Here is a 57282-nt window from a genome sequence, read left to right as displayed (position 1 = left end):
AATAATTGAGGATGCTAAAAAATATTTTAGCGCGCTAACTGCAGGATTTATAATTGGATTTTTAACAAAGCTACCGCATTTTTGATTTTTGAAACGTGATTTCCATCACATTGAACTTGCTTTTTGTGATTGAGGTCATATTATATGCGCATTGAGACGTAACACCTGCATAACAAATCGCCGGAGTAACAGATGAAACTGCGTAAAATCCTGAAGCATATGTTTGAAACCTATTGCAAGACTTTCAAAGACGTACCGCCAGGCGCGATGTTCTGATAATAAAAAACCTGCCGCGAGCAGGTTTTTTTATGCCCGCAACACAGTGGCAGATGGGACAAAACTACTCTTGCCAGACGTTTCCCGCTACTATGACGCCCTTTAGTAAAGGAGCTTCATATGTCGCAAAATCTTTCTGCTGACCAGGAACTGGTCTCTGATGTCGTAGCCTGTCAGCTGGTTATTAAACAAATCCTCGATGTTATTGACGTTATCGCGCCGGTTGAAGTGCGTGAGAAAATGGCGAACCAGTTAAAAAGCATCGATTTTTCCACCCATCCGGCAGCCGCCGATCCGGTGACGCGCCGCGCTATCCAAAAAGCCATTGCCTTGATTGAACTGAAATTCACCCCGCAGGGCGAAGCGCACTGATTTTATTCTTGCTGTTTTACGCCTGCCGGTCTGTGACGCAGCGGGGATTTTGAAACGTTGTTTTGATCAACAATAACGCCACTGAATTCAACCAACCTTGCACAAAAGGAGTCGGGAATGAAAAAAGTGGCGGTGTTGTTAGCGCCCGGTTTTGAAGAAGCGGAAGCGATTATCACCATTGATATTTTGCGCCGCTTGCAGATTGAGGTCGAAACGCTGGCTTGTGCGGAATCTCGCGCAGTGGTCAGTTATCACAATATCCCCATGGTGGCAGACAGCACGCTAGCCGAGCGGCAGCAGACGCTGTATGACGCCATCGTGCTGCCCGGCGGTCCGCAGGGCAGTGTCAACCTCGCCGCCAACCCGGCGGTGCTGCAATTTGTTGAACATCATGACGCGGCGGGCAAATTCATTTGCCCAATCTGTTCGGCCGCCGCGCGCGTGCTGGGCGCGAACGGCTTACTGAAAGGCCGCCGCTATGTTTGCTCCGGTGATTTATATGAAAACGTACGCGACGGCGAATATGTTGATGCGCCGGTCGTGGAAGATGGCAACCTGATCAGCGGCAAAGGTCTGGGGCTGGCTTTTGATTTTGCCTTAACGATAGCCGCGCGCCTGCAAGGGAACGAAACTGCGGCGCGAGATCACGCCGAGCATATCTACTATAGCTGGTGATTTTTCCGCCCGGATGCGCCCTGTATCCGGGCACAAGGATAAGCTGGCTGATGTTATGGATTATCCTGCTTTTACCCTTCTTATTTGTCAGACAAAATCGGCTGATTTTATGTGATAAATCGCTGAATTTATGTACGGAATTACTGTAATTCTGCCGTGTGATGCCGCTCTCCTATGGAGAATCAATTTCCCGCTAAAACTATTTTCAGCACAGAGCTCCAGAGGCGTATGGACTCTAATGCCTTGTTTTATGAACTTTTAAAAAAACTTATGAGTTGTTTTCCCTACATAAAAGAATGCTAAAGCTGGAGTTTACCATGCACAAATTCACTAAAGCGTTGGCGGCCATCGGCCTGGCTGCCGTTATGTCACAATCCGCTATCGCTGAAACCATGAAGCTCGGATTTCTGGTTAAACAGCCGGAAGAACCATGGTTCCAGACCGAGTGGCGGTTCGCCGACAAGGCAGGCAAAGATTTAGGTTTTGAAGTGATCAAAATCGCCGTTCCCGACGGTGAGAAAACCCTGAACGCCATTGATAGCCTGGCGGCCAGCGGCGCGAAAGGCTTTGTTATCTGTACGCCTGACCCGAAACTGGGGTCGGCAATTGTTGCTAAAGCCCGTGGCTACGACATGAAAGTCATCACTGTCGATGACCAGTTCGTCAATGCGAAAGGCGAGCCGATGACCTCTGTGCCGCTGGTCATGATGGCGGCAAGCGAGATCGGTGCACGCCAGGGGCAAGAGCTTTATAAAGAGATGCAAAAACGCGGCTGGGATGTGAAACAGACCGGCGTGATGGCGATTACCGCTAACGAGCTGGATACCGCTCGCCGCCGTACCACGGGCTCCATGGATGCGCTGAAAAAAGCCGGTTTCCCGGAAAAACAGATCTATCAGGTGCCGACAAAATCGAACGATATCCCCGGTGCGTTTGATGCCGGTAACTCCCTGCTGGTACAGCATCCGGAAGTGAAACACTGGCTGGTGCTGGGCATGAATGACAACACCGTGCTTGGCGGCGTGCGTGCCACGGAAGGGCAGGGCTTTAAAGCGGCGGACGTTATCGGTATCGGCATTAACGGCGTAGATGCAGTAAGCGAGCTGTCCAAAGCGCAGGCTACAGGCTTCTTCGGTTCCCTGCTGCCAAGCCCGGACGTTCATGGCTATAAAACCAGTGAGATGCTGTACAACTGGGTGACCAAAGGCGCAGAACCGCCAAAATTCACCGCCGTTACGGATGTGGTGTTGATCACCCGCGATAACTTCAAAGAAGAGCTGGCGAAAAAAGGACTGTAATTCTCTGTTGGTTGCGCTCCCCGCATAAGCGGGGAGCCAGACGTACAATGAACTGTTTTGCGGAGACGTTATGCAACAGTCTACTCCTTACCTCTCGTTTCGCGGCATCGGCAAGACATTCCCCGGTGTGAAAGCGCTCAGCGAGATCAGTTTTGATTGTTACGCCGGGCAGGTTCACGCCTTGATGGGCGAGAACGGTGCCGGTAAATCAACGCTACTTAAAATCCTCAGCGGCAACTACGCGCCGACAACCGGTACGCTGGCAATAAAAGGAGAAGAGGTCTCCTTTGCCGATACGACCGCCGCGCTCAATGCCGGGGTGGCCATTATTTACCAGGAGCTGCATCTGGTGCCGGAAATGACCGTCGCCGAGAACATCTACCTGGGCCAGTTGCCGCATAAAAGCGGCATTGTGAACCGCTCCCTGCTCAACTATGAAGCGGGTTTGCAGCTTCAACATCTGGGGCTGGATATCGACCCACAAACGCCGCTGAAATACCTCTCCATTGGTCAATGGCAGATGGTGGAAATTGCCAAGGCGCTGGCGCGTAACGCCAAAATTATCGCCTTCGATGAGCCAACCAGTTCCCTTTCTGCGCGTGAGATCGACAACCTGTTTCGCGTGATCCGCGAGCTGCGTAAAGAGGGGCGTGTCATCCTTTATGTCTCGCATCGCATGGAAGAGATATTTGCCCTCAGCGACGCCATTACGGTGTTCAAAGATGGTCGCTATGTGCGCACCTTTACTGATATGCAGCAGGTCAATCATGACCAGCTAGTGCAGGCGATGGTAGGGCGCGAGCTGGGCGATATTTACGGCTGGCAGCCGCGCGAATATGGCGAGCAACGTCTGCGCCTGGAGCAGGTGAAAGCGCCGGGCGTACGTACGCCGATTAGCCTGAGTGTACGCAGCGGGGAAATTGTCGGCCTGTTTGGGTTGGTCGGTGCCGGTCGCAGCGAGTTGATGAAAGGGCTGTTTGGCGGAACACAGATCACCGAAGGGCAGGTGTTTATCGATGGCGAGCAGGTCGATATTCACAAACCTGCTCACGCTATTCGTGCTGGCATGATGTTGTGCCCGGAGGATCGCAAAGCCGAAGGCATTATTCCGGTGCATTCGGTGCAGGAGAACATCAACATCAGCGCCCGGCGCAAATACATTCGCGCAGGGTGTCTCATCAATAATGGCTGGGAGAGCGAAAACGCCGAGCACCACATTCGCTCGCTCAATATCAAAACGCCGAGTGCGGATCAGCTGATTATGAATCTTTCCGGCGGTAACCAGCAGAAAGCCATTCTTGGCCGCTGGTTGTCGGAAGAGATGAAGGTGATCCTGCTTGATGAGCCTACGCGTGGGATTGACGTCGGGGCGAAACACGAAATCTACAACGTGATTTATGCGCTGGCGGCACGTGGTGTGGCGGTGCTGTTTGCTTCCAGTGATTTGCCGGAAGTCCTCGGCGTCGCCGACCGTATTGTGGTGATGCGTGAAGGCGAAATAGCCGGTGAGTTGTTACACGGTCAGGGCGATGAACAGCAGGCGCTGAGCCTTGCGATGCCGAAAGTGAGTCAGGCTGTCGCCTGAGTGAGGAGAATACGATGTCATCTTTAACTACGTCCCGCGCGCCGAAGTCGGCGTTCAGCTTCGGGCGCATCTGGGATCAGTTCGGCATGCTGGTGGTGTTCGCCGTCCTGTTCATTGGTTGCGCTGTTTTCGTGCCGAACTTTGCCTCTTTCGTCAATATGAAAGGGCTGGGGCTGGCGATCTCCATGTCCGGCATGGTGGCCTGCGGCATGCTTTTTTGCCTGGCCTCCGGCGATTTCGACCTCTCTGTGGCGTCTGTGATTGCCTGCGCCGGGGTGACCACGGCGGTGGTGATCAACCTCAGCGAAAGCCTGTGGATCGGGGTATTTGCCGGGTTACTGCTCGGCGTGGTGAGCGGCTTTATTAACGGCTTTGTCATTGCACGTTTGAAAATCAACGCCCTGATCACCACGCTTGCGACCATGCAGATCGTGCGCGGTTTGGCCTATATCATCTCTGATGGTAAAGCGGTGGGGATCGAAGATGAGCGCTTCTTCACACTCGGTTATGCCAACTGGCTTGGCCTGCCTGCGCCTATCTGGCTGACGGTCGGCTGCCTGATTATTTTTGGCTTCCTGCTTAATAAAACCACCTTTGGTCGCAATACGCTGGCGATTGGCGGTAACGAAGAGGCGGCGAGGCTGGCGGGTGTGCCGGTAGTCAGAACCAAGATTATTATCTTTGTGCTCTCAGGCCTTGTGTCAGCGGCGGCGGGGATTATTCTTGCTTCACGTATGACCAGCGGCCAGCCAATGACCTCGATCGGTTATGAGCTGATTGTCATTTCAGCCTGTGTGCTGGGTGGCGTGTCGCTGAAGGGTGGCATCGGTAAAATTTCCTACGTTGTGGCCGGGATTTTGATTCTGGGGACCGTGGAAAACGCCATGAACCTGCTGAATATCTCTCCCTTCTCGCAATACGTTGTGCGCGGCTTGATCTTGCTGGCGGCGGTGATTTTCGACCGCTACAAACAAAAGGCCAAACGCACGGTTTGATGCTTTTTGCTTAAATTTTGCACACAACCTTATAGTGTAACTCCAGACCTTACCAGCCGCTAATCCGGCTGGTAAGTCATGTTAAAAATGGCGAGCAGCGTCACACTGTCTATACTTACATGGCTAATGATAATGAGACGTTAATGAAAAACGGCTCTCATCTGACACTGTAAGGAGGAAACCAGGGTGGAAGACGCACTAGCTATACCGCCTCTCATTTCCGGAAATTTTGCCTTTTTTTTCGATTTGGATGGCACCCTTGCGGATATCAAACCGCACCCGGATGATGTTTTTATCCCTGAAGATGTGCTGACCAGACTTTCATTGCTTGCTGAGCTAAATGACAGGGCGTTGGCATTGATTTCAGGGCGTTCAATTGCTGAGCTGGAACAGCTCGCCAAACCGTATCGTTTCCCGCTGGCCGGGGTACATGGGGCGGAGCGCCGCGATATCAATGGTCGAACCGAACGAATGACTTTACCGGAAGCGGTTTTGCAACCGCTGGAACGTGAACTCCGGCATGGTATTGCGCCGCTAACCGGCGTGGAACTTGAAACCAAAGGGATGGCATTTGCACTGCATTATCGCCAGGCGCCGCAGCATGAAGAGGCGGTTTTTGCCCTGGCAAAAACACTTGTCAAACACTACCCGCAGCTGGCAATGCAGCCGGGAAAATGTGTGGTCGAGCTGAAACCCTCTGGCATTCATAAAGGCGCCGCTATTGACGCGTTTATGCAAACGCCACCCTTTCTCGGCAAGAAACCGGTGTTTCTTGGCGACGATCTGACTGACGAACATGGGTTTAAAGCCGTTAACAAACTTGGCGGTATATCGATAAAAGTCGGCCCGGGCGCAACACAGGCAAAGTGGCGTCTGGCTGGCGTGAATGATGTCTATCAATGGCTTGAAAAACTTGTCGACCATCAACAACAAGAACAACGGGCGCTAACAAACAGGAGAGATGGCTATGAGTCGCTTAGTCGTAGTATCTAATCGTATTGCTCCGCCTGACGATAAAAAATCCAGCGCTGGCGGGCTGGCTGTAGGGATCCTTGGGGCGCTAAAAGCGACCGGTGGGCTGTGGTTTGGCTGGAGCGGGGAGATCGGGGACGAGGATCAACCGCTAAAAAAGGTCACCAAAGGGAATATAACCTGGGCCTCTTTTAACCTCAGCGAAGATCATTACGAGCAGTATTATTCGCAATTTTCTAACGCGGTGCTGTGGCCCGCTTTCCACTATCGTCTGGACCTGGTGAAGTTCCAGCGCGAGGCCTGGGAGGGTTACCAGGATGTCAACGCGCTGCTGGCAGATAAGCTGTTGCCGCTGATAAAAGACGACGATATTTTGTGGATCCATGATTACCACCTGTTGCCGTTCGCCAGCGAGCTGCGTAAGCGCGGCGTCAATAACCAGATCGGCTTCTTCCTGCATATTCCTTTCCCGACCCCGGAAATTTTCAACGCCTTGCCGCCGCACGCCGAGTTGCTTGAGCAGCTGTGTGATTACGACCTGCTGGGCTTCCAGACGGAAAGCGATCGTCTGGCCTTCCTTGATAGCTTGTCGATGCAAACAAGGCTCACTACGCGTGGTGGCAAAGAGCATATTGCCTGGGGCAAAAATTTCCGCACCGAAGTCTACCCCATCGGTATTGAGCCGCAAGAAATCGCGCAACAAGCCGCAGGGCCGCTGCCGCCTAAGCTGGCGCAGTTGAAAAATGAACTGAAGAATGTGAAAAACATTTTCTCGGTAGAGCGTCTGGATTACTCCAAAGGCTTGCCGGAACGCTTCCTGGCGTATGAAACGCTGCTTGAGAAGTTCCCTCAGCACCACGGTAAGATCCGTTATACGCAGATAGCGCCCACCTCGCGTGGCGAAGTGCAGGCCTACCAGGATATTCGTCATCAACTGGAAACTGAAGCCGGTCGTATTAACGGTAAATACGGTCAGCTCGGCTGGACGCCGCTGTATTACCTCAACCAGCATTTTGACCGTAAAGTATTGATGAAGGTGTTCCGCTATGCGGAAGTCGGGCTGGTGACGCCGCTGCGTGACGGGATGAACCTGGTGGCGAAAGAGTATGTGGCAGCCCAGGATCCCGAAAACCCCGGGGTGTTAATTCTTTCGCAGTTTGCCGGTGCGGCGAACGAGCTGACATCGGCGCTGATCGTTAACCCTTACGATCGCGATGATGTCGCGGCGGCGATGGACAAGGCATTAAGGATGCCGCTGGCGGAGCGTATTTCGCGTCATGCGGAGATGCTCAACGTCATCAAGGAGAATGATATCCATCGCTGGCAGCAGAGGTTTATCAGCGATTTAAAGCGCATCACGCCACGTAGCGCACAAAGCCAGCTACAAAACAAAGTGGCGACCTTTCAAAAGCTAGCCTGAGGTAACGAACGCTCCCGCTCTGGCGGGGGCGTTTTACGCGCTTAACGGCACTAACAGCACATCAACTTCACTGGCCTGGACAATGCTTTTCGCCGAGCAGACAGCGCGCGAGAAGAACGTCTGATTGTGATTACCACACACCACTAAATCGACATCCTGGGTGCGGCAAGTATGCAGGATATGCTTACTCAGTTCGCCAGAGGCGATCAGCGCCTGTTCGATGGGATAATTCGCGTTGCGCACCAGCTCATCCAAAAACTGTTGCGTCTCTTCCTGCAACACCTCACGGACATTTTCCATCATCGGTGCGGCAAGCTGGTTATACAGTTCCGGGTCAGCGGCTAAGGTAATCAATGTGATACGGGCACTGGAAGGGCGGGCGATATCAACCGCTTTTGCCAGCAACTGTTGGCTCTCTGGCGTAACGGCTACGGCGACCAAAAGATGTGCATAAGCCATTTTTACTCCCCGATTGAATCAAATTTTTTTCACCATTACTCCGATTCTTAAACCAGTGCAACCTGTGAATATGGCAGGGATGTGAAGGTTATCATAAATATTCATTAATTATTCTTACGTAACGATATGGTCGCGCTTTAATCACCTTAACCGATTTTAAAAGCTTAACTAAAATTAAGAGAATTTATGATCGAATTGTTAAATTATCAATCATAATGATTAACAAAAGTGCAATGGTTACTTCGGGTGATTAATTAAGATCGCTTAAAGCATAATTTATTGTTTTATATAACTTTTTATATTTGTTTCTTAAATAGATACATATTGTCAAATGTAAATAGGGCAGCATCCTAATCCTCCGACCAGTTAGCGTGGGTAAGAGCGCGTTTTGCATGCCTATTCGGACAATTGGAATAGAAAAGGGGGGTGATCGAGCAAAAAAACATCAATTCACAAGCGAGACTGATAGATTTATTGTCAATATTCGCGTAAATTATGTGACGTGGATCACAAAAATTTCAAATTTCCGCACTGGTCAGATTGTATGTGGCAGCACCTACGAGTACAGTTGCGTCGAATTAGGAAAAATCTTAGTTCTTTGTAAGAAATGATTAAGAACGTTGTAAGGCAATTAACATTTGAGCGAAGCGCCTTATCGCAAGATCCTAGTCAGTTATGCATTTAGCCTTTTCTTTTTTATACCGGGTTTTTCCCGGCGACATCACGGGGTGCGGCTCAGCCGCATAAGATACAAGTTGGTTATTCGGGATGGGAAAAATGCATACATCCGAGTTGCTGAAACATGTTTATGACATTAATTTGTCGTATTTACTTCTTGCTCAGCGTTTGATCAGCCAGGACAAAGCGTCCGCCATGTTCCGTCTTGGTATTAATGAAGAGATGGCGACCACACTGGTTGAGTTAACCCTTCCGCAAATGGTGAAGTTGGCTGAAACCAATCAGCTGATTTGCCAGTTCCGTTTTGACAATCATCAGACCATCACTCGTCTGACCCAAGAGTCACGCGTGGACGATTTACAGCAAGTTCACACCGGGATTTTACTTTCAACCCGCCTGCTGAATGAGTCTTCACAGACTGGCGACGCGGCCCGGAAGAAAAGGGCATAACGATGAGCGAAAAAAGCATTGTTCAGGAAGCACGCGATATTCAGTTAGCAATGGAACTGATTACGCTGGGTGCGCGTTTACAAATGTTGGAGAGTGAGACGCAGCTTAGCCGCGGTCGTCTTATCAAACTCTACAAAGAGTTGCGTGGTAGCCCGCCGCCGAAAGGTATGCTGCCATTCTCCACCGACTGGTTTATGACCTGGGAACAAAACATCCACGCGTCTATGTTCTGTAACGCATGGCAATTTTTGTTAAAAACAGGCCTTTGCAGTGGCGTTGACGCAGTCATCAAAGCATACCGACTTTACCTCGAACAATGCCCTCATGCTGAGGAAGGACCGCTACTGGCGCTGACCCGCGCCTGGACGCTGGTTCGTTTCGTGGAAAGCGGAATGCTGGAGTTGTCTCGCTGCAATTGCTGTGGTGGTAATTTTATTACGCACGCACATCAGCCTGTTGGTAGCTTTGCCTGCAGTTTATGCCAGCCGCCGTCTCGCGCGGTAAAAAGACGTAAACTTTCCCAGGAAGCTGCCGATATTATTCCACAACTGCTGGATGAACAGATCGATCAGGCTGTTTAACCGAATACAGGTGGAAACACTCCAGCAGCGGTGCAGTTATGCCGCTGCTTTTTTTTGCCTGTCACTCGCGTTAACCCTTTGAAATGTTTATCCCGAGCCTTAGTCATTAGCAGAAGGATGATGTCGTGCTTATCGTATTAGGTTACCTGGTTGTTCTTGGTGCAGTTTTAGGCGGTTATATGATGACCGGCGGTCACCTTGGGGCACTGTATCAACCCTCTGAACTGATTATCATCGGCGGGGCAGGTGTGGGTGCATTCATCGTGGGCAACAATGGGAAAGCTATCAAAGGCACCATGAAAGCGTTGCCGCTGCTGTTTCGCCGTTCTAAATACACCAAAAGTATGTATATGGACTTGCTGGCGCTGCTGTATCGCCTGATGGCGAAATCACGCCAGCAAGGGATGTTCTCGCTGGAACGGGATATCGAAAACCCGAAAGAGAGCGAGATTTTCGCCAGCTACCCGCGCATTCTCGCGGATGCGACGATGCTTGAATTTATCGTGGATTATCTGCGTCTTATCATCAGCGGCAACATGAACACCTTCGAGATTGAAGCGCTGATGGATGAAGAAATTGAAACCCACGAAAGTGAAGCGGAAGTGCCAGCCAACGCCCTCGCGGCGGTCGGTGACTCCCTGCCGGCGTTCGGTATCGTGGCGGCGGTAATGGGGGTGGTACATGCGCTGGCCTCGGCGGATCGTCCGGCGGCGGAGTTGGGTGCGCTGATTGCGCATGCGATGGTGGGAACTTTCCTCGGTATCTTGTTGGCATATGGTTTTATCTCTCCGCTGGCAAGCGTACTTCGCCAGAAGAGTGCGGAAACTGCCAAAATGATGCAGTGCGTGAAGATAACCCTGCTGTCGAACCTGAACGGTTACGCACCGCCAATCGCGGTTGAGTTTGGTCGTAAAACACTGTACTCCAGCGAGCGCCCGTCGTTTATCGAACTGGACGAACATGTTCGTGCGGTCAGAAACCCTAACCAACAGACGACGACTGAGGACGCATGAAAAACCAGTCCCATCCGATCGTCGTAGTTAGACGAAAAAAACATAAAGGCCATGGCGGCGGCGGACACGGCTCCTGGAAAATTGCCTATGCCGACTTTATGACGGCGATGATGGCGTTTTTCCTGGTGATGTGGCTTATCTCCATCTCCAGCCCGAAAGAGCTTATCCAGATTGCGGAGTATTTCCGCACGCCGCTGGCAACTGCGGTCACGGGTGGGCCGAGAATTTCGAATAGCGACAGCCCCATTCCGGGCGGTGGCGATGACTACACACAGCAACAGGGCGAAGTACAAAAACAGCCCAATATTGACGACCTGAAAAAACGCATGGAGCAGTCGCGCTTGAGTAAATTGCGCGGCGATCTGGACCAGTTAATTGAAGCCGATCCCAAATTGCGCGCCTTGCGCCCGCATTTGAAAATCGACCTGGTACAGGAAGGGTTGCGCATACAGATTATCGATAGCCAGAACCGGCCGATGTTTAAAACCGGCAGCGCGGAAGTCGAACCTTATATGCGCGATATTTTACGGGCGATTGCGCCAGTACTGAATGGTATCCCGAACAAAGTGAGCCTCTCCGGTCACACCGACGATGCCCCTTACGCTAACGGCGATAAAGGGTACAGCAACTGGGAGCTTTCCGCCGATCGCGCTAACGCGTCGCGCCGTGAGCTGGTTGCCGGTGGCCTGGATGATGGCAAGGTGATGCGCGTTGTTGGCATGGCGGCAACCATGCGCCTGGTCGACCGCGGCCCGGATGAAGCCATCAACCGCCGAATTAGTCTTTTGGTGCTGAACAAACAAGCAGAAGCGGCCATTCTGCATGAGAACGCCGAAAGTCAGAGTGCGCCAATAAGCGCGATTACACAGCCAGAGCCAGCGGCAGCGGCAGCACCCGCGCCAGCAGCCTCGTCTCCGGCAGCAGTTCCTACGTCGCCACAAGCCAATCCGAGGTGATAGCGTGAGCATGGATATTAGTGATTTTTACCAGACATTCTTTGATGAGGCCGACGAACTGTTGGCCGATATGGAACAACATTTATTGGACCTGGTGCCGGAAGCGCCGGATTCAGAACAGCTCAACGCCATCTTCCGTGCTGCACACTCTATTAAAGGCGGCGCGGGTACATTTGGCTTTACCATCTTGCAGGAAACAACCCACCTGATGGAGAACCTGCTTGATGAGGCTCGGCGTGGCGAGATGCAGCTCAACACCGACATTATCAACCTGTTTTTGGAAACCAAAGATATTATGCAGGAACAGCTCGATGCCTATAAAAGCTCGTCAGAGCCAGATGCCGCAAGCTTCGAATACATCTGCAATGCCCTGCGCCAGCTGGCGCTGGAAGCAAAAGGAGAGGTCGTTCCTGCCGCTGCGAATGGGGCAAAACTCTCTGTTGTAGAGACCGCACTGGCAGCTGATGTGACAGCGCCCGCCGCTGAAAACGACGGCAAACTGCGAATTGTCCTTTCTCGCCTGAAAGAGAGCGAAGTTGACTTACTCGAAGAAGAGCTGGGCAACCTCGGCACGCTGAGCGATGTCGTGAAGGGGAAAGATACCCTGAGCGTGACTATCGACGGCGGCGTGAGCGAAGACGACATTATCGCGGTGCTGTGCTTTGTTATCGAAGCGGATCAAATCGCTTTCGAAAAAGCGGCTCCAGCGCCCGCGGCAACAGACGCTGTGGTTGAAGCCCCGGCTGAAGTGGCTGAAGCGCCGGCAGCAGCGGCTGTCCCGGCGGTGCAGGCGGCTGCGGCACCTGCGCTGAAAGCGGTGGCGAAAGAGCAACCGGCAGGCCGTGAAAAACCGGCAGCCCGCGCCAGTGAATCGACCAGTATCCGTGTTGCGGTTGAAAAAGTTGACCAGTTGATCAACCTGGTAGGCGAACTGGTTATCACCCAGTCCATGCTGGCGCAGCGCTCTAACGAACTGGATCCGGTGACGCACGGTGACCTGATAACCAGTATGAGCCAGTTGCAACGTAACGCCCGCGACCTGCAGGAATCGGTGATGTCCATCCGTATGATGCCGATGGAATACGTCTTCAGCCGTTTCCCGCGCCTGGTTCGCGATCTGGCGAGCAAGCTGGATAAACAAGTGGAACTGACGCTGCAGGGCAGCTCGACCGAACTTGATAAGAGCTTGATCGAACGCATTATTGACCCGTTAACGCACCTGGTGCGTAACAGCCTCGACCACGGTATCGAAACGCCGGAAAAACGTGTGGAAGCAGGGAAGTCGCCTATCGGCAACCTGATCCTTTCGGCGGAACACCAGGGCGGGAACATCTGTATTGAAGTGACTGACGATGGTGCCGGCCTGAACCGTGAACGTATCCTGGCGAAAGCGATTTCGCAGGGGATGGCCGTGAACGAGAACATGACCGATGAAGAAGTGGGCATGCTGATTTTCGCGCCGGGCTTCTCCACCGCAGAGCAGGTGACCGACGTTTCCGGCCGTGGCGTGGGGATGGACGTGGTGAAACGTAACATCCAGGAGATGGGCGGCCACGTTGAAATCAAATCGAAGCAGGGCACCGGCACGACCATTCGTATCCTGCTGCCGCTGACGCTGGCGATCCTCGACGGCATGTCAGTAAAAGTGAACAACGAAGTCTTTATCCTGCCGTTGAACGCGGTAATGGAATCGCTGCAACCGCGTGAAGAAGATCTGCATCCGCTGGCTGGTGGTGAGCGCGTGCTGGAAGTGCGCGGTGAATACCTGCCGCTGGTTGAACTGTGGAAAGTCTTTGACGTTATGGGCGCGAAAACCGAGGCCACGCAGGGGATTGTCGTTATCCTGCAAAGCGCGGGTCGTCGCTATGCATTGCTGGTTGATCAACTGATTGGTCAGCATCAAGTGGTGGTGAAAAACCTGGAAAGCAACTATCGCAAAGTGCCGGGCATTTCTGCTGCCACTATCCTTGGGGATGGTAGCGTTGCGCTGATTGTTGACGTATCAGCGTTGCAGGGATTGAATCGTGAACATCGTATGGCGCACACAGCCGCCTGATTTAGTTAAGAAGGTATAAAACATGACCGGTATGAGTAATGTAGCAAAACTGGCGGGCGAGCCATCAGGTCAGGAGTTCCTGGTTTTCACTCTGGGCGATGAAGAATACGGAATCGATATTCTCAAAGTGCAGGAAATTCGTGGCTATGATCAGGTGACCCGAATCGCCAATACCCCAGACTTTATCAAAGGCGTCACCAACCTTCGCGGTGTGATTGTGCCGATTGTCGACCTGCGCGTGAAGTTCAGCCAGGGCGATGTCGAGTATGATGACAACACGGTTGTCATCGTGCTGAATCTCGGTCAGCGCGTGGTGGGCATTGTGGTTGATGGTGTTTCCGACGTCCTGTCGCTGGCATCTGACCAGATCCGCCCGGCACCGGAATTCGCGGTAACGCTGTCGACCGAATACCTGACCGGCCTCGGCGCGCTCGGCGACCGTATGCTGATTCTGGTAAACATTGAAAAACTGCTCAACAGCGAAGAAATGGCGTTGCTGGATATTGCTGCCACGCACGTAGCGTAATAATTACGCAAATCGATTAATAATAAAGGCAGGTGAAGTTACTTCATCTGCCTTTATTTTTGCCCATTTTCTTGTCGCTATAATATATATGCTTCACACCTGCTTAATTTCTACTTCATAAATTCTGCTTACTTTTCTTTACGACTCGTCACATATTGTGATGCTCATCACAAATTAAGGTATATATCTTTCAGAAAATTAATGAGTTAACCGTTTTTTATTCGTTAACTAAATGATTTACAGAGATAAAATTATTACCAGGTTATGGGGTGCGCGCCGTTACGTTTAAGTGGTTGAAGCGCGAAGCGTAAACTAAATTTCTGTTATTCCTGCTTTAATCGGTTGCGTGTTTTTCTTATTTCGATGGCTAATTCGTTGCGCGGTGAAATAAACAGCACGCGGTATTTTCGGAGGTGGAAACATGAACAGAAAATTACTTTATGTGCTGGTAAGTGGTGCGCTGGTGATGGTCGGGCAAAATGCGCGAGCGGTCACCAGTAGCGGGACAATTGGCGCAACCCTGACGTTGACTAATGGCTGCCTGATTAACGGCTCGCCAAGCCAGAACGGTATCAACTTTGGTTCGCTCGATTTTGGTACCCATCCGGCGACGTTTTCAGAGCTCACCACCCAACTCACCAACGCCGGCGGCGGTAAAAGCTTCGGTATTCAATGTACCACCACCGATTACACCGTACAGGTAACCGGCAACACCAACTCTACCGCGCCCGGCACCGTCGTCGGCACACCGGGAACGCCTGCCCGTTACCTGGTCAACGCGGCCAATACCACGCAAGGCGTTGCCTACAGCCTCTATAGTGATAGCGGCTTTAGCAACGTCATCACTAACAACACCAACATTCCTCGCGCGTCAACGACCGGTGGTGTCGATAACTACACGCTCTATGGGCGGATCTCCGGCGGCGGCAACAGCGTTAGCGTCGTACCGGGTACCTATACCGATACGATCAACGTGAGCGTGACGTACTAAACCTTCCCGCATGATGCCAGGCGGCATGCGTGTTTCCCTGCGGGGGAAGCGGGGATCTCTGCGCGTAATTTCTGGGCTGCTCCTGTTCGGGATGTGGGCGCCGCAGGTTGCGTTTGCGGTTACGACGCAAACCTTCACCGTGGGCGCAACCATCACTCCAGGCTGCTCGGTGGTGAGCGGCAGCGGCGGGGCGCTCGGCTCACTCAATTTTGGCACCCGCACCGGGGTGCAGAGCGGGCAGGTCACCGCCAGCTTCGTACCTGCCGCGTCACTCTCGCTGGGCTGCACGCCAGGCGTGGCGCTGAGTATGAGCATCAACGGCGGGCAGAACTATTCCACCGTGCGCAATCTGCAACGTAGCGGCGGTACAGATCGCGTGCCTTATCGCCTCTATACCAGCAGTACGCTGGCGGCAAATACCGAGATCGGCGTCAACCAGAGCGTCTCCGTCGCGTACAGCAATAGCAATAGTATTTCGCTGGCGATTTTCGGCGCGGCGCAGCTAACCGGGTTCAGCCCGGCGGGAACCTATACCGATCAACTCACTGTGACATTGTCATGGTAACAAGGGAGAAGGAGATGAAGGTCATTACGTCTGGCCGCGCGGCGGGCTTGCTGTGTACCTGTGCGCTGACACTTAGCGCGAGCCACGCATTTGCGGCGGCCACTATTCTGCTCTGGCCCATCGATCCGTGGCTAAGCGCCACCAGCAACGCCACCGAATTATGGATCCAGAACCAGGGCGAAGCGCCCACCACCATGCAGGTGCGCATTGTCCGCTGGCAGCAGGAAAAGGGACTTGAACGTTATCAGCAACAAAACGAAATCGTTGCCAGCCCACCGATTGTGAGAATCGAAAAAGAGAGCAAACAGCTGATCCGCCTGATTAAGCAGGCGTCAATTCCGGCGGGTGTCGAACAGGCTTACCGCATCATCGTTGATGAGATCCCGCAGCCGGAAAGCAGCGACAAACCACAAATTGGCCTCAAGCTGCAAATGCGCTACTCGATTCCGCTCTTTGTTTATGGCACCGGCATCGAAACCCACACCAGCGGCGCGCACCATGCGTTGGTGGATACCAAAGATTTACGCTGGCGGGTAAGCCGGGATAACGGCAAACCGGCGCTGGAAGTGCGTAACAATGGCGATGTCCATGTCCGGTTAAGCAAAGTCACCGTTCGGCAAGGCGGTCAAACGCGACAGGTTGCGGAAGGACTACTCGGTTATGTCCTGCCGCACAGCGTGCGAAGCTGGCCGCTACCTGCGGGCATCAACAATCCAGTGGAGATGAAGGCGACAATCAATGCCAGGGATAGCGAATGGCAGTCGTCCGCGGGCAACTGATTTTACCGCTCACGGCTATGCTGCTGGGCAGTACAGCATGGGCACAGCAGGGCGATGATATGCTCCCGCCGCCGCCCGATGCGCGCGCCATCAATGAGCACGCGGTTTTCCATTTAAGCCTGGTGATTAACCATTACGATACCCAGCGAGTGGTGCCCGTGACGCGGCGGCAGAATGATTTTTTTATCTCCAGCGCCGACCTCCTGCAGGCCGGGCTGCCTGCTGAGCATGTGCCACAAGGGGAGGTCAATGTATCGGCCCTGGCGAATGTGCGCGCCGAGTATGACAGTGCGGGTCAGCGTCTGCTGCTCTCGGTGCCCGGCGAGTGGGTGCCGGAGCGTGCTACGGCATTCAACTCGGGCCTGCGACGCACGACACCGAAATATGGCCAGGGCGCGTTACTCAATTACGATGTCTATACCAGCGCCAACGAACATATTGGCGGGCAGGCGGCGCTGTGGCATGAGTTTCGCTACTTCAACGGCAACGGCGTGCTCTCCTCAACCGGTTCACTGCGTAAGACACTTTCCGGCAACCTCAGGCAGCAGGAAGGGTATATGCGTTATGACACCACCCTTACGTTTACCGATGAAGATGACGCCACGCAGTGGAGCGTGGGCGATGTTATTTCCGATGCCTTAACCTGGAGCAGCAGTGTGCGTATTGGCGGCGTCAGTTACGGGCGCGACTTCTCTCTGCGCCCGGATCTGGTCACCTGGCCACTGCCCGCCTTCTCCGGCGAAGCGGCAGTGCCGACCTCGGTGGACGTGTTTATTAACGGCTATCGCGCCGGGAACACCCAGTTACAACCGGGCCCCTTTACGCTGACCAATATGCCCTATATCAACGGCGCGGGGGATGCCGTGCTGGTGACCACGGACGCGCTGGGGCGCCAGGTTAGCACCACCTTGCCTTTTTATGTCGCCAGCGATTTGCTCAAACCTGGCTTGAGCGACGGGGCGATTACCGTGGGTGCGCTGCGGCGCAATTATGGTATTGAGAATGTTGACTATGGGACGCTGGTGGGCAGCGGATCGTATCGCTATGGCCTGACCGATTATTTAACCCTCGAAGGGCACGGTGAAGCGGCGCAGTCGCTGACGCTCGGCGGTGCCGGCGCGGTGCTGAAGCTCGGACGGCTCGGCGTGCTCAATGGCGCATGGACGCAAAGCCGCATGTCTGGCGATAACGGCAGCCAGCTTGCCTGGGGTTATCAGTACAACACCCGCTTGTTTAGCGTTAACACGCAGCACAGCCGACGCGATCGCGACTTTGGCAATCTGGCGCTCTACGACCAGCGCAATTTCTACAACAACGAGCAACGCAACGGGCAACGGCCTGTCGCCAGCCTGAGCCGCAACACGGACCAATACGCGCTGACCTTTAATATGGGCGATTTCGGTAATGTGGGGGCGGCATGGATCGGTGTGCGCAGCTTTGATAATCAAAAGACGGAACTGCTCAACCTCTCCTGGAGCCGTAATCTGTGGGGAGGCAGTAGTCTTTATCTGGCGGCGAGCCGCGACAACCAGCAGGGGGACTGGAACTTTGCTTTATCGCTGCAAATCCCGATGAGCGACATGGATAGCGCGGCGGTGAGTATGGAGCGAACCCCCGACAACGGCTCCACTGAGCGTATCAACTATAACCACGCCATGCCGACCGATGGCGGTTTTAGCTGGAATATGGCTTTTGCGCACCAGTCGCAGGCGAAAAATTACCAGCAGGGCACGCTGGCCTGGCGTAATAACAATGTCGAGTTGCAGGGCGGCGGCTACGGCGAAAGCGACATGATGACATGGTGGGGCGAAGCGCTGGGTTCGCTGGTGTTGATGGATGGCCAGTTATTTGCCGCCAACCGCATTAATGACGCGTTTGCGGTGATCAGCACCGGCGGTCATGGCGGTGTGCCGGTGAATTATGAAAATCAGCCCGTCGGTGAAACCAACCGTGACGGCTATCTGCTGGTGAGCGGTGTATCTGCCTATTACCCGGCCAGTTACAGCATCAATACGCTGAATTTACCGGCGGATACGCAACTGAAAGATACTGAGCGCAAGATCTCGCTGCGTCGGCGCAGCGGCTATCTGGTGGAGTTTCCAATGGTGCAGGAGCGCGTCGCCAGCGTGATCCTGCATGATGAAAACGGCGAAGCCATTCCGCTTGCCAGCGAAGTTGACCGGGCGGGCAAAGCCACCGCGATTGTCGGCTATGACGGCATTGCGTGGCTGGAAAGCCTGGATGAGGCCAATGCGCTGCATGTCCGTTTGCCGGATGGCAAAACCTGTGACACCCGCTTCACGCTGATCGCCAATCCTGAACATAAATTGCAAACCTACGGACCACTGACCTGCCGGAGGAACCCTTAATGCGTCGGCTACTTCTTCTGTTATTACTCCTGAGCTGCGGGTCAGCGTGGTCGGCCTGTACGGTCAGCACGACCAGTGGTGCGTTCGGCACAGTGACGTCGTTTGTGCTTAATGCCTCGGCGCAAAACACCACCGCCAGCCTGATTGTGCGCTGCGATGCGGCGCTCAACCTGCTCACCAACGACTCGATTACCCTGACGCTGACCGGGGCGAGCGCCACCGCGTCGAACCGGGGCGCGATGAAACGTTCTGACAACGCCGCCGTGACGGATGCCATTCCGATCCGCGTCTGCGGCCAGGCCAACTGCGCCAATAACAGCGAAGCGACAATCAGCGGCAACAGCTACACCTGGAGCGGTTCAACCTTGCTGGCGTTATTGGGCACCCGAACCTACACCTTGCCGCTCTATTTCCTCACCGTTCCGGGGCAAAATGTGAGCGCCGGGCCTTATACAGTGACGCTCAATTTTAGCGTCGCGTATAACGTCTGTTCGGTAGGGGTTTTAGGGTTCTGTTCGACAGCACAAACGGGTACGGCGGCCACCAACCTGCAGGTCAACGGCACCGTCACCAATGACTGCACCACCATCAGCGCACCGAATGTCAATTTCGGCAGCGCGCCGCTGGTGCGCAACTTCCCGACCATTTCGCAATCTATTGCCATCACCTGTACGAAAGGCATGGTTTACACCGTCGGCATCAACAACGGCGGCTACTACAACGGCAGCGCGCGAAATATGGCCAGCGGCACTAACCGGCTCAGTTATGAGATTTACAAAGGGGCAACCAGCAACCGCTGGGGCAGCGCCGGTGCGGAGCGCTGGTCAAGCGGCGTCTCATCGCAAGTGAGCACCGATGGCCTACTGCGAACCTACAATTACACCGCGCAAATTTTGACGTCGCAGACCACGCCGCCGGGGGGAACTTATAGCGATACCTTAACTGTGGATATCGCGTTTTAAGTCATAATTTAATTCCCTTTCGCAAATGTAAAGTTCCGTGGCCGCATGCCGATAACACCGTTAAGAACTTATCAAGAAGGTGTTGCATGTTGAACCGTATCCGCGTCGTTACTCTGCTTATGAGCGTGCTGGTGGTCTTTGCCTTGTTACAGCTTGTCTCTGGTGGCCTGTTTTTTTCGTCGCTTAAGCAAAACCAGCAAAGTTTTGCGGTCTCCAATGACCTGCGCATGCAACAAACGGAATTAGGCAAAGCCTGGGAGTTGATGCTACAAACGCGTATCAACCTGAGCCGTTCTTCAGCGCGGATGTTGCTGGATCCGAGCAACCAGCAGAGCAGTGCGAAAACCGATTTGCTGAACAGCGCCAAAGCCTCACTTGCCGACGCGGCAAAACACTACGATGCCTTCCGTGCGTTGCCATCACTGCCGGAAACCGACACCGCGCGCCAGACGCTCGATGAAAAGTACCGCACTTATCACGATGCCTTAGCGGAGCTGGTGCAGTTCCTTGAAGGCGGCAACATTAACGGCTTTATGGCGCAGCCAACGCAGGGGATGCAAAACGCCCTTGGCGATGCGATGAAGAAATACGCGGAATTGAGTGAAGGCTTGTATCGCAATGCCTGGGAACAGAGCGTCAGTGATTACACCTTCGCCAAATGGCAGATGGCGATTCTGGCGCTGGCGCTGGTGATCGTGCTGGCCGGGGTCTGGTATGGCATTCGCCGTATTCTGCTGTCGCCGCTGTCGGCGGTCATTGCCCACATTCGTGAAATTGCCGGTGGCAACCTGACGCATTCGCTGACCATTGCGGGTCGCAGTGAAATGACGGAGCTGGCGCAAAGCGTTGACCATATGCAGAACGCCCTGATCGAAACGGTGACCAACGTTCGCCAGGGTTCAGATGCTATCTACTCCGGTACCAGCGAAATCGCCGCCGGCAACAACGATCTCTCGTCCCGTACCGAAGAGCAGGCGTCCGCCCTTGAGCAGACCGCCGCCAGTATGGAAGAGTTGACCGCCACGGTGAAACAGAACGCCGATAACGCCCGCCAGGCTTCATTACTGGCGCAGAGTGCGTCGGAAACGGCAGAGCGCGGCGGTAAAGTGGTTAACAGCGTGGTAAAAACCATGCACGAAATTGCGGGCAGTTCGCAAAAAATTGCCGATATTATTAGTGTGATTGACGGCATTGCCTTCCAGACCAATATTCTGGCGCTTAACGCCGCGGTGGAAGCCGCGCGAGCAGGCGAGCAGGGGCGTGGTTTCGCCGTGGTCGCCGGAGAGGTGCGCAATCTTGCCAGCCGCAGTGCGCAGGCGGCGAAAGAAATTAAAGGCTTAATTGAAGATTCTGTCTCCCGTGTCGATACCGGTTCTGTGCTGGTGGAGAGCGCAGGGGAGACGATGTCGGACATCGTTAACGCGGTAACACGGGTGAACGACATTATGGGTGAGATCGCCTCGGCTTCTGATGAACAGAGCCGCGGCATCGATCAGGTTGCGCTGGCGGTATCCGAAATGGATCGCGTCACGCAGCAAAACGCGTCACTGGTACAACAATCGGCAGCCGCAGCGGCCGCCTTAGAAGAACAAGCCAGTTTGTTGACGCAGGCGGTATCTGCTTTCCGCCTTTCTTCTGTATCCGGCAAATCGGCGTCGCGTGCTACAACTCCGGCAGCAGGCAGCGCTCAGACCCCGGCGCGGAGTCGCCAACTTGTAACCGGACAAGAAGATAACTGGGAAACATTTTAGCTGTTCTTAACCGCGGACTTTTTCCGCCAGATGGGGCGTTAATGTTAAATCGTATTCGCATCTCGACAACACTTTTTTTGATTTTGATCGTGTGTGGCATTTTACAGGTTGGCAGTAACGGGTTGTCTTTCTGGGCATTTAAAGAGAGCACTTCACATTTACAAGAAGTAGAAAACAGTAATCACCAGCGCAGCGCATTAATGCAGATGCGGGCCACCTTACTTCAGGCCAGCACCGCGTTGAACAAAGCCGGGACGTTAACGGCGCTCAGTTATCCGCCGGATGACATCAAAGCGCTGATGACCCAGGCGAAAGCCAGCCTCAAGCAGTCGGCTGAGGTAGAAAAAGAGTTTCTTGGCCTGAAGGTGATGACACCGGAAGGTAAAAAATTACAGGAAAATACGCAGGCCAGTTACACCGCCTGGCGTGGTGACCTGGAGCACCAGGCGACCTGGCTTGAGAATAACCAGTTGTCGGATTTTATGACCGCGCCGGTGCAGGAGTCGCAGGATAAGTTTGATGCCAGTTTCAGTGCGTGGGAAAAACACATTAACCACTTTACTGAACAGGCGAGAGCGGATGGTGAAAGCAACTATCATCGCTCGGCGGTTATTTTTGTCGTGGTGGTGATCCTTGCCGCGTTATTGACCAGCGCCGCGCTGTTCTGGTCGCGCAAGATGATTGTCCAGCCGCTGGCGGTTGTCAGCAGTCACTTTGACAGCATCGCCGAAGGCAATCTGGCGCGACCGATTGTCGTTGACGGGCGTAACGAGATCGCGGCGATTTTTACCAGCCTGAAAAAGATGCAAACGGCGTTACGCACCACGGTGAGCGATGTTCGTCAGGGCAGCTACGCGATGCATACCGGTATCTCGGAAATCGCGGCGGGTAACAATGATTTATCGTCGAGAACGGAGCAACAAGCGGCGTCGCTGGCGCAAACCGCTGCCAGCATGGAGCAGTTAACGTCGACGGTAAGCCAGAACGCCGATAACGCGCGTCAGGCTTCCGTACTGGCGCAGAGTGCGGCGGAAACGGCGAGAAAAGGTGGGCAGCAGACCACGAGCGTGGCAAGTACCATGCAGCAGATTGCCGGTAGCTCGCAGAAAATTGGTGACATCATTAGTGTGATTGATGGCATTGCGTTTCAGACCAACATTCTGGCGCTGAACGCCGCCGTTGAAGCGGCCCGCGCCGGTGAGCAGGGACGTGGTTTCGCGGTGGTGGCCGGTGAAGTGCGTAACCTGGCAAGTCGCAGCGCGCAGGCGGCAAAAGAGATTAAAGGCCTGATTGAAGAGTCGGTTTCCCGCGTTCAGCAGGGTTCCACGCTGGTGGATACCGCCGCGCAGACGATGACGGAAATCGTCCGCTCTGTCACTCAGGTCAACGATATCATGGGCGAGATCGCCTCCGCGTCCGATGAGCAACGGCGCGGGATAGAGCAAGTGGCTCAGGCAGTAACACAGATGGATCAGGTGACACAGCAGAACGCTGCGCTGGTAGAAGAGGCAGCTTCCGCCACCGACCAACTGGCTAACCAGGCAAATAACCTTACTGAGCTGGTGGCCGTATTTAAGATTGAAGAGCATGTCGCAATACCCGAAGTGGCACCGCCTAAGGCAGTGCCCGTTGCATCCTGAACCTAGTTGAGAAGGCGCTATGACATCATCCATGCCTAACGGGCAAACGTCATCAATATTGCAACAGATGACACAGCGCCTGGCGCTGTCCGACGCGCACTTTCGTCGGATATGTCAATTGATCTACCAGCGCGCGGGGATTGTCCTCGCGGATCATAAACGCGACATGGTTTACAACCGCCTTGTCCGCCGTTTACGCGCGCTGGGGTTAGACGATTTTGGCCGCTATCTGAGCATGCTGGAAGCGAACCAGAACAGCGCCGAGTGGCAAGCGTTTATTAACTCGCTGACCACCAATCTCACCGCGTTTTTCCGGGAAGCACACCACTTCCCGGTTCTCGCGGACCATGCGCGCAAGCGCACGGGGGAATACCGGGTATGGAGCGCGGCGGCGTCGACAGGCGAAGAGCCGTACTCTCTTGCCATTACCCTCGCTGATGCGCTGGGTATGGCACCGGGTCGCTGGAAAGTTTTCGCCAGCGACATTGATACCGAAGTGCTGGAAAAAGCACGTAGCGGCATCTACCGCCAGGACGAGTTGAAAACCCTCTCGCCCCAGCAGATGCAACGCTACTTTATGCGCGGTACTGGCCCGCATGCCGGGCTGGTGCGTGTACGGCAGGAACTGGCGAACTACGTCGATTTCACCACGGTCAATCTGCTGGATAAGCAGTACAACGTTCCGGGGCCTTTCGACGCAATTTTTTGCCGTAACGTAATGATTTATTTTGATAAAACGACGCAACAGGACATTCTGCATCGTTTCGCTCCGCTGCTTAAGCCGGACGGATTACTGTTTGCCGGGCATTCGGAGAACTTCAGCAACCTCGTGCGTGAGTTTACCCTTCGTGGGCAAACAGTTTATGCGCTGAGTAAGGATAAAGCATGAGTAAAATCAGGGTGTTGTCCGTCGATGATTCCGCATTGATGCGCCAGATCATGACAGAAATTATCAATAGCCACAGCGATATGGAAATGGTGGCGACGGCGCCAGACCCATTGGTTGCCCGGGATTTAATTAAAAAATTCAACCCGGACGTGTTAACGCTGGATGTGGAAATGCCGCGCATGGACGGGCTGGATTTCCTTGAAAAATTAATGCGTCTGCGCCCGATGCCGGTGGTGATGGTCTCTTCACTGACCGGAAAAGGCTCGGAAGTGACATTGCGCGCGCTGGAACTGGGGGCAATTGATTTTGTCACCAAACCGCAGATTGGCATTCGCGAAGGCATGCTGGCTTACAGCGAGATGATTGCCGATAAGGTACGCACTGCGTCACGCGCGCGTATCGCGGCACATAAACCGATGGAAGCGCCGACCATGCTGAAGGCCGGGCCGTTACTCAGCTCGGAAAAACTGCTGGTAATTGGCGCGTCAACCGGAGGAACAGAGGCAATTAGGCATGTACTCCAGCCATTGCCGCTCTCAAGTCCGGGTATTCTTATCACTCAGCATATGCCGCCGGGCTTTACCCGCTCATTTGCTGAGCGTTTGAATAAGCTCTGTCAGATCAGCGTCAAAGAAGCAGAAGATGGTGAGCGCGTATTACCCGGACACGCGTATATTGCACCAGGCGATCGGCATATGGAGCTGGCGCGTAGCGGGGCGAACTATCAAATTAAGATCCACGACGGACCGCCGGTTAACCGGCACCGACCGTCGGTGGACGTGCTGTTTAATTCGGTGGCGAAACACGCGGGGCGTAACGCCGTGGGGGTCATTCTCACGGGGATGGGCAACGATGGCGCGGCCGGAATGTTAGCAATGCACCAGGCTGGCGCCTGGACGATTGCGCAAAATGAAGCAAGTTGTGTGGTGTTCGGCATGCCGCGTGAGGCCATCAATATGGGTGGCGTCAGCGAAGTGGTCGATCTTAGCCAGGTAAGCCAGCAGATGCTGGCGAAAATCAGTGCCGGACAGGCAATACGTATTTGAACCAGGAGTAATTTTTTATGGCGGATAAAGAGCTTAAGTTTTTGGTTGTGGATGACTTTTCCACCATGCGTCGAATTGTACGTAACCTGCTAAAAGAGCTGGGATTTAACAACGTTGAAGAAGCAGAAGACGGTGTTGATGCGTTAAACAAATTGCAGACGGGTGGCTTCGGTTTTGTTATCTCCGACTGGAACATGCCAAACATGGACGGTCTGGAACTGCTGAAAACGATTCGTGCCGACAGCAATATGGCCTCCATGCCGGTGCTGATGGTTACAGCAGAAGCGAAAAAAGAGAACATCATCGCGGCGGCGCAGGCCGGTGCGAGCGGCTATGTGGTGAAACCGTTTACCGCGGCAACCCTGGAAGAGAAACTCGGTAAGATCTTCGAGAAACTTGGCATGTGAGGACTGGCTAATGATTCAACCTTCAATTAAACCAGCGGACGAACATTCACCCAGCGACATCATTGCCCGGATCGGCAGTCTGACGCGTATGTTGCGTGATAGCCTGCGCGAGTTAGGTCTTGACCAGGCGATTGCCGAAGCGGCGGAAGCCATTCCGGACGCGCGCGACCGTCTGGATTATGTAGTGCAGATGACCGCGCAAGCGGCAGAACGCGCGCTTAATAGCGTTGAAGCTTCTCAGCCGCACCAGGATGAGATGGAAAAGGGTTCGAAAGCGCTGAGCAAACGTTGGGACGAGTGGTTTGAAAACCCGATCGAACTGGCGGATGCGCGTGAACTGGTGACCGATACGCGCAAATTCCTTGGCGAAATTCCGGGGCACACCAGCTTCACCAACGCCCAGTTGCTGGACATCATGATGGCGCAGGATTTCCAGGACCTCACCGGTCAGGTTATCAAACGCATGATGGATGTTATCCAGGAGATCGAACGTCAGCTGCTGATGGTACTGCTGGAGAACATTCCGGAACAGTCCGCACGTCCGAAGCGTGAAAATGACAGCCTGCTCAATGGCCCACAACTCGACGCGACCAAAGCGGGCGTGGTGGCAAGCCAGGATCAGGTCGACGATCTGCTCGACAGTCTGGGCTTCTGATGTGTCTGCACATTCATCTTCAGTCCGCCTGACGGTGCGTGTCTGACCACAATGAAAAGGGAAGGGGAAACCTTCCCTTTTTTATTGCAGGAAAATATCCCCCAGCGCGAAGGTGTTCGCCAGCGCATGCAGCGCCATCGGGACAATCAGGCCGCCCGTACCGAGCCTGACCACACACAACACCGCAGAAAAAATAAAGAGCTGAATGAAGGTGACAGGCGCCTGATATTGCATATGGATGACGGCGAACAGCAATGACGTCAGTACAATCCCCACCTGTTGCGGCACTTTTCCCCATCCCAGGCTGGCATTGAGTAAAAAGCCGCGAAAGATAATCTCTTCACTTACGGGTGCCACCAGACACGCCGTTAATATCCACGCCCAGCGGGTCAACCCGGTGTAATCGCGCAGCGAATCGAGCCAGGGTTCAGGCTGCTGAAACAATTTCTCCATCACCAGCATCACCGCCAGCGCCAGCAGTGGCACGATAAAATTGCGCAGCGCCAGTGTGCCAACGGGTAACAGCCCCGCAAAATGGCGCGCGTAGCAGCGCCAGAGTAATAGCGAGCAAGGTAATAACAGCGCGGTGTAGAGAAACGGTCCGGCAAGGCCATTTCGATAAAGCGCCATAAAACCAGGAATGAAAAATTCCAAATAAAAGAGGCTGTAATAGATAACAAACGCCGCGATGCAAATAACCGTGTGCGAGATCCTGTCCAGGTGTCGTGGCATAAAAAATAACGTCCGTGCCGATAACGATGCGAAGCCGACCATTATAAAGGAGAGCGTTAGCATTTCTGTTATGCGATGACTGAACAGGATATGTCGATAAAAAATGGGCTTTAGGCAGGATTTTCCCGATGACGTTGCCGTTTGGTTTGCGTTTCAGCATGCGAGGTTGAACGTGAAGCGACAACTCAAATGGCGAAAACCCTCTGTTTTTATGCCTTACTCTGCCCATTGGACAGGCTTGACTCTGGCAATATGTCATCAAACCTGTAACCCGTGGATGTGTTGACCGTGGCCTCTGAAGACAACGACGACAAAACAGAAGCCCCCACAGCGCACCGACTAGAGAAAGCGCGCGAAGAAGGGCAAATCCCCCGATCCAAAGAACTGACATCGCTACTGATCATGTTGGTCGGTATCGGCATTCTGTGGTTTGGCGGCGAAGCGTTTGGTCACAGGTTATCGATGGCGCTCTCATCCGGGCTGCGTTTTGACCACAAGATTATCAGTGACCAGAACCTGATCCTCGGGCAGATCATCGTGATGCTGAAAAACGTGCTGATTGGCATGTTGCCGCTGCTGACAGGCGTAGTGATTGTCGCCATGATCGCCCCGGTAATGCTGGGCGGGCTGGTGTTCAGCACCAAATCGCTGGAGTTTAAATTTTCCAAACTCAACCCGCTGAGCGGGTTGGGGCGCTTGTTCTCCGCGCAAGTGGGCGCGGAGCTGGTGAAAGCGTTGATGAAAGCACTGCTGATGGGCAGCGTGGCGGGCTTTTTTTTATGGCATCACTGGCCGGAAATGATGCGCCTGATGAGCGAATCGCCGCTGACCGCAATGGCGAGCGCCCTCAATCTGGCCGGGTTGTGCGCCATGCTGGTGGCGCTGAGCATTATCCCGATGGTGGGCTTTGACGTTTTCTGGCAGATCTACAGCCATATGAAAAAACTGCGCATGTCCCGCCAGGACATCCGCGACGAATTTAAACAGAGCGAAGGCGACCCGCACATTAAAGGCCGTATCCGGCAGATGCAGCGTGCCGCGGCGCGCCGTCGCATGATGGCCGATGTGCCAAAAGCCGATGTGATTGTCACCAACCCGACGCACTACTCTGTCGCGCTGCAATATGACGAGAATAAGATGAGTGCACCGAAAGTGGTGGCAAAAGGCGCGGGAATGATTGCGCTGCGTATTCGTGAGCTGGGGACGGAGAACCGTGTGCCGATCCTCGAAGCGCCGCCGCTGGCGCGTGCGCTCTATCGCCATTCTGAAATTGGTCAGCAAATCCCGGGCCAGCTGTATGCGGCAGTTGCCGAAGTGCTGGCGTGGGTATGGCAGTTGAAACGCTGGCGTCTGTCCGGCGGGCAACGACCTGTTAAACCTGAGAATCTCCCGGTGCCTGAGGCGCTGGACTTTTTGAACGAGAAGGACACTGATGGCTAATCTGGTAGCAATGCTGCGTCTACCCAGCAATCTGAAATCGACCCAATGGCAGGTTCTCGCCGGGCCGGTGCTCATTTTGCTTATTTTGTCGATGATGGTGCTGCCGCTACCGGCGTTTGTCCTCGACCTGTTGTTTACCTTTAACATCGCCCTTTCCATCATGGTGCTGTTGGTGGCGATGTTCACCCAGCGCACGCTGGAGTTCGCCGCCTTCCCGACCATTCTGCTGTTTACCACCTTGCTGCGCCTGGCGCTGAACGTGGCCTCGACGCGTATTATCCTGATGGAAGGGCATACGGGATCGGCGGCGGCAGGGCGGGTGGTTGAAGCCTTCGGTCACTTCCTCGTCGGCGGCAACTTCGCCATCGGTATCGTGGTGTTCGTCATCCTCGTTATCATCAACTTTATGGTTATCACCAAAGGTGCGGGGCGTATCGCCGAAGTGGGCGCGCGTTTCGTACTCGATGGGATGCCCGGTAAACAGATGGCGATTGACGCCGACCTTAACGCCGGGATCATCGGCGAAGACGAAGCGAAACGCCGCCGTTCTGAAGTAACGCAAGAAGCGGACTTCTACGGTTCGATGGACGGTGCGAGTAAGTTCGTTCGCGGCGACGCCATCGCCGGTATTCTGATCATGGTTATCAACGTCATCGGCGGCTTGCTGGTGGGCGTTCTGCAACATGGCCTGTCGATGGGCGATGCGGCATCAAGTTACACCTTGCTGACCATCGGTGACGGTCTGGTTGCGCAGATCCCGGCGCTGGTTATCTCTACCGCGGCGGGTGTTATCGTCACACGCGTCAGTACCGATCAGGATGTTGGCCAGCAGATGGTTGGCCAGCTGTTCAGCAACCCGCGCGTGATGATGCTCAGCGCCGGCGTACTCGGCCTGCTGGGGCTGGTGCCGGGTATGCCGAACTTTGTCTTCCTGCTGTTTACCGCCGCGCTGCTGGGGCTTGCCTGGTGGCTGCGTGGTAAAGACCAGGCTGCGCCTGCTGAAGCCGCGCCGATGAAGCTGCCGGAAAATACCCAGGCGGTGGAAGCCACCTGGAACGATGTACAGCTTGAAGATTCCCTCGGTATGGAAGTGGGTTATCGCCTGATCCCGATGGTGGACTTCCAGCAGGATGGCGAGTTGTTAGGCCGTATCCGCAGTATTCGTAAGAAATTCGCGCAGGATATGGGCTTCCTGCCGCCTGTTGTCCACATCCGCGACAATATGGATCTGCCGCCAGCGCGTTATCGCATCCTGATGAAAGGGGTGGAAATTGGCAGCGGCGAGGCTTATCCAGGCCGCTGGCTGGCGATTAACCCGGGCACGGCGGCGGGTTCGCTACCGGGCGAGCAAACCGTGGATCCGGCCTTTGGCCTGGCTGCTATCTGGATTGAGAGCGCGTTGAAAGAACAGGCGCAGATCCAGGGTTACACCGTTGTGGAAGCCAGTACCGTGGTGGCAACACACCTTAACCACCTGATTGGTCAATTCTCGGCGGAGCTGTTTGGTCGCCAGGAAGCGCAGCAATTGCTTGACCGGGTAAGCCAGGAGATGCCGAAACTGACCGAAGATTTGGTGCCGGGAGTCGTCACGCTGACCACGCTGCACAAAGTGTTGCAAAACCTGCTGGCCGAGAAAGTACCCATCCGCGATATGCGTACCATTCTGGAAACGCTGGCCGAGCATGCGCCGCTGCAAACCGATCCGCACGAACTCACCGCGGTGGTACGCGTCGCCCTGGGCCGCGCCATTACCCAGCAATGGTTCCCGGGTAATGATGAAGTGCAGGTGATTGGTCTTGATACGCCGCTTGAACGTTTGCTGTTGCAGGCGTTGCAGGGCGGTGGGGGGCTGGAACCGGGTCTTGCCGATCGCTTACTGGAACAAACACAGGAAGCGTTGACGCGCCAGGAAATGTTGGGTGCGCCGCCGGTGTTGCTGGTGAACCACGCACTGCGTCCATTACTGGCGCGCTTCCTGCGCCGCAGCCTACCGCAACTGGTGGTGCTGTCGAATATGGAAATGTCGGATAACCGCAGCATCCGTATGACTGCGACCATCGGAGGCAAATAATGCGTTATCTGGCCTGGTTGGTGGTTTTGCCGTTGTTTGCTCACGCGGCCGGAAACGGCATTGGCGAGGGCATGTGGCAGGCCAGCAGTATCGGTATCCGGCTGGACAACCGTGGCGTGGTCGCTTCATCGCGCCCGCTGGGCCCGTCGCAGCCGGTAAACGGGCTGATGACGGATGTCTCCTGGCGCTATGAATTAAATGGCCCGACGCCTGCCGGGTTAGTGGTTCGACTCTGCTCGCAGGCGCGCTGTGTCGAGCTGGATGGGCAGAGCGGCACCACGCGCGGCTTTACCGATGTCCCGGCGCTCGAATCGCTGCGTTTTGTCTGGGAAGTGCCCGGCGGTGGACGCTTATGGCCGCCGCTGGACGTGCGTAGTAATAAAGTGCTGGTCAATTACCGCCAGCCAGCTCAGCGAAACTAACCGCTGCGCTTCAAGTAGTTAGCTCGTTTTCCGCCCGAAAATCCCGCCGCACTGGCGGGATTTTGCTATCCGCCCCGCATTTTTGGCCGCTCCTTTTGATGCAAAAGAAACGCTGTTTTATAAATCAGTGAAGCGCGTATCGGCACTCTTTGCATTTTTGCCAGCCGCGTAATTTTGATGGCAGAAACAGAAAGGTTTCCCGCTGCACATCCTCTTACTTTAGCCGTGTAAGAAATTCCTTTGGCTAAGCCGGATCGTCAAAGGTCCCCCAAAATAAACAGGGTTGACGGCAATGAAAACACGAAAAATTGGATTGGCTAATTATCTCGCCTATGGCTCGGGCGATTTTCTGGGTGCGGGCACAACCGCGTTAACCGCAGCATGGTTGCTCTATTTCTATACGACCTTTTGCGGCCTGACGCCGATTGAAGCGACATTTATCTTCGCGACAGCAAGGGTGCTGGACGCGGTGGTCAGCCCGCTGATGGGCTTTTTAACCGATAACTTCGGTTCTACCTGGCTTGGTAAACGCTTCGGTCGGCGTAAGTTCTTTATTCTGCTGGGTATTCCGTGCGTGTTCAGCTACTCGATAATGTGGGTAGGGGACATGAGTTTCTGGTATTACCTGCTGACCTATCTGCTGTTTGATGTGGTCTACACCATGATTCTGGTGCCGTACGAAACGCTGGTGCCGGAAATGACTGACGACTTTAAACAGAAAACCAAATTCTCCGGCGCGCGTATCTCCATGGCGCAGATGTCGGCGATTCTGGCCTCGTTCCTGCCGGGTGTTCTGCTGTCACACTTTGGTAAAGACAACCCGGTCTCCTTTTTCTATGCAAGCCTGGTGTTCTCGGTGCTCTGTGCGCTGATGCTGACGTTTGTCTGGTGCTTTACCTGGGAGCGTCCGCGCGAAGAGTGGACCGAAGCGGCGCTGCGCGCGGAGGAAGAGAAAAAGAGCCTCACGCTTGGGCAAAGTTTGCGTCGCCTGTTTGTTGAACTCAGCTCTACGCTGCGTATCAAGATTTTCCGCCAGCACCTGGGAATGTACCTCGGCGGCTATATCGCGCAGGACGTGTTTAACGCGGTATTCACCTATTACGTGGTGTTCGTGCTGATGCAGGAAGCTTCGCTGGCCTCCAACTTGCTGGGCACGATGGCGATTTTCCAGTTCATCGCGGTGATTGCCATGATCCCGTTGTGCATCCGCTTCGGACCTGCGCCGTCCTACCGTATGGTGGTGGTGCTGTTCGGCCTGAGCGCAGCCTCTTATGCCGTGCTCTACTACGCCGGTTTAAGCGATGTTTATTCGCTGCTGTTGCTGGTTTCCGCCGTTGCCGGTCTGGGACGTGGTGGTATCAACTACGTACCGTGGAACACCTACACCTACATTGCGGATATTGACGAAGTGGTCACCGGTCAGCGCCGGGAAGGGATTTTCGCCGGGATCATGACGCTGACCCGTAAAGCCTCGCAGGCGGGTGCGGTGATGCTGGTAGGGATCGTGATGCAGGCGTCTGGCTTTGTCTCCGGGCAGAAAACCCAGGTGCCAGAAGTGAGCCACACCATTTTGATGATCATGTGTTTTGGCACCATTGCGGTGCTGTGCTGCGGCTTCCTTGTCTCTTTGCGCTTCAAGCTGAACCTGAAAACCCACAGCGTGCTGCGTGAAGAAACCGCCAAAATGCGCCAGAGCGGTCGCGCGATGCCAGAAAGTATTACCCCGCAGGCGCGTGAAACCGTCGAAATGCTGGCGGGCATGCCTTATGAATCCCTGTGGGGAAATAACAATATCGGTTATCTGAATCGCAATAAACCTGCCGCGCCATCGCTGAAAAACGCGTCACTGAAATCGACTTACAACTGAGGTTAAGAATATGAAGGTTTGGCCTGTCAAACACAGCCCGTTACTGCGTCAGCCAGAGCGTTTTATCGCCCGTGATGAACTGAAAGCGTTGATCCGCAAGGTGACGCATAACCTGGTCAATATTCACGACAACACCGGTGAGTTTTTACTCCGTCTCGACGATGGGCGCGTGATTGATACCAAAGGCTGGGCTGGCTGGGAGTGGACGCACGGCGTCGGTCTGTACGGGATGTATCAGTATTATCGTCAGACCGGGGAAGAGGGTGTGCGCGAGGTGATTGATAACTGGTTTGCCGACCGCTTTGCAGAAGGGGCGACCACGAAAAACGTCAACACCATGGCGCCGTTCCTGACGCTGGCATATCGCTACGAAGAGACAGGTAATCCGGCCTGGCTGCCGTGGCTGGAAAGCTGGGCTGAATGGGCGATGAACGAGATGCCGCGCACCGACTGCGGCGGGATGCAGCACATCACGCTGGCGGAGGAGAACCACCAGCAGATGTGGGACGACACGCTGATGATGACTGTGCTGCCGCTGGCGAAAATTGGCAAACTGCTCAACCGGCCAGACTATGTGGAAGAGGCGGTGTATCAGTTCCTGCTGCATGTGCAGAACCTGATGGACCGGGAAACCGGGCTGTGGTTCCACGGCTGGAGTTATGATGGCCACCATAATTTCGCCAATGCCCGCTGGGCGCGCGGTAATAGCTGGCTGACCATTGTTATCCCGGATTTTCTCGAGCTTGTCGATCTGCCGGAAAACAACGCGGTGCGCCGTTACCTGGTCCAGGTGTTGAATGCGCAAGTCGCCGCGCTGGCGAAGTGTCAGCATGAAAGCGGGTTATGGCATACGCTGCTCGACGATCCGGATTCTTATCTGGAAGCCTCGGCAACCGCCGGGTTTGCCTATGGCATTCTGAAAGCGCTGCGTAAGCGTTATATCAGCGCCGATTACACGGATGTGGCAGAGAAAGCGGTGAAAGCGATTGTGGGCCATATCTCGCCGGAAGGGGAGTTGTTGCAGGTGTCATTTGGTACCGGAATGGGCAGTAATCTGGCGTTTTACCGCCAGATCCCGCTGACTTCAATGCCATACGGCCAGGCGATGGCGATGCTCTGTTTAACGGAGTATCTGCGCAAATATTTCTGAGAGGCGATAAAAGAAAAACCCCGGCTGACCGGGGTTTTTTTATGGCGATAAAACAGTGCGATTACATACGCTCAACGGTTTCGATACCCAGCGTATCCAGACCGAGCTTCAGCGTTTTTGCCGTCAACAGAGCCAGTTTCAGACGGCTCAAGCGGGTCTCATCGCTCTCGGCGCTGAGGATCGGGCAGTGCTCGTAGAAGCCGGAGAACAGGCCCGCCAGATCGTACAGATAGGCACACATCACATGCGGTGTACCTTCACGCGCCACGACGGAGAGGGTTTCTTCGAACTGCAACAGGCGCGCTGCCAGCTGGGATTCACGCTCTTCGCCAATCACCACAGGTGCGTTTTCCAGCACGTTCTCTTCAATGCCCGCTTTGCGGAATACGGAGAGCACGCGGGTGTAAGCGTACTGCATGTACGGCGCGGTGTTGCCTTCAAAGGCCAGCATGTTGTCCCAGTCAAAAACGTAATCGGTGGTGCGGTTCTTTGACAGATCCGCATATTTCACCGCGCCAATACCCACGGCGTTGGCCAGTTTTTCCAGCTCGTCAGCAGGCATATCCGGGTTCTTTTCTGCCACCAGACGGCGGGCGCGCTCCAGCGCTTCATCCAGCAGATCGGAAAGTTTCACCGTACCGCCCGCGCGGGTTTTAAACGGCTTGCCGTCTTTACCGAGCATCATGCCGAACATGTGGTGTTCCAGCGGCACGGAATCCGGCACATAACCGGCTTTGCGCACGATGGTCCAGGCCTGCATCAGGTGTTGATGCTGACGGGAATCGATGTAGTAGAGCACGCGATCGGCATGCAGCGTTTCATAACGGTATTTCGCGCAGGCGATGTCCGTAGTGGTGTAGAGGTAGCCGCCATCCTTTTTCTGGATGATGACGCCCATCGGCTCGCCTTCTTTGTTTTTGTACTCGTCCAGGAACACCACGGTCGCGCCTTCGCTCTCGACTGCCAGACCTTTGGCTTTCAGATCCGCAACAATGCCCGGCAACATCGGGTTATACAGGCTTTCGCCCATGACATCTTTGCGGGTCAGTGTCACGTTCAGGCGTTCGTAGGTTTTCTGGTTCTGGCTCATGGTGATATCGACCAGCTTGCGCCACATCTCACGGCAATATTCATCGCCGCCTTGCAGCTTCACTACGTAACCGCGCGCGCGTTCAGCGAACGCCGCGTCTTCGTCGTAATGTTTTTTGGCTTCGCGGTAAAAACCTTCGAGATCTGCCAGCGCCATTTCACCGGCGTTCTCTTGCTGTTGCAGCTCAAGATAGGCAATCAGCATGCCGAACTGGGTGCCCCAGTCGCCGACGTGGTTAGCGCGAATCACGTTATGGCCGAGGAACTCCAGTGTACGGACCGACGCATCGCCAATGATGGTGGAGCGCAGGTGGCCGACATGCATCTCTTTTGCCACGTTCGGCGCCGAGTAATCGATAACCACCGTTTGCGGCTGCGGTTTTGTCACGCCGAGGCGATCGGATTTCAGCGCGGCATCCACCTGCGAGGCGAGAAACTCAGGCGCGAGGAAAATATTGATAAAGCCAGGACCGGCGATTTCAACTTTGTTGGCAATCCCGTCGAGAGAAAGGTGAGACAGAACCTGCTCGGCCAGTTGTCGCGGCGCCATGCCCAGTTTTTTCGCCACTGCCATCACGCCGTTAGCCTGATAGTCGCCAAACTGAATTTTTGCTGACTGACGAACCTGCGCTTCACAATCGGCTGGCGCGCCTGCTGCAATCATGGCCTGACTGACTTTTTCTGAGAGAAGAGCCTGAATATTCACCGGGATACCTTACTTTTAGGACACCGCGTAGCTGAGGCGGTGTCCGGGTGTTTAATAAAGGCGGGAGTATACTGCAAATGCCCGGTGGCGTCAGCACTGCATAACACGGTAGATTATGCGCTTTGTTATGACTTGCGAGCACTGTTATGCGTACCTGGCAAACCATCGAAGAGTTGCAGGATATCGTGGAAGATTTGCCACGGTTTACCCAAGATTTGCAAAATTTAACTACCCGTCTGGGGCTGGATATTGCACCTTTAAATGCCGATCACATCTCGTTGCGCTGTCACCAGAACACCACGGCGGAACGCTGGCGGCGTGGCTTTGAGCAATGCGGCGCACTGCTGTCGGAAAACATCATTAATGGTCGGCCAATTTGTCTGTTCAAACTGCGCGAGCCGGTGTGCGTTGCCCACTGGCAGTTTACGGTGATTGAGTTGCCATGGCCGGGTGAAAAGCGCTACCCGCACGAAGGGTGGGAGCATGTTGAAATCGTACTGCCGGGCGATATCGCCACGCTCAATGCGCGTGCGCTGGCACTGCTGGCTGATGAGGGTTTAAGCCAGCCGGGTATTTCGGTGAAAACCAGTTCACCAAAAGGCGAACGTGAACGGCTGCCTAATCCCACGCTTGCGGTGACGGATGGCAAAGTCACTGTGAAGTTTCATCCGTGGACCATCGAAGAGATTGTCGCGAGCGAGCAGTGAAGCGAGCGGGCGACAGCGCTTGTGAAAACAAGCCATGCTGAACCGAGGGAGATGAAATGACCTTACTGGAAATCTGTTGTTATGGTGTCGATGACGCGGTGCTCGCTGAGCAACGTGGGGCCGATCGCATTGAATTCTGCGCCGCGCCGAAAGAGGGCGGATTAACCCCTTCCTTTGGCGCGTTAAAAGCGATTCGTCAGGCCGTGACCATTCCCGTACACCCGATCGTGCGCCCGCGCGGTGGGGATTTTTGCTACCGGGGCGATGAGTTTGCCTCCATGCTGAGCGATATTGCGATGCTCCGTGATCTGGGTTTTCCCGGCCTGGTCACCGGTGTGCTGACGGAAGAGGGCGATGTCGATATTGTGCGCATGCGGGAAATTATGCAGGCTGCGCAGGGGATGGCGGTAACTTTTCATCGCGCGTTCGATATGTGTGCTAACCCGCTGCAGGTGTTTGATAAATTAGCGGAATTAGGCATCGCGCGTATTCTCACATCCGGTCAGCAGTCGTCGGCGGTAAAAGGACTTTCATTAATCACGGAACTAAATGCCAGGTCTGGTGTTCCAATCATTATGGCCGGCGCAGGCGTGCGTCCGGATAACCTCGAAACCTTTCTCCATGCGGGTATCAAAGAGGTGCATAGCTCGGCAGGCCGCTGGACGGCATCGCCGATGCGCTACCGCAATCCAGGATTATCGATGTCGTCAGATGCCAGTGCGGATGAATATGCCCGCTACGGTGTGGATGGCGATGCGGTGGCGGTGATGAAAGAGATGATTTCGCACCATCGCCCGTAACAGTTTTTACCGCGCATCATGTCGCCCAATATGATGCTTGCTTGTACCAGGCCCCTGCCATTAACAGGGGCCTTTTTTTGTCTGTAGAAAACCCCTTGTCAGGCCGGGGAGCCAGATAGTCAGGGTTTCCGGGCTATCAGTACCGCGCGAACTGGCGCCGGGTAACCTTCCACGGTTTTGCTGCTGTCCGCCGGATCCAGGAAATCCGCCAGCGATTCGGTCACCATCCACGACGTGCGGCGTTGCTCATCGGTGCTGGTGATGCTCATATCCGCAATGCGGACATCAACAAAACCGCACTTTTCCAGCCAGTTTTTCAACGCCAGCGCGGAAGGAATGAAATAGACATTTCGCATTTGCGCGTAGCGGTCACCGGGCACCAGCACAGTATTTTCATCACCTTCCACCACCAGCGTTTCCAGTACCAGCTCGCCATCTTTCACCAGTTGATCTTTCAACTGCCACAGATGTTCAAGCGGTGAACGGCGATGATAGAGCACGCCCATAGAAAACACGGTATCGAAGGCGTTCAGCGCCGGAAGCTGCTCAATACCGAGCGGCAAGAGATGCGCGCGACGATCGTCACCTAACAGCTTACGCACGGCTTCAAACTGGCACAGGAACAACTGCGTCGGATCGATACCAACGGCAAGCTGCGCACCCGCGCCGACCATGCGCCACAGGTGATAACCGCTGCCGCAGCCGACATCCAGAATGGTGCGGCCTTTCAGATCGGAAAGGTGCGGCAGGACGCGCTCCCATTTCCAGTCGGAACGCCATTCGGTATCGATATCAATGCCATACAGTGAAAATGGCCCTTTGCGCCACGGCATCAGATTACGCAGCAGGGTTTCCATACCTTTGAGCTGCCCGGCGCTGAGCGGTTCGGCGCTTTGCGCGCTGACGCTGTGCAGCAGATCCAGCTTTGCGGGCGTGATGGTCGGCAGAAATTCTACCGCGTTGTTCCACTGCTTAAACTGCCCGTGCAATGCTTCACGCTGCCAGGCGGCGATCTGCGCGGGTAACGTTTCCAGCCAGTGCGCGAGCGTACCGGTGGCGATTTGCTGATAAAAACGGCCAAACTCAATCATGCTTCGACCGCCTTCAGTGCCACCAGCGAACCAAAATTAAAGCACTGGAACCACAGTTCACTGTGTTCAAAACCCGCGCTGCGCAGCCGCGCTTTATGCGCTTCAACAGAATCCGTCAGCATCACATTTTCCAGCATGCTGCGTTTCTGGCTGATCTCCAGTTCGCTGTAGCCGTTAGCGCGTTTAAAGTCGTGGTGCATATTGAACAGCAGTTCGCCGACGGTATGGTCTTCAAAACTGAATTTTTCCGATAACACTAACGCGCCGCCAGGGTTCAGCCCCTGGTAAACTTTCTGCAGCAGTTTCAGGCGGTCGTCCGGCTCCAGAAATTGCAAGGTGAAGTTGAGCACCACCATCGAGGCGTTTTCGATGTGAATATCGCGAATATCACCTTCAATCACCTCAACGGGCGTTGGCGCTTTATAGGCATCAATATGTCGACGGCAGCGCTCCACCATGGCGGGCGAGTTGTCGACGGCGATAATTTTGCAATCGGCATGGTGAATGTTGCGGCGCACCGAGAGCGTTGCCGCGCCCAGTGAGCAGCCGAGATCGTAGACCTGCGTGGCGGGCTGAACAAAGCGCTCCGCCAGCATACCGATCATCGAGATAATATTGGAGTAACCCGGTACGGAACGCTGGATCATGTCCGGGAAGACTTCAGCTACCCGTTCGTCAAAAGTCCAGTCGCCCAGGCTGGCGATAGGCGCAGAAAAAAGCGTGTCGCGGTGAGACATAGTGTAAATATCCGGGAAAACAAAGGGGCGTATTGTGCGCTAATGCAGGGAGAAAACCAACTCCCAGGGCATGTACCACAGATTTGCCAGCACCATCAGCAGCAAGGAGCAAAAGGTTGCGCCCATGCCGGAACGACGCCAGCGGATCAGGCGGTGATGAAAGCCGTAATAATGCATCAGGCGACCGGCGATCAGCAGCAGCCCGCAAACGTGCACTAACCATGTTTGCGCGCCGTCCATCTCCATAAAAAGCAGCAGGATCAGGGCGACGGGAATGTATTCCACCGCATTGCCATGAATGCGTATCGCACTTTGCAACTCGCTAAACCCGCCGTCGCCGTAGCTAACACGGTATTGCGTGCGCAGGCGAATAACGTCAAAAGAAAATTTTATGAGTAACAATGCACCCAGCACGGCGTAAAGCGCGCTAACCATACTAACTCCCTTTAAGGCTCTGGTGACCGCTTAACAATGATAGGTGGTTCGTTCAGAAAAGAGAAGATTGCAGCGGAAGAGAAGGGGCGTTGCCAACGCTTGGGGCGGCGGCCTGCAAACCCGGCCACAGGGTTTCTACCAGTTCCGGTGCCTGGGCGATATCCGGCGTATGCAAAAACAAATAGGGGGTGGTGGTCTGTTCCCACAACGGGAGTTTTTGCAGCCATACGGCAAACAGCTGACGATTTTGTTCCATATTGTCGCTGCCGATAAAACGCACCATCGGGTGACCGGCGGTAATCAGCGCATGTACCGGTACTTTCGGCTTTTTGCGCTGCGCTTCGATGATCGCTTCACTATGGGGAATGGCGCTGTGCACCGGGCGGCTATCAAGGATCACTCGGTTTATGCTGCGCGCATGTAAGCCTTGATTGAGCGCTTTTTCCTCTTCGCCTTTGGCGAAAAAGCCTGGATGGCGCACTTCAACGCCATAGGTGAAACCGGCAGGCAGTGCGTCCAGAAATGCCCACAAAGCGGGGAGATCGCGCGGGCCAAAGGTCGCCGGAAGCTGTAACCAGTACTGGCCTATCCGGTTGGCGAGCGGCGACATCCGTTGAAAAAATTCATCTGTCAGATCGCGGCAGTTACGCAGCGCCGCCTGGTGCGAAATGGTGGCGGGAAATTTAAAGCAGAAGCGAAAATCATCGGTGGTTTGTTCGCGCCAGCGCGCCACGATCTCCGCTTTTGGCAGCGCGTAAAGCGTGGTGTTACCTTCGACGCAGTTAAAGTGACGGGCGTACTCTTCGAGGCTGGTAATGCCAAGGCGCACCCATTTGGGGTGCGACCATTGCGGCAGGCCGACATACATCATAACGCGTTGAGGATCTCGTCCGTGCTGCGAACACGGCTAATGCGCGGGAAGATGTACTTCAGGCTGCCCTGGTGCTGCTCGCTGCTGCCTGCGCTGCAAGCGTCTTCTGCAATTACCAGCGAAAAGCCTAACTCCCACGCGTTGCGTGCGGTGGATTCCACGCCAATATTGGTGGAAATGCCGCACAGCACAATGGTGTCGATACCGCGACGGCGCAGTTGCAGTTCGAGATCGGTACCGTAGAACGCGCCCCACTGGCGTTTGGTCACTTCTATATCGCTCTCTTTTTTACCCAGTGCCTGTGGGTAAACCCACCAGTTGTCTGGCAGGGCATGACCGCCTGTAGCAGCGTCAACCGGCTGTTTCAGCGCTTCGGCAAAATCCGCCGACCAGCCAACGCGCACGAATACCACCGGAGAACCGTTGGCACGAAATTTCTCCGCGAGCGTTGAGGCACGTTGAACCACGTCCTGCGCTGTGTGCGGACCACCGGCGAAAGGCAAAATACCTTCCTGTAAATCGATCACCACCAGTGCGGTTTTCTCAGCATTGAGTTCCAGCATAATAACTCCTGAAAAATGAATGACGTCGGCGGATACCTTACGCGTTATGCCTGTGTGGACGGTTTACAAATTTTGTTAAATTTTGTGAGAATGCGCAATAAGCGCGCAGCAAACGCGCGTACAGTCGGTCGCGGGCTTATCGTCAGTCAGAATTTCCAGTATAATAGCCCCCTTTTTTCATCCAGTTGTGACATACGAAAATAGCTGCCACCAGAGTGCCTGCCCCGCAGGCGGCGGGTCGCGCGCAGCTAATTAAGGGATATCTCATGCGTACAGTATATTGCGGGCAGCTCAATCAGTCCCATGTGGGACAGCAAGTAACGCTTTGTGGGTGGGTCAACCGTCGTCGTGACCTCGGTAGCCTTATCTTTATTGATATGCGCGATCGTGAAGGCATCGTGCAGGTGTTTTTCGACCCGGACCGTCAGGATGCGTTCCAGCTCGCCTCTGAACTGCGTAATGAGTTCTGCATTCAGGTAACCGGTACCGTACGTGCGCGCGATGGCAAAAACGTCAACAAAGATATGGCAACCGGTGAAGTGGAAGTGTTCGCCACCGAGCTGAATATTATCAACCGTTCTGACGTGCTGCCGCTGGACTCCAACCACGTTAATACCGAAGAAGCGCGTCTGAAATATCGCTACCTCGATCTGCGCCGCCCGGAAATGGCTCAGCGCCTGAAAACCCGCGCCAAAATCACCAGCTTTGTGCGTCGCTTTATGGATGACCACGGTTTCCTCGATATTGAAACCCCGATGCTGACCAAAGCGACGCCGGAAGGCGCGCGTGACTATCTCGTGCCTTCGCGCGTGCATAAAGGCAAATTTTACGCGCTGCCGCAATCTCCGCAGCTGTTCAAACAGTTGCTGATGATGTCCGGCTTCGACCGCTACTACCAGATCGTCAAATGTTTCCGTGACGAAGACCTGCGTGCTGACCGCCAGCCGGAATTCACCCAGATCGATGTGGAAACCTCCTTTATGACCGCGCCGCAGGTGCGTGAAGTGATGGAAGCGATGGTCCGCGAACTGTGGCAGGAAATTCGTGGTGTGGATCTGGGCGACTTCCCGATTATGACTTTCGCCGAAGCCGAGCGCCGTTACGGTTCCGATAAACCCGATTTGCGTAACCCGATGGAGCTGGTCGACGTTGCTGACTTGCTGAAAGCGGTTGAGTTTAAAGTTTTCTCCGGCCCGGCAAATGATCCGAAAGGTCGCGTTGCTGCGCTGCGTGTGCCAGGTGGCGCACAACTTAGCCGTAAACAGATTGACGACTACGGCAAGTTTATCGAAATCTACGGGGCGAAAGGCCTTGCTTATATTAAGGTCAACGAAGCGGCAAAAGGACTGGAGGGGATCACCAGCCCGGTCGCCAAATTCCTGAACGCTGAAATTGTTGGCGCGATCCTTGAGCGCACTGGCGCACAAGATGGCGACATGATTTTCTTCGGCGCGGACCACAAAAAAGTGGTTGCCGATGCGCTGGGTGCGCTGCGTCTGAAACTCGGTAAAGACCTGAACCTGACCGACGAAGCCAAATGGGCGCCGCTGTGGGTGATCGACTTCCCGATGTTTGAAGATGACGGCGAAGGCGGTCTGACCGCGATGCACCATCCGTTCACCTCGCCGAAAGATATGACCGCGGCTGAGCTGAAGGCGGCGCCGGAAGACGCTGTGGCTAACGCCTACGATATGGTGATTAACGGCTATGAAGTGGGCGGCGGTTCGGTGCGTATCCATAACGGCGAAATGCAGCAGACAGTGTTCGGCATTCTGGGTATCAATGAGCAGGAACAGCGTGAGAAGTTCGGCTTCCTGCTGGATGCGCTGAAGTACGGTACGCCGCCGCACGCGGGCCTGGCATTTGGTCTGGATCGTCTGACCATGCTGCTGACCGGCACCGATAACATCCGTGACGTGATTGCGTTCCCGAAAACCACGGCTGCGGCCTGTCTGCTGACGGAAGCGCCAAGTTTCGCCAACCCGGCGTCGCTGGCTGAGTTGGGTATTTCTGTCGTCAAAAAAGAGACGCCGGAGAATAAATAAGATGGCCTTTAAGCACCCTGTTTCTGTGCTGGTGGTGATTTACGCCGAGGACACGAAACGGGTGCTGATGTTGCAGCGACGCGACGATCCTGATTTCTGGCAGTCGGTGACCGGCAGTCTCGAAGCAGGAGAAGTTGCGTCGCAAGCCGCCATGCGTGAAGTAAAGGAAGAGGTCGACATCGATATTGCTTGCGAGCAACTGACCTTAGTCGACTGTCAGCGCACGGTGGAGTTTGAAATATTTAGTCATTTACGTCATCGCTATGCGCCGGGCGTTACGCACAATACCGAATCCTGGTTTTGTCTTGCGCTGCCCCATGAACGCCAGATTGTTTTTAGTGAACATCTGGCGTACCGCTGGCTTGATGCCCCGGCAGCGGCGGCATTAACCAAGTCATGGAGCAACCGGCAGGCGATTGAAGAATTTGTTATTAACGCCGACTAATTTCCCTGAAATTTCAGTTCTCAGGAAAATGGCAACCCCGGCGTCGCCAGGTGCTTACTGCGGTAAGCAAGGGGTACGATCGGGAGCAGCCAATGAGCCAGAGGGCTGAAAGCCGCCGGGAAAAGGCTTTATTGGAGAGTTTTTTATGGCAGGTCATAGTAAATGGGCCAACACCAAACACCGCAAAGCGGCACAGGATGCTAAACGCGGTAAGATCTTTACCAAAATCATCCGTGAACTGGTAACGGCTGCTCGTCTGGGCGGCGGTGATATCGGTTCTAACCCGCGCCTGCGTGCGGCGGTTGATAAAGCGCTGTCTAACAACATGACCCGCGACACTTTAAACCGTGCTATCGCACGTGGTGTGGGTGGTGATGATGACGCGAACATGGAAACCATCATTTATGAAGGCTATGGTCCTGGCGGCACGGCGGTGATGGTGGAGTGTCTGAGTGACAACCGCAACCGTACCGTGGCGGAAGTGCGTCATGCTTTCAGCAAATGCGGTGGGAACCTCGGTACTGACGGTTCTGTCGCCTATCTGTTCAGCAAAAAAGGGGTGATCTCCTTCGAAGCTGGTGACGAAGACACCATTATGGAAGCAGCACTTGAAGCTGGTGCTGAAGACGTGGTGACGTTTGACGATGGCGCAATCGACGTTTATACCGCGTGGGAAGAGATGGGCGCAGTGCGTGATGCACTGGAAGCTGCGGGTCTGAAAGCGGACAACGCTGAAGTCTCCATGATCCCGTCAACCAAAGCCGACATGGACGCGGAAACCGCGCCGAAACTGCTGCGTCTGATCGATATGCTGGAAGATTGCGACGACGTGCAGGAGGTTTATCACAACGGTGAGATCTCTGATGAGGTTGCGGCGACACTCTAATGTCGCTGATTGATACGCATGTAACCGGAGACGCATAATGGCGATTATTCTCGGTATCGATCCGGGTTCGCGCGTCACCGGTTACGGCGTGATCCGCCAGACGGGACGGCAATTGACCTATCTGGGCAGCGGTTGTATCCGTACCAAAGTGGATGATTTACCGTCGCGTCTGAAGCTGATTTATGCAGGCGTGACGGAGATTATCACCCAGTTCCAGCCGGATTTTTTCGCTATCGAACAGGTATTTATGGCGAAAAACGCCGATTCGGCACTCAAGCTGGGGCAAGCGCGCGGTGTGGCGATTGTCGCTGCTGTGAATCAGGATTTACCGGTGTTTGAATACGCCGCACGGCAGGTAAAACAGACGGTGGTGGGGATTGGTAGCGCCGAAAAAAGCCAGGTGCAACACATGGTGCGAACGCTGCTGAAACTACCCGCTAACCCGCAGGCGGATGCGGCAGATGCGCTGGCTATCGCCATCACGCATTGCCATGTCAGCCAGAATGCGTTGCAGGTGAGCAGCACAAGGCTCAATCTGGCTCGCGGACGATTACGCTAAAAAGCGCCGGTTTACCGGCGCTTTTTTTATAGCAGTGAGCGGATTTTATCCGCGTCTTCCTGCGTTGACGGGTTATAGACCACCATCGTCAGGTCCGGTTGTCCCTCCACCGAGAAACTCGAAAACTCCAGCGATAAGCGGCCTGCTTCGCGATGAAGCAGAATTTTTGTACCTTCTCCCATCATGTCAATATCATTGCTGCGCCACAGTTCGGCAAACTCAGATGAAGCCGCGCTTAGTTCTTCAACCAGCGGGCGAATTTCAATGGACGCTCCGGCACGGGTGGCGTCTGCGCGAAAAGCAGCGACAAGAAAGCGGGCGAGCGCGTGCCAGTCGGCCTGCGCGGCGCGCGCCTGCGGATTAAGAAAGATGCGCCGCAGAATATTGCGCTCGTGCGCAGGCTGGTTCGGGTAATCGGATAACACCACCGTGGCGGCTTTGTTCCAGGCGAGCACATCCCAGGTCGCATTGCGGATCATCGCCGGGCTCAGGTGCATACAGTCCAGCACCTTTTGCAGCCTCTCCGTCACCGTCCCTCTCGCCTGGTAATGCATACCCGGAGCACGACCTAACGCCAGATGAAAAACATGTTCACGTTCAGGCTGTGAAAGGCGTAGTGCCTGGCAAATACGTTCCAGCACTTCGGCTGACGGCGTACCGCCACGCCCTTGCTCAAGCCAGGTGTACCAGGTCGCGCTAATACAGGCCAGATGCGCCACCTCTTCACGGCGCAGCCCCGGCGTACGCCGCCGCGCGGTGTGAAAACCCAGCGCCACGGGGTCAAGTTGCGCGCGGCGCGATTTGAGATAACTGCCCAGATCTTTAGGCTGAGTAACGCTCTGCATCCTGTTAGTCCTTATACCCCGATAAACTCACTACTTTTCACCTTGATGGATATTTATAAGGATAACGGCGCGAGTCAACATCAGGAGGCACACGCATGCATGTTTTTTTAACGGGCGCGACCGGTTGGGTCGGCGCAAAAGTGGCGGCAGAGTTGATTGCTGCCGGGCACCAGGTGAGCGGCCTGGCAAGAAATGCGGATAAAGCACAGGCGCTGCTGGCCGCCGGAGGACAGGTAGTTTCCGGAACGCTGGATGATCATTCCGTCTTGTTTGACGCAGCGTCGCGTGCGGATGCAGTGATCCATACCGCCTTTAATCATGACTTTTCACGTTTTGCGGAAAATTGCCAACAGGACAGGCGCGCCATTGAAGTGATGGGGGAGGCGCTACTCGGCAGCGAACGCCCGTTACTGGTGACGTCAGGGCTGGCAAGACTGGTTCAGGGGCGACCAGCAACTGAACAAGATAAACCTGTCAGCGCGCCGGATTACCTGCGCCGTTCCGAACTGGCCGCACTGGCGCTGGCCGAAAAAGGTGTCCGGGCCGCCAGTGTGCGTCTGGCACCCACCGTTCATGGCGTAGGCGATCACGGTTTTATCCCGATTTTGATCGCGCTGGCGAAGAAAACCGGTGTATCCGCCTGGCCGGGCGAGGGCAACAATCGCTGGGCGGCGGTGCATCGTTCTGATGCGGCGACGCTCTACCGGCTGGTGCTGGAAAGTGGCGTAACGGAAACGGTATACCATGCGGTAGCTGAGGAGGGGATCGCGATGCGGGAGATTGCTATCGCCATTGGCAACATGCTGGGTTTGCCCGCTGAATCACGCAGCGCCGATCATTTTGGCTGGTTTGCCACCTTTGCCGCAGCGGAAATGTCGGCGTCCAGCGAGCGAACCCGCGACGTTTTAGACTGGCACCCTGCGCAACGCGATTTGCTCACCGATCTTGCGGATGCGGCCTATTACGCGAATTCCTGAACCGCGCTCGCGTTTTCCTGTATATTCGGCTGGATATCTATCCAGCCTTTTTTTATCATACGGCATTACACTTTCGGCCGTTAACGCAGGAGCGTCATGTGATAGGCAGACTCAGAGGCATCATTGTAGAAAAACAACCCCCGTTGGTTCTGCTGGAAGTCGGGGGCGTGGGGTATGAAGTCCATATGCCGATGACCTGCTTTTATGAACTCCCGGACGCCGGAAAAGAAGCGGTTGTTTTTACACAGTTTGTAGTACGCGAAGATGCTCAGCTGTTGTACGGCTTTAATAACAAGCAGGAACGGACACTGTTCCGTGAACTCATCAAAACCAATGGCGTTGGGCCAAAACTGGCGCTGGCGATTTTGTCCGGCATGTCGGCGCAGCAGTTCGTTAACGCCGTCGAACGCGAAGATCCTGCTGCACTGGTCAAATTGCCAGGAATAGGGAAGAAAACTGCCGAGCGTTTGATTGTCGAGATGAAAGATCGCTTTAAAGGTCTGCACGGCGATCTCTTCACCCCGGCAGCAGATTTGGTGCTGGCCTCTCCGGCGAGCCCGGCGACGGATAATGCAGAGCAAGAAGCCGTTGCTGCGCTGGTGGCGTTGGGCTATAAACCTCAGGAAGCCAGCCGGATGGTAAGTAAGCTTGCGCGTCCGGACGCCAACAGTGAAACCCTGATCCGCGAAGCGCTGCGCGCGGCGTTGTGAGGTAGAGGATGATTGAAGCAGACCGTCTGGTCACGCCCGCCAGCATCAATATAGAGGAAGTCGCGGACCGCGCTATTCGTCCGAAAATGCTCGACGAGTATATCGGTCAGCCGCAGGTGCGCTCGCAAATGGAGATCTTTATCCAGGCGGCAAAGCTGCGCGGTGACGCGCTGGACCATCTGCTTATCTTCGGCCCGCCAGGCTTAGGTAAAACGACGCTGGCGAATATCGTGGCAAACGAGATGGGAGTCAATCTGCGCACAACCTCAGGGCCAGTGCTGGAAAAAGCGGGCGATCTTGCCGCGATGCTCACTAACCTCGAGCCGCATGATGTGTTGTTTATCGATGAAATCCACCGCCTCTCGCCGGTTGTCGAAGAGGTGCTTTATCCGGCAATGGAAGATTACCAACTGGATATCATGATTGGTGAAGGGCCAGCGGCACGTTCGATAAAAATCGATTTACCGCCGTTTACCCTGATAGGCGCGACAACGCGCGCGGGTTCGCTTACGTCGCCGCTGCGCGATCGTTTCGGTATTGTGCAGCGTCTTGAGTTCTATCAGGTCGCGGATTTACAGCATATTGTGGGGCGCAGCGCGCGCTATATGGGGCTGGAGATGAGCGATGAGGGGGCGCTGGAAGTGGCGCGACGCTCGCGTGGAACGCCGCGTATTGCGAATCGTCTGTTGCGTCGTGTGCGCGATTTCGCCGAAGTGAAACACAACGGCGACATTACCGCTGATATCGCGGCCCAGGCGCTCGACATGCTGAATGTCGATGCCGAAGGGTTCGACTATATGGATCGTAAACTGCTATTAGCTGTTATCGACAAGTTCTTCGGTGGCCCGGTCGGGCTGGACAACCTGGCGGCAGCCATTGGCGAAGAGCGTGAAACGATTGAGGATGTGCTGGAGCCGTATCTCATCCAGCAGGGCTTTTTGCAGCGTACGCCGCGTGGTCGGATGGCAACAGTCAGAGCGTGGAACCACTTCGGTATTACGCCGCCGCAAATGCCATAACATTAAAGGCCGGAGAGCATTAGCTTTCGGCCTTTCGCTTTAGCTGGCGGGTTTCTTCATCATGCTGAAGATAAACAGCAGCGCCGCGCACAACACCACGGATGGACCTGCGGGCGTGTCATAAAAGGCTGAAAATGTCAGTCCGCCGGTGACGGCGATCATCCCTATACCGACTGCAATACCCGCCATTTGTTCCGGCGTACGTGCGAAGCGCCGCGCTGTCGCGGCAGGGATAATCAACAGGGAGGTGATGATCAGTGCTCCGACGAATTTCATGGCAACGCCAATCGTTAATGCGGTGACCAGCATCAGCAGCAGCTTCACGCGTTGCAGCTTCACGCCATCAACAAATGCCAGCTCGGGGCTGATGGTCATCGACAGCAGGTTGCGCCATTGCCAGAACAGAATCCCCAGTACCACGAGAACGCCCAGGGCGATCGCCACCAGGTCGCCAGGCGTTACTGCCAGCAAATCCCCGAACAGATAGGCCATTAAATCGACACGAATATTCGACATCAGGCTGACAACAACCAGGCCAAGCGACAGTGCGCTGTGCGCCATGATCCCCAGCAGGGTATCAATGGCCAGATGCGGCCGTTTTTCCAGCCATACCAGCCCGGCGGCCAGTAACAGCGTAACCGCGATCACTGCATAAAATGGATTTATGTTCAGCAACAAACCGAAAGCGACACCCAACAGAGAAGCATGCGCGAGCGTATCGCCGAAATATGACATTCTCCGCCAGACAACAAATGAGCCTAGCGGACCCGCTGCACAGGCGAGCATAACCCCGGCAAGCCAGCCGGGCAGTAACAATTCAATCATGAGTGTCCATTACCCTGGCGCAGCACAATGCGGCCCTGTAAATCGTGGCGGTGGTTGTGATTGTGGCGATAAATTCCCAACTGTTCTGCGCCACGCTGGCCGAACATGGAGATGAATTCCGGGTGCATTGAAACCACTTCCGGCGTGCCAGAACAGCAAATATGGTGGTTCAGGCAGAGCACTTCATCTGTCTTTGCCATAACCAGGTGCAGATCGTGAGAAACCATCAACACAGCGCAGTCCAGCTCTTTGCGCAACTGGTCAATCAGGTTGTACAACGCCACCTGGCCATTTACATCAACACCCTGGGTTGGCTCATCAAGAACCAGCAATTGCGGGCGATTGAGCAGCGCTCGCGCGAGCAATACGCGCTGGGTTTCACCACCAGAAAGTTTTTGCATTGGCGCATCGACCAGGTGTGCGGCCTGCACACGTTTCAGGGCCGGAATAATATCGTCTTTACGAGTGCCAGGTCGCAGGCGCATAAAGCGGCCAACGGAGAGTGGCAGAGTCGCATCAAGATGCAACTTCTGCGGCACATATCCGATGCGCAGCGTTTTGTCACGCTTGATTAACCCGGAGTCGGGTGCTACAAGCCCAAGCACAACGCGCACCAGCGTTGATTTGCCCGCGCCATTAGGGCCCAGTAAGGTTAAAATTTTACCGGCACGTAAATTCAGCGAAATATCAGACAGGACGCGACGTTGACCGAAAGCGACGGTGATATTTTCGAGCGTTACAAGATTCGTCATAGCATTTATGGGGTTGCACAAGTTGTCGAATGTTATAATATCACATTCCACTTATTCATTACGATTAATAGTCGCATTATGTTACATAAAAATACGCTTCTTTGCGCAGCGTTATCCGCTGCGCTTCTCGGTGGCGCAGCACAAACTGCTAACGCCGCCGTTGTAACGTCATTAAAGCCGCTGGGGTTTATCGCGTCAGCAATAGCCGATGGGGTAACGTCAACGGAAGTATTACTGCCGGACGGTGCATCAGAGCACGATTATTCCCTGCGCCCGTCTGATGTAAAACGCTTACAGAACGCGGACTTAGTATTTTGGGTCGGGCCCGAAATGGAAGCCTTTATGGTGCGTTCCGCGCAGCAAATCCCGGCAAAAAAATTAGTGACAATGGCGGAACTGGATGGCGTGAAAACGCTGCTCATGAAAGGGACAGATGAGGATGAGCACGACCATGATGATGGGCATCATCAGGACGAAAAAAGTGACGAGCATCACCATCACGGTGAGTACAACATGCATCTGTGGCTCTCACCAGAGATTGCGCGGCTGTCGGCGGTTGCAATCCACGATAAATTAGTGGAAGTTATGCCGCAAAGTCGAGCCAAGCTGGACGCCAACCTGCAAGCATTTGAGGCATCATTAGCCCAGTCCGATAAGCAGGTCGGTAACGAGCTGGCACCGCTGAAAGGGAAAGGGTATTTCGTTTTTCATGACGCCTACGGCTACTTTGAAAAACACTACGGACTGACTCCGCTGGGTCACTTCACCGTCAACCCCGAAATTCAGCCTGGTGCGCAGCGTTTACATGAAATCAGAACACAGTTGGTTGAGCAAAAAGCAACCTGCGTTTTTGCTGAGCCACAGTTCAGGCCAGCGGTCGTAGAAGCTGTTGCCAGAGGGACATCCGTTCGAATGGGAACGTTGGATCCGCTCGGTATCGGCATCAAGTTAGGCAAAGAGAGCTATCCGCAGTTCCTTGCCCAACTTTCACATCAGTATGCGAGCTGCCTGAAAGGAGAATAACGAGGAAGTGAATACGTGCAACAGATAGCCCGCTCTGTCGCCCTGGCATTTAATAATCTGCCCCGACCCCACCGCGTTATGCTGGGGTCGCTTACAGTTCTCACTCTCACGGTCGCCGTTTGGCGTCCGTACGTTTACCACCCCGAATCCGTTACACCCATTGTGAAAGCTATCGAGCTGCCGAAGAGCGAAATTCGCTCTTTGCTGCCGGAGGCCAGCGAACCTATAGACCAGACTGCGTCGGATGATGATGTTGACGCTATTCCGCAGGATGAACTCGATGAGAAAACATCCAGTGAAGCCGGCGTACATGAATATGTCGTCTCCACGGGCGATACGCTGAGCAGCATTCTTAACCAGTACGGCATTGATATGGGTGATATCAGCCAGCTTGCCGCTGCGGATAAAGAACTGCGTAACCTGAAAATCGGCCAACAGATCTCCTGGACGCTGACCGCAGACGGCGATTTGCAGAGATTGACCTGGGAGATGTCCCGCCGCGAGACCCGCACTTATGACCGCATTGATGGCGGCTTCAAAATGAGTAGCGAAACGCAGCAGGGCGATTGGGTAAACTCGGTGATGAAAGGGACGGTCGGCGGGAGTTTTGTTTCCAGCGCGCGCGATGCCGGGTTAACCAGCGGTGAAATCAGCGCGGTGATTAAAGCCATGCAGTGGCAGATGGATTTCCGCAAGCTGAAAAAAGGCGATGAATTCTCGGTGCTCATGTCCCGCGAAATGCTGGAAGGCAAGCAAGAGCAAAGCCAGTTGCTTGGTGTGCGTCTGCGTTCCGATGGCAAGGATTATTATGCGTTCCGCGCGGAAGACGGCAAATTTTACGATCGCAATGGTACCGGCCTGGCAAAAGGTTTTTTGCGTTTCCCGACATCCAAGCAGTTCCGCGTCTCTTCGAATTTTGACCCCCGTCGTCTGAACCCGGTAACCGGTCGCGTTGCGCCGCATAAAGGCGTTGATTTCGCATTACCACAGGGCACGCCTGTGCTCGCGGTAGGGGATGGTGAAGTCGTTGTGGCGAAACGCAGCGGAGCGGCAGGGAACTATGTTGCTATCCGCCATGGGCGCACCTACACCACGCGCTATATGCACCTGCGCAAGCTGTTGGTAAAACCAGGGCAGAAAGTGAAACGTGGCGATCGTATTGCGCTCTCCGGGAATACCGGGCGTTCTACCGGGCCGCACCTGCACTATGAAGTGTGGATCAACCAGCAAGCTGTTAACCCGTTGACGGCGAAACTGCCAAGAACCGAAGGATTAAGCGGGTCGGATCGCAAAGATTATCTGGCACAGGTTAAAGAGGTTTTACCTCAGTTAAAAGTCGACTGATTCGTTTAACAAATGTGCGTCTGAAGCCGATGCCTCAACCGCATCGGCTTTTTCTTTTGTGCGATGGATGGCACCTCGCTACACTATCTCATTACTTTAAGTGAACTGATTCTCGCCTGCGGAAGATGCATGGAAACGAAAAAAAATACCGCTGAATACATTCCTGAGTTTGAAAACGAATTTCGCCATCCGCGTTACTGGGGCGCGTGGCTGGGAGTGCTGGCTTTTGCGGGCGTTGCATTGATCCCGCCGTCGGTGCGTGATCCTCTACTCGGCAAACTTGGCCGTCTGGCCGGAAAGTTCGGCAAAAGCGCGCGTCGCCGTGCGCAGATCAACCTCTACTACTGCTTCCCTGAAAAGAGCGATGCAGAAAGAGAGGCCATTATTGACGAGATGTTTGCCACTGCGCCGCAAGCCATGGTTCTGATGGCGGAACTGGCGCTGCGTGGCCCGGAAAAGATTCTGTCGCGTGTGGAATGGCAGGGTCGTGAAATTATTGATGAAATGCACCGCAACGAAGAGAAGGTGATTTTCCTTGTCCCGCACGGTTGGGGCGTAGATATCCCGGCGATGTTGATGGCATCGCAAGGCCAAAAAATGGCGGCGATGTTTCATAATCAGGGCAACAAAGTGTTCGATTATGTATGGAACACCGTTCGACGTCGTTTTGGCGGACGTTTACATGCGCGTAATGATGGTATCAAACCTTTTATTCAGTCGGTTCGCCAGGGCTACTGGGGGTACTATCTCCCGGACCAGGATCACGGTGCGGAGCACAGTGAGTTTGTTGATTTCTTTGCAACCTATAAAGCGACATTGCCTGCTATTGGCCGTTTGATGAAAGTGTGCCGCGCGCGCGTGGTGCCGCTGTTCCCGGTTTATGACGCGAAAACACACCGTCTGATTATTCAGGTGCGTCCGCCGATGGACGACCTGCTCACCGCTGATGACAATACGATTGCCCGTCGTATGAACGAAGAAGTTGAAAAGTTTGTCGCTCCGCATCCTGAGCAATATACCTGGATCCTCAAATTGCTGAAAACGCGAAAACCGGGTGAGATCGAGCCTTACAGGCGCAAAGATTTGTTTGCGAAAAAATAGCCCATAAAAAAGGCCTCTCATTGAGAGGCCTTTTTGCTTTCTATAACCCTTTATTCAACGGTCAGAATTCGCGTGGTGTTCGTGGTGCCGATGGTGCTCATCACGTCACCCTGAGTCACGATAACCAGATCCCCGGACAGCAAATAGCCTTTATCGCGTAGCAGGTTTACTGCGTCGTGAGCTGCTGTCACACCGTCATTTACGCTGTCGAAATAGACCGGGGTGACACCGCGATACAGGGCTGTCAGGTTGAGGGTACGTTCATGACGAGAGAGGGCGAAAATCGGCAACCCCGAACTGATGCGTGAGGTCATCAGCGCGGTACGGCCCGATTCCGTCATCGAAATGATAGCGGTTACACCTTTCAGGTGGTTTGCCGCATACATGGCCGACATGGCAATCGCTTCTTCCACGTTATCGAATTGAATATCCAGGCGGTGTTTGGAAACGTTGATGCTTGGAATTTTCTCAGCGCCCAGACATACACGAGCCATTGCCGCAACGGTTTCGGACGGATACTGGCCTGCTGCAGTTTCGGCAGAGAGCATGACCGCATCGGTACCATCTAACACGGCGTTGGCAACGTCCATCACTTCCGCGCGGGTTGGCATCGGGTTGGTGATCATCGATTCCATCATCTGTGTCGCGGTGATCACTGCACGGTTAAGCTGGCGCGCACGACGGATCAGCGCTTTCTGGATACCAACCAGTTCCGGGTCGCCGATTTCAACCCCGAGATCACCGCGTGCAACCATGACCACGTCGGAGGCAAGGATCACGTCATCCATCGCATCCTGATTGCATACTGCTTCTGCACGCTCGACTTTTGCCACGATTTTGGCATCACAACCGGCATCGCGCGCCAGACGGCGAGCATAGTTAAGATCTTCTCCGCAGCGCGGGAAGGAGACGGCCAGGTAGTCAACGCCGATCAATGCGGCTGTTACGATATCCGCTTTGTCTTTTTCAGTCAGCGCTTCAGCAGAAAGGCCGCCGCCCAGCTTGTTGATGCCTTTATTGTTCGATAGCGGGCCGCCGACGGTCACTTCGGTAAACACTTTCATGCCCTGAACTTCCAGCACTTTCAGCTGGACACGACCATCATCGAGCAGCAGGATATCGCCCGGAACGACATCGGCAGGCAAACCTTTATAATCGATGCCCACTTTTTCTTTGTCGCCTTCACCTTTACCGAGGTTGGCATCAAGCAGGAATTTATCGCCGATGTTGAGGAAAACTTTGCCTTCCTTAAAAGTGGAAACACGAATTTTTGGCCCTTGTAAATCGCCAAGGATAGCAACATGACGTCCCAGTTTTGCCGCAATCTCACGCACTTTATCCGCACGTAATTTATGATCTTCAGGTGTTCCGTGTGAGAAGTTCATACGTACCACGTTAGCACCTGCCGCGATCACCTTCTCAAGGTTGTTATCGCGGTCAGTGGCCGGGCCTAAGGTGGTTACGATTTTGGTTCTGCGAAGCCTTCTGGACATGTAATACTCCGTTGACTGAAACAACTTGGTGTTGCGTGAACATAAATCCGGTCACTTAGCGCCCTGCTGTGAAGGGCGATGCGTCAGATCGGACAGCGTAAGAGGTTACCGCTTTTATATTTACTATTAGTGGTTATCGCTTTTGATAAGCAGCTCTTTATCAAAGCGCGATTCTTTCAGTGCTTCTTTGACTCGCTTCAAGTTATCCCTGAATTTTGCTCCCCGACGCAATGTGAAGCCTGTTGCCAGCACATCAATGACCGTGAGTTGCGCAAGACGAGAAACCATTGGCATATAAATATCTGTATCTTCCGGAACATCCAGAGTGATAGCAAGTGTTGCCTCACGCGCCAGCGGCGTGCCTGCAGACGTAAGGGCTATCACCATGGCATCGTTTTCACGCGCCAGTTGCGCAAGTTCCACTAAATTCTTGGTTCTTCCGGTATGTGAAATCAACACAACCACGTCATCGTCGCTACAATTCATACAACTCATGCGTTGCAGCACAATGTCGTCGGAGTAGACCACCGGCACGTTGAAGCGGAAAAATTTGTTCATGGCATCGTGCGCAACGGCGGCAGATGAACCAAGGCCAAAGAAGGCAATTTTTTTTGCCTGCGTCAGTAAATCTACGGCGCGATTTACCGCTGCCATATCCAGTGACTGGCGCACATGATCGAGACTGGCCATTGCGGATTCGAAGATTTTGCCGGTATAGGCTTCAACACTGTCATCTTCATCAACATTTCGATTAACATAGGGCGTGCCATTGGCGAGGCTTTGCGCCAGATGCAGTTTGAAATCGGGGAAACCCCGGGTATCAAGGCTGCGGCAGAAACGGTTCACTGTGGGTTCGCTGACATCCGCTTCTTGCGCAAGGGCTGCAATGCTCGAGTGGATGGCCTGGTCCGGCGCGGCGAGGATCACTTCCGCCACTTTACGCTCGGATTTGCTAAGGTGTTCCAGCCGTGACTGGATTTTTTCCAGCATATTCATGGGTGATAAACGCTCATGGTAAAACGATTACACCAATAGATGGAATCGTGATGCGATTTAGCTAGATATTACCCCTGCGGCGCGCAGAAAGGTAAGTCGTGATGAGAAATGTTGTTGTTTTTTTTCATTACATGATCAGAGTCGGATTTTACCCACTGCGTATTGGGCAAATATCCCGCTTTATCAGGGCGAAAGAACAGTTTTTTCGTCACAACAGAATAACGCACGTCCTGACAAGGCTTAACAGTTTCGGGAATTACGTAAAAGCAGTACAGTGCACTGTAATAAAATTACAACTGAGGCCTGGCTGAAGCTCCAGGATAGCCAACTGAGGAGAAAGACATGGCGGTAATACAAACAGCCCAGGCGTGTGACCTGGTCATTTTCGGTGCTAAGGGCGACCTCGCCCGCCGGAAATTGCTGCCTTCCCTGTACCAACTGGAAAAAGCGGGCCAGATTCACCCGGAGACACGGATCCTGGGCGTGGGCCGCGCTGATTGGGATAAGGAAGCGTATACCAAGGTTGTTCGCGAAGCGCTTGAAACCTTTATGAAGGAAAAGATCGACGAGAGCCTGTGGGATAAGCTGAGTGGTCGTCTGGATTTTTGCAATCTGGACGTTAATGATACGTCAGCCTTCAAACGTCTCGGTGCGATGCTGGATCAAAAAAACCGTACCACCATCAACTACTTCGCCATGCCACCGAGCACCTTTGGCGCAATCTGCAAAGGCCTGGGTGAAGCGAAACTGAACGCCAAACCGGCGCGCGTGGTGATGGAAAAACCGCTGGGCACCTCGCTTGCCACATCGCGGGAAATCAATGACCAGGTGGGCGAATTTTTCGAAGAGTGCCAGGTTTATCGTATCGACCACTACCTCGGTAAAGAGACGGTGCTCAACCTGCTGGCGCTGCGTTTTGCGAACTCTCTTTTCGTCAATAACTGGGACAATCGCACCATCGATCACGTTGAAATCACCGTGGCGGAAGAGGTGGGCATTGAAGGGCGCTGGGGCTATTTCGACCAGGCCGGACAGATGCGCGATATGATCCAGAACCACTTATTGCAAATTCTGTGCATGATTGCCATGTCGCCGCCGTCCGATCTGAGCGCCGACAGCATTCGTGACGAAAAAGTAAAAGTCTTGAAGTCGCTGCGCCGTATTGATCGCACCAATGTGCGTGAAAAAACCGTACGAGGCCAGTACAGCGCCGGT

The 57282-nt window shown here is 54.4% G+C and carries 56 protein-coding genes (1 of these 56 cut by a window edge); 43 read left to right on the top strand and 13 right to left on the bottom strand.

Features of this window, described 5'->3' with window-relative positions:
• The first annotated feature begins 192 nt into the window (after positions 1-192).
• The 8 genes from azuC to otsA all read left to right on the top strand — a co-directional run bounded on the left by azuC (position 193) and on the right by otsA (position 7593).
• Positions 193-276: a stress response protein AzuC gene (gene azuC, locus IP581_RS13825; RefSeq protein WP_017458329.1), complete on the top strand. Its 84-nt coding sequence runs from the start codon at positions 193-195 to the stop codon at positions 274-276.
• A gap of 120 nt (positions 277-396) precedes the next feature.
• The gene (locus IP581_RS13820; protein WP_017458328.1) at positions 397-648 is read left to right on the top strand and encodes a DUF2766 family protein; all 252 of its coding nucleotides are present in this window, start codon (positions 397-399) and stop codon (positions 646-648) included.
• Between the two features lie 117 nt (positions 649-765).
• Complete coding sequence (locus IP581_RS13815; protein ID WP_193820635.1) at positions 766-1323, top strand: DJ-1 family glyoxalase III; 558 nt, start codon at positions 766-768, stop codon at positions 1321-1323.
• 317 nt (positions 1324-1640) lie between these two features.
• Positions 1641-2621, top strand: coding sequence for an arabinose ABC transporter substrate-binding protein (locus IP581_RS13810; RefSeq protein WP_017458326.1), 981 nt, complete (start codon positions 1641-1643; stop codon positions 2619-2621).
• Positions 2622-2691: 70 nt separating this feature from the next.
• Positions 2692-4206 (top strand): L-arabinose ABC transporter ATP-binding protein AraG, encoded by a 1515-nt coding sequence (araG, locus tag IP581_RS13805; protein WP_086874033.1) that lies wholly within the window; start codon positions 2692-2694, stop codon positions 4204-4206.
• A gap of 14 nt (positions 4207-4220) precedes the next feature.
• Positions 4221-5201, top strand: coding sequence for an L-arabinose ABC transporter permease AraH (araH, locus tag IP581_RS13800; protein ID WP_017458324.1), 981 nt, complete (start codon positions 4221-4223; stop codon positions 5199-5201).
• A 186-nt stretch (positions 5202-5387) separates the two neighbouring features.
• Positions 5388-6194, top strand: a complete 807-nt coding sequence (gene otsB / locus IP581_RS13795) for a trehalose-phosphatase (protein WP_097399543.1) — start codon at positions 5388-5390, stop codon at positions 6192-6194.
• On the top strand, positions 6169-7593 hold the full coding sequence (otsA, locus tag IP581_RS13790) for an alpha,alpha-trehalose-phosphate synthase (RefSeq protein ID WP_193820634.1): 1425 nt from the start codon (positions 6169-6171) through the stop codon (positions 7591-7593). Before otsB ends, otsA begins: the two co-directional genes overlap by 26 nt.
• A 33-nt stretch (positions 7594-7626) precedes the next feature.
• Here the strand turns inward: otsA and uspC are convergent, their stop codons facing one another.
• Positions 7627-8052, bottom strand: a complete 426-nt coding sequence (gene uspC, locus IP581_RS13785; RefSeq protein ID WP_020454153.1) for a universal stress protein UspC — start codon at positions 8050-8052, stop codon at positions 7627-7629.
• Positions 8053-8829: 777 nt separating this feature from the next.
• Here uspC and flhD point away from each other — a divergent pair.
• The 17 genes from flhD (at position 8830) to cheZ (ending at position 26366) form a co-directional block, all read left to right on the top strand.
• The gene (gene flhD / locus IP581_RS13780) at positions 8830-9180 is read left to right on the top strand and encodes a flagellar transcriptional regulator FlhD (protein ID WP_017458320.1); all 351 of its coding nucleotides are present in this window, start codon (positions 8830-8832) and stop codon (positions 9178-9180) included.
• A 2-nt stretch (positions 9181-9182) separates the two neighbouring features.
• Entirely contained in the window at positions 9183-9761 is a 579-nt protein-coding gene (gene flhC / locus IP581_RS13775) for a flagellar transcriptional regulator FlhC (protein ID WP_086874036.1), read from the top strand.
• A gap of 125 nt (positions 9762-9886) precedes the next feature.
• Complete coding sequence (motA, locus tag IP581_RS13770; protein WP_097399544.1) at positions 9887-10774, top strand: flagellar motor stator protein MotA; 888 nt, start codon at positions 9887-9889, stop codon at positions 10772-10774.
• Positions 10771-11730, top strand: coding sequence for a flagellar motor protein MotB (gene motB, locus IP581_RS13765; protein WP_086874038.1), 960 nt, complete (start codon positions 10771-10773; stop codon positions 11728-11730). Before motA ends, motB begins: the two co-directional genes overlap by 4 nt.
• Before the next feature lie 4 nt (positions 11731-11734).
• On the top strand, positions 11735-13786 hold the full coding sequence (gene cheA / locus IP581_RS13760) for a chemotaxis protein CheA (RefSeq protein WP_193820633.1): 2052 nt from the start codon (positions 11735-11737) through the stop codon (positions 13784-13786).
• Between the two features lie 22 nt (positions 13787-13808).
• Positions 13809-14312: a chemotaxis protein CheW gene (gene cheW / locus IP581_RS13755; protein WP_007371553.1), complete on the top strand. Its 504-nt coding sequence runs from the start codon at positions 13809-13811 to the stop codon at positions 14310-14312.
• Positions 14313-14733: 421 nt separating this feature from the next.
• Complete coding sequence (locus IP581_RS13750; protein WP_193820632.1) at positions 14734-15303, top strand: Csu type fimbrial protein; 570 nt, start codon at positions 14734-14736, stop codon at positions 15301-15303.
• 91 nt (positions 15304-15394) lie between these two features.
• On the top strand, positions 15395-15868 hold the full coding sequence (locus IP581_RS13745; RefSeq protein ID WP_193822701.1) for a Csu type fimbrial protein: 474 nt from the start codon (positions 15395-15397) through the stop codon (positions 15866-15868).
• A gap of 14 nt (positions 15869-15882) precedes the next feature.
• The gene (locus IP581_RS13740) at positions 15883-16647 is read left to right on the top strand and encodes a fimbrial biogenesis chaperone (protein WP_193820631.1); all 765 of its coding nucleotides are present in this window, start codon (positions 15883-15885) and stop codon (positions 16645-16647) included.
• Positions 16623-19016 (top strand): fimbria/pilus outer membrane usher protein, encoded by a 2394-nt coding sequence (locus tag IP581_RS13735; RefSeq protein WP_193820630.1) that lies wholly within the window; start codon positions 16623-16625, stop codon positions 19014-19016. Before IP581_RS13740 ends, IP581_RS13735 begins: the two co-directional genes overlap by 25 nt.
• The gene (locus IP581_RS13730) at positions 19016-19978 is read left to right on the top strand and encodes a Csu type fimbrial protein (protein ID WP_193820629.1); all 963 of its coding nucleotides are present in this window, start codon (positions 19016-19018) and stop codon (positions 19976-19978) included. Before IP581_RS13735 ends, IP581_RS13730 begins: the two co-directional genes overlap by 1 nt.
• 86 nt (positions 19979-20064) lie before the next feature.
• A complete protein-coding gene (gene tar, locus IP581_RS13725) occupies positions 20065-21729 on the top strand; it encodes a methyl-accepting chemotaxis protein II (protein WP_193820628.1) in 1665 nt (554 codons plus the stop codon).
• Between the two features lie 41 nt (positions 21730-21770).
• The gene (gene tap / locus IP581_RS13720) at positions 21771-23369 is read left to right on the top strand and encodes a methyl-accepting chemotaxis protein IV (RefSeq protein WP_086874045.1); all 1599 of its coding nucleotides are present in this window, start codon (positions 21771-21773) and stop codon (positions 23367-23369) included.
• 19 nt (positions 23370-23388) lie between these two features.
• Positions 23389-24258: a protein-glutamate O-methyltransferase CheR gene (gene cheR, locus IP581_RS13715; RefSeq protein WP_086874046.1), complete on the top strand. Its 870-nt coding sequence runs from the start codon at positions 23389-23391 to the stop codon at positions 24256-24258.
• Complete coding sequence (locus tag IP581_RS13710; RefSeq protein WP_020454143.1) at positions 24255-25304, top strand: protein-glutamate methylesterase/protein-glutamine glutaminase; 1050 nt, start codon at positions 24255-24257, stop codon at positions 25302-25304. Before cheR ends, IP581_RS13710 begins: the two co-directional genes overlap by 4 nt.
• Before the next feature lie 17 nt (positions 25305-25321).
• Positions 25322-25711: a chemotaxis response regulator CheY gene (cheY, locus tag IP581_RS13705; protein ID WP_007371559.1), complete on the top strand. Its 390-nt coding sequence runs from the start codon at positions 25322-25324 to the stop codon at positions 25709-25711.
• A gap of 10 nt (positions 25712-25721) precedes the next feature.
• Complete coding sequence (gene cheZ, locus IP581_RS13700) at positions 25722-26366, top strand: protein phosphatase CheZ (RefSeq protein ID WP_020454142.1); 645 nt, start codon at positions 25722-25724, stop codon at positions 26364-26366.
• Positions 26367-26447: 81 nt separating this feature from the next.
• On the opposite strand, the gene IP581_RS13695 is transcribed toward cheZ, so the two are convergent.
• A complete protein-coding gene (locus IP581_RS13695; protein WP_228007768.1) occupies positions 26448-26996 on the bottom strand; it encodes a CPBP family intramembrane glutamic endopeptidase in 549 nt (182 codons plus the stop codon).
• Positions 26997-27386: 390 nt separating this feature from the next.
• Between IP581_RS13695 and flhB the strand changes: the two genes are divergently transcribed.
• The 5 genes from flhB (at position 27387) to bglB (ending at position 34048) form a co-directional block, all read left to right on the top strand.
• On the top strand, positions 27387-28538 hold the full coding sequence (gene flhB, locus IP581_RS13690; protein ID WP_086874247.1) for a flagellar biosynthesis protein FlhB: 1152 nt from the start codon (positions 27387-27389) through the stop codon (positions 28536-28538).
• Positions 28531-30609: a flagellar biosynthesis protein FlhA gene (flhA, locus tag IP581_RS13685; protein ID WP_086874048.1), complete on the top strand. Its 2079-nt coding sequence runs from the start codon at positions 28531-28533 to the stop codon at positions 30607-30609. The genes flhB and flhA overlap by 8 nt, the downstream gene beginning before the upstream one ends.
• Positions 30609-31031 carry a flagellar protein FlhE gene (flhE, locus tag IP581_RS13680; RefSeq protein WP_193820626.1) on the top strand — a complete coding sequence of 141 codons (423 nt, stop codon included), beginning with the start codon at positions 30609-30611 and terminating at the stop codon, positions 31029-31031. The genes flhA and flhE overlap by 1 nt, the downstream gene beginning before the upstream one ends.
• Before the next feature lie 292 nt (positions 31032-31323).
• A complete protein-coding gene (locus IP581_RS13675) occupies positions 31324-32898 on the top strand; it encodes an MFS transporter (RefSeq protein ID WP_097399552.1) in 1575 nt (524 codons plus the stop codon).
• A 10-nt stretch (positions 32899-32908) separates the two neighbouring features.
• The gene (bglB, locus tag IP581_RS13670; protein WP_193820625.1) at positions 32909-34048 is read left to right on the top strand and encodes a beta-galactosidase BglB; all 1140 of its coding nucleotides are present in this window, start codon (positions 32909-32911) and stop codon (positions 34046-34048) included.
• A gap of 61 nt (positions 34049-34109) precedes the next feature.
• On the opposite strand, the gene argS is transcribed toward bglB, so the two are convergent.
• The gene (gene argS / locus IP581_RS13665) at positions 34110-35843 is read right to left on the bottom strand and encodes an arginine--tRNA ligase (RefSeq protein WP_086874052.1); all 1734 of its coding nucleotides are present in this window, start codon (positions 35841-35843) and stop codon (positions 34110-34112) included.
• 146 nt (positions 35844-35989) lie between these two features.
• Here argS and IP581_RS13660 point away from each other — a divergent pair, with 146 nt between their 5' ends.
• Together IP581_RS13660 and cutC are read left to right on the top strand one after the other, a co-directional pair.
• Positions 35990-36550: a VOC family protein gene (locus IP581_RS13660; RefSeq protein WP_086874053.1), complete on the top strand. Its 561-nt coding sequence runs from the start codon at positions 35990-35992 to the stop codon at positions 36548-36550.
• A gap of 56 nt (positions 36551-36606) precedes the next feature.
• Positions 36607-37350: a copper homeostasis protein CutC gene (gene cutC, locus IP581_RS13655; protein WP_193820624.1), complete on the top strand. Its 744-nt coding sequence runs from the start codon at positions 36607-36609 to the stop codon at positions 37348-37350.
• A gap of 119 nt (positions 37351-37469) precedes the next feature.
• Here the strand turns inward: cutC and cmoB are convergent, their stop codons facing one another.
• The 5 genes from cmoB to IP581_RS13630 are packed head-to-tail and all read right to left on the bottom strand — an operon-like array spanning position 37470 to position 41047.
• A complete protein-coding gene (gene cmoB, locus IP581_RS13650) occupies positions 37470-38441 on the bottom strand; it encodes a tRNA 5-methoxyuridine(34)/uridine 5-oxyacetic acid(34) synthase CmoB (protein WP_193820623.1) in 972 nt (323 codons plus the stop codon).
• Positions 38438-39178 carry a carboxy-S-adenosyl-L-methionine synthase CmoA gene (gene cmoA, locus IP581_RS13645; protein ID WP_097399556.1) on the bottom strand — a complete coding sequence of 247 codons (741 nt, stop codon included), beginning with the start codon at positions 39176-39178 and terminating at the stop codon, positions 38438-38440. The genes cmoB and cmoA overlap by 4 nt, the downstream gene beginning before the upstream one ends.
• 39 nt (positions 39179-39217) lie before the next feature.
• Positions 39218-39613: an MAPEG family protein gene (locus IP581_RS13640; RefSeq protein ID WP_017456923.1), complete on the bottom strand. Its 396-nt coding sequence runs from the start codon at positions 39611-39613 to the stop codon at positions 39218-39220.
• A gap of 52 nt (positions 39614-39665) precedes the next feature.
• On the bottom strand, positions 39666-40484 hold the full coding sequence (locus IP581_RS13635; RefSeq protein ID WP_097399557.1) for a DUF72 domain-containing protein: 819 nt from the start codon (positions 40482-40484) through the stop codon (positions 39666-39668).
• A complete protein-coding gene (locus tag IP581_RS13630) occupies positions 40481-41047 on the bottom strand; it encodes a hydrolase (protein WP_097399558.1) in 567 nt (188 codons plus the stop codon). The genes IP581_RS13635 and IP581_RS13630 overlap by 4 nt, the downstream gene beginning before the upstream one ends.
• Positions 41048-41313: 266 nt before the next feature.
• Here IP581_RS13630 and aspS point away from each other — a divergent pair, with 266 nt between their 5' ends.
• From aspS to ruvC, 4 genes are all read left to right on the top strand, one after another.
• The gene (gene aspS / locus IP581_RS13625; protein ID WP_086874058.1) at positions 41314-43092 is read left to right on the top strand and encodes an aspartate--tRNA ligase; all 1779 of its coding nucleotides are present in this window, start codon (positions 41314-41316) and stop codon (positions 43090-43092) included.
• Position 43093: 1 nt separating this feature from the next.
• Positions 43094-43537 carry a dihydroneopterin triphosphate diphosphatase gene (gene nudB, locus IP581_RS13620; RefSeq protein ID WP_020454127.1) on the top strand — a complete coding sequence of 148 codons (444 nt, stop codon included), beginning with the start codon at positions 43094-43096 and terminating at the stop codon, positions 43535-43537.
• A gap of 145 nt (positions 43538-43682) precedes the next feature.
• Positions 43683-44423: a YebC/PmpR family DNA-binding transcriptional regulator gene (locus IP581_RS13615; protein WP_007371580.1), complete on the top strand. Its 741-nt coding sequence runs from the start codon at positions 43683-43685 to the stop codon at positions 44421-44423.
• 37 nt (positions 44424-44460) lie between these two features.
• On the top strand, positions 44461-44982 hold the full coding sequence (gene ruvC / locus IP581_RS13610) for a crossover junction endodeoxyribonuclease RuvC (protein WP_020454125.1): 522 nt from the start codon (positions 44461-44463) through the stop codon (positions 44980-44982).
• Between the two features lie 26 nt (positions 44983-45008).
• On the opposite strand, the gene IP581_RS13605 is transcribed toward ruvC, so the two are convergent.
• The gene (locus IP581_RS13605; protein WP_193820622.1) at positions 45009-45827 is read right to left on the bottom strand and encodes a helix-turn-helix transcriptional regulator; all 819 of its coding nucleotides are present in this window, start codon (positions 45825-45827) and stop codon (positions 45009-45011) included.
• Positions 45828-45922: 95 nt separating this feature from the next.
• Here IP581_RS13605 and IP581_RS13600 point away from each other — a divergent pair, with 95 nt between their 5' ends.
• The 3 genes from IP581_RS13600 (at position 45923) to ruvB (ending at position 48533) form a co-directional block, all read left to right on the top strand.
• On the top strand, positions 45923-46804 hold the full coding sequence (locus tag IP581_RS13600) for an SDR family oxidoreductase (protein WP_193820621.1): 882 nt from the start codon (positions 45923-45925) through the stop codon (positions 46802-46804).
• A gap of 98 nt (positions 46805-46902) precedes the next feature.
• A complete protein-coding gene (gene ruvA / locus IP581_RS13595; protein ID WP_193820620.1) occupies positions 46903-47514 on the top strand; it encodes a Holliday junction branch migration protein RuvA in 612 nt (203 codons plus the stop codon).
• 8 nt (positions 47515-47522) lie between these two features.
• Positions 47523-48533, top strand: coding sequence for a Holliday junction branch migration DNA helicase RuvB (gene ruvB / locus IP581_RS13590; RefSeq protein WP_086874063.1), 1011 nt, complete (start codon positions 47523-47525; stop codon positions 48531-48533).
• Between the two features lie 39 nt (positions 48534-48572).
• Here ruvB and znuB read toward each other — a convergent pair whose 3' ends face one another.
• Both znuB and znuC read right to left on the bottom strand, forming a co-directional pair.
• Entirely contained in the window at positions 48573-49358 is a 786-nt protein-coding gene (znuB, locus tag IP581_RS13585; protein ID WP_086874064.1) for a zinc ABC transporter permease subunit ZnuB, read from the bottom strand.
• Entirely contained in the window at positions 49355-50110 is a 756-nt protein-coding gene (gene znuC / locus IP581_RS13580) for a zinc ABC transporter ATP-binding protein ZnuC (RefSeq protein WP_193820619.1), read from the bottom strand. Before znuC ends, znuB begins: the two co-directional genes overlap by 4 nt.
• A gap of 78 nt (positions 50111-50188) precedes the next feature.
• Here znuC and znuA point away from each other — a divergent pair, with 78 nt between their 5' ends.
• The 3 genes from znuA (at position 50189) to lpxM (ending at position 53578) form a co-directional block, all read left to right on the top strand.
• Complete coding sequence (gene znuA / locus IP581_RS13575) at positions 50189-51133, top strand: zinc ABC transporter substrate-binding protein ZnuA (RefSeq protein ID WP_193822700.1); 945 nt, start codon at positions 50189-50191, stop codon at positions 51131-51133.
• 15 nt (positions 51134-51148) lie between these two features.
• Entirely contained in the window at positions 51149-52477 is a 1329-nt protein-coding gene (gene mepM / locus IP581_RS13570; protein ID WP_086874066.1) for a murein DD-endopeptidase MepM, read from the top strand.
• A 129-nt stretch (positions 52478-52606) separates the two neighbouring features.
• Positions 52607-53578 carry a lauroyl-Kdo(2)-lipid IV(A) myristoyltransferase gene (gene lpxM / locus IP581_RS13565; protein WP_086874067.1) on the top strand — a complete coding sequence of 324 codons (972 nt, stop codon included), beginning with the start codon at positions 52607-52609 and terminating at the stop codon, positions 53576-53578.
• 50 nt (positions 53579-53628) lie between these two features.
• Here lpxM and pyk read toward each other — a convergent pair whose 3' ends face one another.
• Positions 53629-55071: a pyruvate kinase gene (pyk, locus tag IP581_RS13560; protein WP_017456939.1), complete on the bottom strand. Its 1443-nt coding sequence runs from the start codon at positions 55069-55071 to the stop codon at positions 53629-53631.
• A 126-nt stretch (positions 55072-55197) separates the two neighbouring features.
• Positions 55198-56067, bottom strand: coding sequence for a MurR/RpiR family transcriptional regulator (locus IP581_RS13555; protein ID WP_017456940.1), 870 nt, complete (start codon positions 56065-56067; stop codon positions 55198-55200).
• A 342-nt stretch (positions 56068-56409) separates the two neighbouring features.
• Here IP581_RS13555 and zwf point away from each other — a divergent pair, with 342 nt between their 5' ends.
• On the top strand, positions 56410-57282 hold the 5' portion of the coding sequence (zwf, locus tag IP581_RS13550) for a glucose-6-phosphate dehydrogenase (RefSeq protein WP_086874068.1). Its footprint extends 603 nt past the window's final position; only the first 873 of its 1476 coding nucleotides appear in the window; the start codon lies at positions 56410-56412; its stop codon lies off the right edge, out of view.

Origin of the sequence: Kosakonia pseudosacchari, from assembly GCF_015167415.1 — a bacterium.
Taxonomy (GTDB): Bacteria; Pseudomonadota; Gammaproteobacteria; order Enterobacterales; family Enterobacteriaceae; genus Kosakonia; species Kosakonia pseudosacchari.
The sequence above is the reverse complement of the archived record's forward strand: the minus strand, read 5'-3'. Positions and strand labels throughout refer to the sequence as shown.

What these genes read in the sequence shown, in the direction of transcription:
- IP581_RS13815 (WP_193820635.1), top strand. Translation starts at nt 766, where the DNA reads ATGAAAAAAGTGGCGGTGTTGTTAGCGCCCGGTTTTGAAGAAGCGGAA.
- flhA (WP_086874048.1), top strand. Translation starts at nt 28,531, where the DNA reads ATGGCTAATCTGGTAGCAATGCTGCGTCTACCCAGCAATCTGAAATCG.
- cheZ (WP_020454142.1), top strand. Translation starts at nt 25,722, where the DNA reads ATGATTCAACCTTCAATTAAACCAGCGGACGAACATTCACCCAGCGAC.
- pyk (WP_017456939.1), bottom strand. Translation starts at nt 55,071, where the DNA reads ATGTCCAGAAGGCTTCGCAGAACCAAAATCGTAACCACCTTAGGCCCG.
- IP581_RS13735 (WP_193820630.1), top strand. Translation starts at nt 16,623, where the DNA reads ATGGCAGTCGTCCGCGGGCAACTGATTTTACCGCTCACGGCTATGCTG.
- tar (WP_193820628.1), top strand. Translation starts at nt 20,065, where the DNA reads ATGTTGAACCGTATCCGCGTCGTTACTCTGCTTATGAGCGTGCTGGTG.
- flhD (WP_017458320.1), top strand. Translation starts at nt 8,830, where the DNA reads ATGCATACATCCGAGTTGCTGAAACATGTTTATGACATTAATTTGTCG.
- otsA (WP_193820634.1), top strand. Translation starts at nt 6,169, where the DNA reads ATGAGTCGCTTAGTCGTAGTATCTAATCGTATTGCTCCGCCTGACGAT.
- IP581_RS13615 (WP_007371580.1), top strand. Translation starts at nt 43,683, where the DNA reads ATGGCAGGTCATAGTAAATGGGCCAACACCAAACACCGCAAAGCGGCA.
- cheY (WP_007371559.1), top strand. Translation starts at nt 25,322, where the DNA reads ATGGCGGATAAAGAGCTTAAGTTTTTGGTTGTGGATGACTTTTCCACC.
- cheW (WP_007371553.1), top strand. Translation starts at nt 13,809, where the DNA reads ATGACCGGTATGAGTAATGTAGCAAAACTGGCGGGCGAGCCATCAGGT.
- IP581_RS13740 (WP_193820631.1), top strand. Translation starts at nt 15,883, where the DNA reads ATGAAGGTCATTACGTCTGGCCGCGCGGCGGGCTTGCTGTGTACCTGT.
- IP581_RS13675 (WP_097399552.1), top strand. Translation starts at nt 31,324, where the DNA reads ATGAAAACACGAAAAATTGGATTGGCTAATTATCTCGCCTATGGCTCG.
- uspC (WP_020454153.1), bottom strand. Translation starts at nt 8,052, where the DNA reads ATGGCTTATGCACATCTTTTGGTCGCCGTAGCCGTTACGCCAGAGAGC.
- IP581_RS13820 (WP_017458328.1), top strand. Translation starts at nt 397, where the DNA reads ATGTCGCAAAATCTTTCTGCTGACCAGGAACTGGTCTCTGATGTCGTA.
- aspS (WP_086874058.1), top strand. Translation starts at nt 41,314, where the DNA reads ATGCGTACAGTATATTGCGGGCAGCTCAATCAGTCCCATGTGGGACAG.
- IP581_RS13555 (WP_017456940.1), bottom strand. Translation starts at nt 56,067, where the DNA reads ATGAATATGCTGGAAAAAATCCAGTCACGGCTGGAACACCTTAGCAAA.
- znuB (WP_086874064.1), bottom strand. Translation starts at nt 49,358, where the DNA reads ATGATTGAATTGTTACTGCCCGGCTGGCTTGCCGGGGTTATGCTCGCC.
- motB (WP_086874038.1), top strand. Translation starts at nt 10,771, where the DNA reads ATGAAAAACCAGTCCCATCCGATCGTCGTAGTTAGACGAAAAAAACAT.
- IP581_RS13750 (WP_193820632.1), top strand. Translation starts at nt 14,734, where the DNA reads ATGAACAGAAAATTACTTTATGTGCTGGTAAGTGGTGCGCTGGTGATG.
- lpxM (WP_086874067.1), top strand. Translation starts at nt 52,607, where the DNA reads ATGGAAACGAAAAAAAATACCGCTGAATACATTCCTGAGTTTGAAAAC.
- tap (WP_086874045.1), top strand. Translation starts at nt 21,771, where the DNA reads ATGTTAAATCGTATTCGCATCTCGACAACACTTTTTTTGATTTTGATC.
- IP581_RS13710 (WP_020454143.1), top strand. Translation starts at nt 24,255, where the DNA reads ATGAGTAAAATCAGGGTGTTGTCCGTCGATGATTCCGCATTGATGCGC.
- IP581_RS13745 (WP_193822701.1), top strand. Translation starts at nt 15,395, where the DNA reads ATGTGGGCGCCGCAGGTTGCGTTTGCGGTTACGACGCAAACCTTCACC.
- araG (WP_086874033.1), top strand. Translation starts at nt 2,692, where the DNA reads ATGCAACAGTCTACTCCTTACCTCTCGTTTCGCGGCATCGGCAAGACA.
- cheR (WP_086874046.1), top strand. Translation starts at nt 23,389, where the DNA reads ATGACATCATCCATGCCTAACGGGCAAACGTCATCAATATTGCAACAG.
- cmoA (WP_097399556.1), bottom strand. Translation starts at nt 39,178, where the DNA reads ATGTCTCACCGCGACACGCTTTTTTCTGCGCCTATCGCCAGCCTGGGC.
- IP581_RS13605 (WP_193820622.1), bottom strand. Translation starts at nt 45,827, where the DNA reads ATGCAGAGCGTTACTCAGCCTAAAGATCTGGGCAGTTATCTCAAATCG.
- cmoB (WP_193820623.1), bottom strand. Translation starts at nt 38,441, where the DNA reads ATGATTGAGTTTGGCCGTTTTTATCAGCAAATCGCCACCGGTACGCTC.
- IP581_RS13630 (WP_097399558.1), bottom strand. Translation starts at nt 41,047, where the DNA reads ATGCTGGAACTCAATGCTGAGAAAACCGCACTGGTGGTGATCGATTTA.
- IP581_RS13730 (WP_193820629.1), top strand. Translation starts at nt 19,016, where the DNA reads ATGCGTCGGCTACTTCTTCTGTTATTACTCCTGAGCTGCGGGTCAGCG.
- araH (WP_017458324.1), top strand. Translation starts at nt 4,221, where the DNA reads ATGTCATCTTTAACTACGTCCCGCGCGCCGAAGTCGGCGTTCAGCTTC.
- nudB (WP_020454127.1), top strand. Translation starts at nt 43,094, where the DNA reads ATGGCCTTTAAGCACCCTGTTTCTGTGCTGGTGGTGATTTACGCCGAG.
- bglB (WP_193820625.1), top strand. Translation starts at nt 32,909, where the DNA reads ATGAAGGTTTGGCCTGTCAAACACAGCCCGTTACTGCGTCAGCCAGAG.
- IP581_RS13660 (WP_086874053.1), top strand. Translation starts at nt 35,990, where the DNA reads ATGCGTACCTGGCAAACCATCGAAGAGTTGCAGGATATCGTGGAAGAT.
- znuA (WP_193822700.1), top strand. Translation starts at nt 50,189, where the DNA reads ATGTTACATAAAAATACGCTTCTTTGCGCAGCGTTATCCGCTGCGCTT.
- flhC (WP_086874036.1), top strand. Translation starts at nt 9,183, where the DNA reads ATGAGCGAAAAAAGCATTGTTCAGGAAGCACGCGATATTCAGTTAGCA.
- IP581_RS13635 (WP_097399557.1), bottom strand. Translation starts at nt 40,484, where the DNA reads ATGATGTATGTCGGCCTGCCGCAATGGTCGCACCCCAAATGGGTGCGC.
- ruvC (WP_020454125.1), top strand. Translation starts at nt 44,461, where the DNA reads ATGGCGATTATTCTCGGTATCGATCCGGGTTCGCGCGTCACCGGTTAC.
- znuC (WP_193820619.1), bottom strand. Translation starts at nt 50,110, where the DNA reads ATGACGAATCTTGTAACGCTCGAAAATATCACCGTCGCTTTCGGTCAA.
- IP581_RS13600 (WP_193820621.1), top strand. Translation starts at nt 45,923, where the DNA reads ATGCATGTTTTTTTAACGGGCGCGACCGGTTGGGTCGGCGCAAAAGTG.
- azuC (WP_017458329.1), top strand. Translation starts at nt 193, where the DNA reads ATGAAACTGCGTAAAATCCTGAAGCATATGTTTGAAACCTATTGCAAG.
- flhE (WP_193820626.1), top strand. Translation starts at nt 30,609, where the DNA reads ATGCGTTATCTGGCCTGGTTGGTGGTTTTGCCGTTGTTTGCTCACGCG.
- ruvB (WP_086874063.1), top strand. Translation starts at nt 47,523, where the DNA reads ATGATTGAAGCAGACCGTCTGGTCACGCCCGCCAGCATCAATATAGAG.
- IP581_RS13810 (WP_017458326.1), top strand. Translation starts at nt 1,641, where the DNA reads ATGCACAAATTCACTAAAGCGTTGGCGGCCATCGGCCTGGCTGCCGTT.
- cutC (WP_193820624.1), top strand. Translation starts at nt 36,607, where the DNA reads ATGACCTTACTGGAAATCTGTTGTTATGGTGTCGATGACGCGGTGCTC.
- IP581_RS13695 (WP_228007768.1), bottom strand. Translation starts at nt 26,996, where the DNA reads ATGGCGCTTTATCGAAATGGCCTTGCCGGACCGTTTCTCTACACCGCG.
- IP581_RS13640 (WP_017456923.1), bottom strand. Translation starts at nt 39,613, where the DNA reads ATGGTTAGCGCGCTTTACGCCGTGCTGGGTGCATTGTTACTCATAAAA.